Below are 56449 nucleotides of genomic sequence, written 5' to 3'. Positions count from 1 at the left end.
GGTGGGTACCGGCGCGCAGTTGGCCAACGCCTTGCGGTCGTGGTCGGTGCTGCGCTTCGAGGTGACCGAGGATCCCAGTGAGGGCGTGGACGGACACCGCTGGTGCCACACCCCGCAACTCGGTCTGTGGAGCGGCGCGATGAGCGCCAACGGGGACGTGATGGTCGGCGAGCAGCGGCTCCGTTCCCTGATGGCCTCCGGCGCCGACGCGCTGGCCGCCGATCTGGACTCGGTGCTCGGCACGGCCTGGGACGAATCGCTGGAGCCCTACCGCGGCGGTGGCGACACCGGCGAGGTCACCTGGCTGAACAGGGGCGTCGGCTAACCCCCGACGCTCAGCCGCACCCGCACGGTGTCGCCGTCGTCGATACCTTCGGGCCGGCGCAGCGCCACCTTCAGCGGCACCAGGTACACATCGTCTTTCGGGATCAGCGATGTCGTCACCTCGGTGGCACCGATGCCCACCCGGGCCGGGATGACGCCCCACCCGTAAGTCAGCTCACCGAGGTGCGCGCGCAGGAAATCGTCGACCTCGGGCGGCGTCTCGACGAAGAAATAGGGTGCCGGGCCACGCCACTGGAACACCGCACCGTCGAACTCCCAGTCCACGGCTCGATGCTAGGGCGTGAGGATCTTCAGCGCGCCCGGTACCGCGGTCACGGTGACGGGCAGCGGGCACACGTACTCGCCGTCGGCATAGGCGTTGATGCCCGGGCAGTCGACGGTGATCGTCGTCGCCCGCGCCGTGCGCACCTCGTCGAGATCGACATGGGTGCCCTTGAACACGGTGGGGAACAGCCGGATCAGCCTGGTCCGTGACGCCGAGGCCACCATCGTCGCGTCGAGCAGGCCGTCCCGCGGGTCCGCGCCCGGACAGATCTTCATGCCCCCGCCGTAGCTCCTGGTGTTGCCGAATGCGGCCAGGGTGAGCTCGGTGACGAGTTCCTCACCACCGTCGAACGACAGCCGGAACGGCAGCAGCCGCAGCTTCGAGATCTCGGCCACCATGGCCAGGTTGTAGCGCATCCGGCCGTGCGGCCAGGTCATCCGGTTGGTGCGGTCGGTGACCAGCGAATCGAACCCGGCGGCCATCACGGTGCCGAACCAGCGGTCGGTGCCGTCGGCACCGGAGATCCGGCCCAGGTCGATCTCGCTGATGTTGCCGTCGGCGATCACGTCGGCGGCGGCCGCGGGATCCTTTGCCGGGATACCGAACTCGCGGGCGTGGTCGTTGCCGGTACCCGCCGGGACGATGCCCAACGGGATGTCGGTCTGGGCGAGCACCTGCAACGCCAGCGAGATGATCCCGTCACCGCCGACGACGACGAGCGCGTCCATGCCGCGTTCCAGCGCACCCTCGACGAGCTGGCGCGCATGTGCGGAGTCACGGCCCGCGATGGCCACCACATCGACGCCGCGCCGGTGCAGCTGGGTGATGGCCCGCTCCGCGGCGTGCGGTGCGCTGCCGTGCCCCGACGCCGGGTTGGTCAGGACGGTGACCCGGTTGATCACGGAATCAGCTTGCCGGGGTTGAGGATCCCGGCCGGATCCAGGGTCGACTTGACCGATCGCAGGATCTCCACGCCGAGATCGCCGATCTCGGCCGGCATCCACGGCCGGTGATCGGCGCCGACGGCGTGGTGGTGGGTGATGGTGGCCCCGGTGCGCACCATGGCGTCCGAGGCGGCGGCCTTGGCGCGGCGCCACTGCTCGATCGGGTCACCCTGCTGGGCGGCGACGACGGTGAAGTACAGCGACGCTCCGGTGGGGTACACATGCGAAATATGGCACATCACCAGTGCCTGCCCGAGTGACTCGGACAACGCCGCGGTGACGGCGGCCTTGAGCGCGGGKATGTTGGACCAGTTGGTCGCGGTTTCCAGGGTTTCGCACAGTGCGCCGGCCGCCAGCAGCGAATCCCGCAGGTACGGAGCCCCGAAGCGGCCGTGTTCCCACCCCTTGGCCGGTGCTTCACCCAGGGAGGTGGCGCCGTTGGCCCGCAGCAGCGCGGCGGTCTCGGCGTGGCGGCTCTCGGTGTGGGCCGCGGTCCCCTCGAACACGGTGATAGCCAGGCAGCCGCCGGTGATGGTCTGCTCGCCGATGCTCTCGGTGGTCGCCAGGTTGACGCCGGTTTCGGCCTCGTCGGAGAGCCGGAGCACCGTCGGTCCGGTGCCGGTCTGGATGACGGCACGCAAAGCGGCTGCGCCGGTGGCGAAATCGGGGAACGACCAGGCCTCGTAGCGGGTGGACTCGGACACCGGATGCACCCGGACCCGCACACTGGTGATGATGCCGAACACGCCCTCGGAGCCGACGATGAGCTGGCGCAGATCGGGGCCGGCTGCCGAGGCCGGCGCGCGGCCCAGGTCGAGCACGCCGGCCGGTGTCACCACGCGCAGCCCGCGGACCATGTCGTCAAATCTGCCGTAACCGGCGGAATCCTGTCCCGAGGACCGGGTGGCGGCGAACCCGCCGATCGTGGCGAACTGGAAACTCTGCGGGAAGTGCCCGAGTGAGAAGCCTTGTGCGCCGAGCAATTCCTCGGCGCGGGGGCCGGTGACACCGGCACCGAGTTCGGCCTCGCCGGATTCCGTGTCGAGGCTGTGCAGCGCGTCCAGGCGTCGCAGGTCCAGCGAGATGACCGAGGCGAATCCGCCACGTTCGGGGTCGACGCCGCCGACCACGGTGGTGCCGCCGCCGAACGGGACGACGGCGATCCGGCGCTCGGAACAGACGCGCAGCAGTTCGACGATGTCATCCTCCCCGCCGGGAAGCAGCACCGCATCCGGAGCATCCTGCACACCGGTATCCTTGCGGCGCAACAGGTCCGGGGTGGACTTGCCACCGGCCCGCAGCAGCCTGCTGGTGTCGTCGGTGCGGCAGAACTGGGCTCCGACAACGGCTTCCAGCGCTGCGCGGTCCGCGTCGGTCAGTGCCGAGGGGCGCACCCGGACCTCGGTGATCGCCAGTTCGGGGGTGGCCGGGCCGTCGATACCCAGCGCCTGCTGCAGGAGCGCCTTGATGCCGTCGGAGAGTGGCTTGGCGGCCCGCGGGTCTCCCCAGGCATTCCACTTCATCGGGGGTTGCAGGGCGGCATCAACGGGCGTCATGCGTTACAGTATTACATATCATGTCAATCRGTAACGATGAGTCGCTCGGCGATCGGATCCTCGATGCCGCCGCTGCCTGCGTGCTCGCCTACGGCATCGACCGGGTCACTCTGGCCGAGATCGCCCGTCGCGCCGGCGTCAGCCGCCCGACGGTCTACCGGCGCTGGCCGGACACGCCATCGATCCTGGCCGCCCTGCTCACCTCCCGGGTGACCCGCGTACTCGACGACGCCGGTGACCGCGAGGTCGGCCGGGAGGCGCTGGTCGCCCGCATCGTCGCGGTCGCCGAACGCCTGCAGCACGACGAGATCGTGATGTCGGTGCTGCACAGCGCCCCCGAACTGGCGATGGTCTACATCGCCGAACGGCTGGGCACCAGCCAACAGATCCTCATCGATGCCACCGCCGGTCAGATCGAACTGGCCCAGGAGCACGGCAGCGTGCGTGCCGGCGATCCACGCCGGCTGGCCGCGATGTGCCTGCTCATCACCCAGTCGACCGTGCAGTCCGCGCAGATGGTCGAGCCCATCCTGGGCGCCGCCGATCTGGCCGCCGAACTCGCCCACGCCCTGAACGGATACCTGCAGCCATGAACCCTGCACCCATCGAGGACAGCGCCCTCAACCGCGAGCGCCGCAGCGCCGAACTCACTGCCCTCGCAGACGGCGGGCCCGTCGATGTCCTGGTCATCGGCGGCGGGATCACCGGCACCGGCATCGCCCTGGACGCAGCGACCCGCGGGCTGCGGGTAGTCCTGGTGGAGAAACACGATCTGGCGTTCGGCACCAGCCGCTGGAGTTCCAAACTCGTGCACGGCGGGCTGCGCTACCTGGCCACCGGCAATGTCGGCATCGCCCGCCGCAGCGCCATCGAACGCGGAATCCTGATGACCCGCAACGCACCTCACCTGGTATCCGCCATGCCGCAGCTGGTTCCGTTGCTACCCGGTATGAACCGGGCCTCCCGCGCTCTGGTCCGGGTCGGGTTCGTGGCCGGCGACGGGCTACGCCGATTGGCGGGGACCTCGGTCAAGACGCTCCCGCGGTCACGCCGGGTCGATGCCGCCCGCGCGGTGGAGCTGGCGCCGACGGTGCGCCGTGACGGACTCGACGGCGCCTTCCTGGCCTACGACGGTCAGCTGATCGATGACGCCCGGTTGGTCACCGCGGTGGCCCGCACCGCCGCCCAAAACGGAGCCACGGTGTTGACCCGGGTTTCCGCCCATGGCGCCCAGGGTGATTCGGTTCGCCTGGTCGACGAGCTCACCGGTGAATCGGTGGACGTGCGCGCCCGCGCGGTGATCAACGCCTCCGGTGTGTGGGCGGGGGAGGTGGACCCGTCGATCCGGCTGCGGCCCAGCCGCGGCACCCACCTGGTCTTCGACGCGGCCACCTTCGGCAATCCCACTGCGGCACTGACCATCCCGATACCGGGGGAGCTCAACCGGTTCGTCTTCGCGATGCCCGAGCAGTTGGGCCGGGTGTACCTGGGCGTGACCGACGAGGACGCACCCGGGCCGATTCCCGATGTGCCGCAACCGACGCAGGCCGAGGTGTCCTTCCTGCTCGACACCGTGAACACCGCACTGGACACCGCGCTGACGCAGGCCGATGTCCGTGGGTCCTACGCCGGGCTGCGGCCGCTCATCGAATCCGGCGGGCACACCGCCGACGTGTCCCGTGAGCACGCGGTGACCGAATCACCCCACGGCGTGATCAGCGTGATCGGCGGCAAGCTCACCGAATACCGCTACATGGCCGAGGACGTGGTGGACCGCGCGGTGGCGCTGCGCGGGCTGGCCGCCACCGAATGCCGCACCCGCAACCTGCCGTTGGTGGGTGCGCCCGCCAATCCGGTCGCCACCCCCCGGGCGCCGTCGGACATGCCGTCCTCACTGGTGGCGCGCTACGGCGCCGAGGCCCCCAACGTCATCGCCCGGGCCACCTGCGACCGGCCCACCGAGCCGGTCGCCGAGGGAATCGATGTCATCCGCGCCGAATTCGAGTACGCGGTGACCCATGAAGGCGCGTTGAGCGCCGAGGACATCCTGGACCGCCGCACCCGGATCGGCCTGGTGGCCGACGACCGCGGGCGTGCCGAAGCCGCGGCCGCGGAATTCGTCTGAGCGCTACTTGGTCGTATAGCCGCCATTGGCCAGAATGGTCTGGCCGGTGATCCACCAGCCCTCGCCGACCAGGAAGCGTACTAGCGGAACGATATCGGCCGGATCGGTCAGACCCGTCGAGGTGAACTTCGACAGGTCGGCAGCATTCTGGTTGTACTCGGCCGACTCTGTGCTTTCCTGACCGTAGAAGAACGGTGTCTCCATCGGACCCGGCGCAATGGCTGTCACTGAGATACCGCGTGGGCCGAATTCCTTGGACGCTGCCCGTGTGAAGTGCTCCACGGGGGCCTTTGATCCGGCGTAGATGGAGTACAGGCCGGTGAAGGCGCCGAGCAGGGATGTAACAACGGTCGTGAGCTTCCCGCCGTCCGCCAGGTGTTTGCCAGCCTCCTGCATGAAGAAGAACGCCGTCTTGGCGTTGATGGCGAAGATCTTGTCGAAATCGTCCTCGGCGATATCCCCGAACGGCTTCTTGATCACCATGCCGGTGGTGTTGATGGCGATATCAACGCTGCCCATCGCGCCTTTGGCATCGGTCCACAACTGGGTGACCGCTGCCGCGGTGGTCAGGTCGCCCTGGAGCAGAAACGCCTCCGCGCCAAAGGCCCGCACAGCAGCGGCGGTCTCGTGGGCGGCTGCTCTGCTGCCCTCGCTGTTGTAATGCACGGCAACCGCCGTGGCGCCCTGCTCGGCCAGGTCACGGGAGATCAGGCCCCCCAGATTCTTCGCACCGCCGGCGATCAGCACATTCTTACCCGCGATGGTGCGGCCCGGACTTGTCATCGACCCTCCTGAATTGTTTGCCCGAGGCTAAGGCCGTGGAGGTGCCGGACGCCTTCGAAAAAACTATGGTGGTTGCGGAAAACATCCACCGGGGGAGAGTTCATGCGGGTTTGGCAGGGGGAACGACCCAGGACGCCGCGAACGGTGCTCGCCCGCCGTGGTCTCGCGGCCCAGGGCATGAACTTTTCCTTTGTATCCGAACGCATAGCGACGCCCACCGACTGGTGCTTTTCCGAGGGACACCATGTGCTGGTCGTGCATCGTGACGGCCGGCTGAAATCGATGGAGAGTGAGTTCACCTCCGGCCCGACCGGGCGGATTCTGCCGCGCGTCGGCGACGTATGGGTGATACCGGCTGACCACCGATACGCGGCACTGGCCACTGGCGATACCGTGGGATTTTGCGAAATTGCTTTTCCCGCAACAGCTTTGCCGAGCAGGCAGTTGACGCCTCGAATAGGGCAGCTCGACCCGTTCCTGCACCGATTGACCGACAGGCTCGCCGGGTTGGCCGATCGTCACGATGCGATGTCGCGCCTGATGCGGGACAGCATCGCCGAGACTGTCCGGCTGCACATCGTCGACAGCTACACCGCAGAAGGCGCCTGCGCCCGATCGCCGCGAGATCTGGATGCCTCGACAAAAAATGCGTTGGTCGAGCATCTGGAGACAAGTCTTGACGCCGACATCACCCTGGCGTCGATGGCCGACTTCGCGGAAATGGCTCCCGCCGACTTCATCCGCGCATTCGCGGCTGCCTTCGGCACCACACCGCACCAGTACCTGATCGAACGCCGCATCAACCGGGCCAAGACGCTGCTTTCGGCCAGCGTCGCGTCGATCACCGAGATCAGCATGAGCGTCGGCTTCTCAACGCCGAGCCATTTCGCGACGACGTTCAAACAGCGGGTCGGTGTGACACCGTCGGCCTACCGGGCCGCCGCGCGCTAGGCACGTCTGAAACGCCGAAACTGTATTCCAGAAGGCGAATGACGAGTGAGGGCCTTCTGGAATACAGTTTCGCGGGAAATACGGGTTACAGCGGGATGTTCTTGTGGCGGCCGCGTCGTGCGGGCGCCTCGGCCAGCGCCTGGGTGATCACGCTGCGGGTGTGGGCGGGATCGATCTTCGCGTCCACCACGCCGATCTCGATGGCGCTGTCCACGCCACCGGCGATCCGCTCGTGCTCGGCGGCCAGCTCCTCGTGCAGGGCCTCGCGCTCGTCGTCGGCGGCGGCGGCCAACTTGCGCTTGTGCAGGATGCCGACCGCGGCCTTGGCGCCCATGACGGCGACCTCGGCGTCCGGCCAGGCGAAGACCTTGGTGGCACCGAGTGACCGCGAGTTCATCGCGATGTAGGCACCGCCGTAGATCTTGCGGGTGACCAGCGTGACGCGCGGAACGGTGGCCTCACCGAACGCGTGCAGCAGCTTCGCGCCGCGGCGCACCACGCCGCCCCACTCCTGGTCGACACCGGGCAGGTAGCCCGGGACGTCGACGACGACGACCAGCGGGATGCCGAACGCGTCGCACAGGCGCACGAAGCGCGCCGACTTCTCGGCGCTCTCGGAGTTCAGGCAGCCRCCGAGGCGCAGCGGGTTGTTGGCGATGACGCCGACGGTGCGACCGGCCAGTCGGCCCAGGCCGACCACGATGGACGGCGCCCAGCGGGACTGGAACTCCTCGAAGTGGGTGTCCTTGTCCAGCAGTGCCTCGACGATCGGGTGCACGTCGTAGGCGCGGCGCGCGGACTCGGGCATCAGGGCTTTGAGGTCGGTGTCGCCGGCCTCGGCCTTGCTGCGGTCGAAGTGACCCTGCTGGCAGAACAGCCCGACGAGGCGGCGGCCGCGCTCGTAGGCGTCGAGCTCGCCATCGGCGACGATATGGCAGACACCGGACTTCTTGTGGTGGGCTTCCGGGCCGCCGAGGGACACCATGTCGACGTCCTCGCCGGTCACGCTGCGCACCACATCGGGCCCGGTGACGAAGACCTTGCTGTCCGGCGCCATCACGATGACATCGGTCAGCGCGGGGCCGTAGGCGGCGCCACCGGCGGCGAAGCCGACGACGATCGAGATCTGCGGGACATACCCGGAGGCACGGATCATGGCCTCGAAGACCAGTCCGACCGCGTGCAGGGCCTTGACGCCTTCGGCCAGGCGCGCGCCACCCGAGTGCCAGATGCCGACGATCGGGCTCTGCTCCTCGATGGCGACGTCATAGGCGTTGACGATGTGCGCGCAACCCTCGACGCCCATCGCGCCACCCATGACGGTGCCGTCGGTGCAGAACGCGACGGTCTTCACGCCGTTGACGGTGCCGGAGGCGGCCAGCACACCGGACTTGTCACGCTCGTGCAGCACGGACACGCTGCCGTCGTCGAAGAACATCTTCAACCGGAGCAGTGGGTCGCGCGGGTCGAGCGACTCAGCTGCTGCCTCGGGAGCCATAGTGGTCATCCAGTCCTCCTCATTACGCGTCGGAATGGTGACCGGCGCCTTCGGTACTTCTGTCAGTACTTTCCGAAGGTGAGCGCCACATTGTGCCCACCGAATCCGAACGAGTTGTTGATCGCGTACTTGTAGTCACCGGTACGGGGCTCGCCAGCCACCACGTCCAGGTCGATCTCGGGATCCAGATTCTTAAGGTTAAGCGTCGGGGGGATGATCCCGTCGCGCAAGGCGAACACTGTGAGAATGGACTCCACCGCGCCGACAGCGCCCACGGAGTGACCCAGCGCCGACTTCGGCGCGTACACCGCGGGCTTGTGGCCCTTCATCGCATTGTTGATCGCCACGCCCTCGGCGACGTCACCGACACTGGTGCCGGTCGCGTGGGCGTTGATGTGGTCGATATCGCTGGGCTGCAGGCCGGCGAGCTGGAGGGACCGCGACATCGCGTACCCGGCCTGCTCACCGTTGGGGTCCGGCGCCACGATGTGGAACCCGTCGGAGGTGACGCTGGCACCCATGATGCGGGCCAGGATGTTGGCACCGCGCGCCTTGGCGTGCTCTTCGGTCTCGATGACCATCATCGCGCCGCCCTCGCCGAACACGAAACCGTTGCGGTCCCGGTCGAACGGCCGGCAGGCGCCGGCCGGGTCATCGTTGGTGTTGGAGAGCACGATGCGCATCTGGGCGAAGCCTGCGATCGGCACCGCTTCGATCTTCGTCTCGACACCACCGCAGATGGCGATGTCGGCCTCGCCGAGCACGATGTTGCGCCAGGCGTTGGCGATGCCCTCCGAACCCGATGCGCAGGCCGAGATGACGGTGCTGACACCGGCTTTGGCCTTGCGTTCGAGTCCGACGGCAGCGGCCGCGCCGTTGGGCATGTACATCTGCACCACCAACGGTGAGACCGCCCGCAGGCCCTTGGCCCGCATGCCGTCGTAGGCGAAGACGAGTTCCTCGGCCGATCCCAGACCGGTGCCGATGGAGACCATCAGACGCTTGGGGTCGACTTCGGGGGAGCCTGCGTTCTCCCATACCCGACGGCCGATGACCGTCGACATCTTCTGCAGATAGGACAGGCGACGCAGTTCGACCCGGTTCAGCTCGCTGTCGAAGTCCTCGAGCAGATGGCCGCCGATGCGTACCGGCAGGTCGTACATCTCGATGAAATCGTCTTCGAGTGTCCGGATGCCGCTTTCACCCGCCAGCAGCTTTTTCCACGTCGTATCTGCGTCGGTCGCCAACGCGGTCGTCATGGCTACGCCAGTGACGACCACGTTGGGAAGACCGTTCCCCGTTGAGAGCCCAGTCACGCTGTTCCCCACCTCTTACTGCCACATCCACATTCCTGCCGAGGACTCTCCTCTGAATCCCCGGTAACGATCCTCAGTAACGTCCGAACGCCAATGCCACATTGTGGCCACCGAAACCGAACGAGTTGTTGATGGCGTACTGGTAGTCGCCATAACGAGGCTCGCCCGCAACAACATCGAGATCGATCTCAGGATCGGGGGTCTCGTAGTTGAGGGTCGGCGGGATGACACCGTCACGGAGCGCCAGCACCGTCAGGATCGACTCCAGGGCGCCGACGGCACCGATCGAGTGACCCAGTGCCGACTTCGGCGCGTACACCGCGGCGTGGTCCACTCCGGCGACGCGCAGTGCATTTGCCTCTGCGGTGTCACCGATCGGGGTTGCCGTGGCGTGTGCGTTGACGTGGCTGATGTCCTTGGGGGACAGCCCCGCGGTTTCCATCGCGCGCTTCATCGCCTGGCCGGCCCGAAGACCGTCCGGTGACGGAGCGACCATGTGGAACGCATCGGAGGTGATACCGGCACCCATGATGCGGGCCAGCGGCTTGGCGCCACGGGCCAGGGCGTGCTCCTCGGTCTCGATGACCATGAGCGCACCGGCTTCGCCGAACACGAAACCGTCCCGGTCCTTGTCGAACGGCCGCGAGGCCGCCGTCGGATCACCGTTGCGGGTCGACATCGCACGCATCATCGAGAACGCGGCGATGGGCAGCGCCTCGATGGCGCCTTCGACGCCACCGCAGACCGCGATATCGGCGTCACCCATGACGATCTGTCGCCATGCGTGGGCGATGCCCTCGGAGCCCGACGAACACGCCGACACCGGTGTGATGACACCGGCGCGGGCCCCGAGTTCGAGGCCGACCACGGCGGCTGCACCGTTCGGCATGACCATCTGAACGGCGAGCGGGGACACCTTGCGGGGCCCGCCCTCGTTCATCGCGTCATACATCTCGACGATCTTCTCGCCGCCACCGAGACCGGTGCCGATCACGACCGCAAAGCGGTCGGGATCGACCTCCGGACGTCCGATGCTGTCCCACAGCTGATTGCCGAGGTACTTCGACATGCGCTGCACGTAGGACATGCGGCGGTGTTCCAGCCGCGACATCAGTGGATCGAGGGGTTCCGCGAGGTGGCCACCGATCTTGACGGCCAGGTCCCACTTCTCGACGAAATCGTCCTCGAGAATGCGGATGCCACTTTCGCCTGCCAACAAGCCCTTCCACGTGCTCTCGATGTCCGGCGCGAGCGCAGTGGTCGCCGTGACGGCGGTCACGACGACGTTAGGGAAACCGCCATTAGCAGTGGAAGGACGTGTCACTGTGCGAACTTCTCGCGCAGTGCGGCGGCAGCCTCGGGGTTCTCTTCTTCCAGCTTCTGGATGTAGGAGACGACGTCACCGACGGTGCGCAGGCCGGCCAGATCCTCATCGGGGATCTTCACGCCGTACTTGTCCTCGGTCTGCACGGCGATCTCCACCATCGACAGCGAGTCGATGTCCAGGTCGTCGACGAAGGACTTCTCCATCGTGACCTCGGAGGGCTCGATGCCGGTGACCTCTTCGATGATCTCGGCGAGGCCGGCGATGATTTCTTCTTGGTTGGCCACAATGGCTCCTTCTTGTTACGGCACTCCGGCTGTCGGAGTGAGGTTGAACGTCTTGGTGTTCGGGCAGTGCTACCCGGACTCAGAGCTCGGCGAGTCCGTCCAGGTCTGACGGGGCCTTCACCGCATGTGTCGGTGTGCCCTTCAGTTCTCGTTTGGCGATACCGACCAGGGTTCCCGCGGGCGGGAATTCCACGATGGCCGACACCTCCAGGCCGCGCAGCGTCTCGTTGCACAGGTCCCAGCGCACCGGCCGGGTCATCTGCGCGACGAGCTTGGCCATCGCGTCGGCTGCCGAAGCGACCGGCTTGCCGTCGGCGTTGGACAGCAGCGTCGCGGTGGGCTCGTTGGTGGCCACCGTGGCGGCTGCCGCGGCGTAACCCTCGGCCGCGGGAGCCATGTAGCGGGTGTGGAACGCCCCGGCGGTGGCCAGCACCCGGACCCGGGCCTTGGCCGGCGGATCCTCGGCGAGCTTCTCCAGTGCCGCGACCGCTCCGGCGGCGACGATCTGGCCGGCGGCGTTGCGGTTGGCGGGGATGAGGTCCAGGGACTCCAGGCGGGCCAGCACCTCGGCCTCTTCACCACCGAGCACCGCGGCCATGCCGGTCGGCTCCAGTGCGCAGGCCTTGGCCATTTCCGCACCGCGGGTGGCGGCCAGCTTCACCGCGTCATCGGCGGAGATGACGCCGGCGATGGCATAGGCCGCGATCTCGCCGACCGAATGCCCGGCGACGGCGGCATCCTTATCGGCGATGAGGCCACGCGTGGTCAGTTCTTCGTGTGCCAGCAGAGTGGCGGCCACCACCAGTGGCTGGGTCACCGCGGTATCGGTGATCTCCTCGGCGGTGGCGGTGGTGCCCAGGCGCGCCAGGTCCAGTCCGGCGATCTCCGACCACGCGCTCAGTCGTTCCGCCGCACCGGGCAGCTCCAACCACGCGGTGAGCATGCCGGGGGTCTGAGAGCCCTGTCCGGGAGCAAGCAGAGCAAGCACAGTCTTTTGGGGCACGGATTAAGAGAACACTGTGAGAGCCCCTCAGCGCGGTGTAAGAGATTATGAACCTTGTCTTATTCTTTTGTGGAGTTTCCACAAAAGCGCACGTGAAGCGACCGTGCCGAGACCTGACCGCGATCTGGACTCATGGGGTGTATCCGCCCCAGCGGGTGATCTGTTGTCCGTTTGACGCCGCGGAATAGCCGTTTGGCGAGCTGAAGTGGCTTGCGTCACCTTTGAGCCGTCCCACCGTCGCGGCGACCCGCAGGACGTACGCATCGCGGGGGACGGTCGGATCCCGTCCGGTGAAATCGGTGATTCGCTTGAGGCGATAGCGCACGGTGTTTGGATGAACCGTCAATTTGCGGGCACACGCCTCGATGGCCCCACCGGAATCGAGGTAGGCGTCCAGCGTCTTGGTGAGCGCGGGGTCGGCGTCGGCCAGGGGGCGCATCACCTCGGTGGCCAGCACGGCGATCGCGTGCGGGTCGCCGAGCAGCGCCCGCTCGGGTAACAGTTCGCGGGACGAGACCGGACGCGGCGCCCCGCTCCAGCCTGCGACGGCGTTCATCCCGGCGATGGCTTCGGCGGCGCTGCGGTGGGCCGCGCCCAAGGTCGGCACCGTGGGTCCGATGACGACCGGGCCGTCGCCGAAGACGTTCATCAGCTCGGCAAGGAACCGTTCGGTCGGTGACAGCCCACCGGTGACGATGGTGACCAGCCAGGTGCCGTGCACATCCGACAGGGCGGCGCGACCGCACTTCCTGGCCGCGGCGTGCACGTCGTCACCGGCCTGCTCGATCCGATCGGGGCGTGGCAGCCCGACGATGACGGTGGCCGGTGCGGTCGCGTCCCAGTTCAGTGCCGCCGCCTGGGACTGCAGCGCGGGTCCCATGTCCCCGCGGACCACGGCGTCGACCAGGTTGGCCTCCATCCGGGTGTCCCAGGCGCCGCGTGCCTCGGCCTGGTCGGCGTAGGCGGTGGCGGCGGCGAACGCCAGGTCGCGGCTGTAGCGCAGGATGCCCGCGGTCAGCGCCGTCAACTGCTCCTCGTTGCGGGCCAGCAGCGGCACGACTTCCTCGAAGTACTCCATGGTGACGCGCACCATCTCCACCGACTGACGCAGTGCGACACGACGGCGCAGATCCTGAGGCACCACTTCGAAGGCCTGGGCGGTGTAGCCGACGTCGCTGTTGGGATCGCGCATCCATTCGACGAAGTTGATCACCGCGGTCTGCACGACCAGCTGCACGCTGGCGCGCTGGGAGGCCTCCAGGTCGGCGAAGAACGGCAGCCGGGTCTCCAGGGCGTGGACCGCCTCGGTCGCCAACCGGCCGGAGTACTGCTTGAGGCGGCGCAGCGCCGACTCGGGGACGCTCTGCAGCACTTCCAGCGTCGACGCCGGAGGTGGGGCGAACCGATTGTCGGGCATCCCCAAAAGATACGCCTGTTTTTTGTATGGATCCGTTTGTCAGGAGTTGTGGGAGCGTCAGCCGGGATGAGTCCGACTGACGCTCCCACCACCCACTAGGCGCTTCCGGTGTCGGCGTAGGAGACGCCGGCCGCCTTGACGTCGTCGATCTGGTACTCCTTGGCGGCCGCGATCGCCACCGACGGATCGATCTCCCCGTCGCGGGCGAGTGCTTCCAGGACGGCCACCACGACCGACTCCGCGTCGGTGTTGAAGTAGCGGCGCGCCGCCGGACGGGTGTCGGAGAAGCCGAACCCGTCGGTGCCCAGGGTGAGGTAGGTGCCGGGCACCCAGGGCCGGATCTGCTCGGGAACCGCACGCATCCAGTCCGAGAACGCCACCACGGGTCCGGTGGCATCGGCGAGCACCTGGGTGACATAGGCCGTGGGTGCCGGCTGATCGGGGTGGCGCAGCCGTTGCTTCTCGACCGCGACACCGTCACGGTTGAGCTCGCCCCAACTGGTCACCGACCACACATCGGCGGCCACGTCCCACTTCTCGGCGAGCATGTCGGCGGCCTTGATCGCCTCGGGCATCGACACCCCCGAGGCCAGGATCTGCGCGGTGCTGCTGCGCTTCTCCGGAGCGGCCCGGAACCGGTACATCCCGCGCAGCACGCCCTCGGGATCGAAGTTCTCCGGCTCGGCGGGCTGCACGTAGGGCTCGTTGTAGATGGTGATGTAGAAGAACACGTTGTCCGGGTTCTCCCCGTACATCCGCTGCAGGCCGTTCTCCACGATGTGGGCGATCTCGTAGGCGAACGCCGGGTCGTAGGTGACCGCGGCCGGGTTGGTCGAGGCGAGCAACAGCGAATGCCCATCGGCGTGCTGCAGTCCCTCACCGGTCAGCGTGGTGCGACCGGCGGTCGCACCCAGGACGAACCCGCGGGCCATCTGATCGGCGGCCGCCCAGAACCCGTCGCCGGTGCGCTGGAACCCGAACATCGAATAGAAGATGTAAATCGGGATCATCGGCTCGTTGTGCGTGGCGTAGGAGGTGGCCACCGCGGTGAACGACGCCGTCGAGCCGGCCTCGTTGATGCCCTCGTGCAGGATCTGGCCGATCTCGGATTCCTTGTAGGCCAGCATCAGCTCGGAGTCCACCGCGGTGTAGAGCTGGCCGTTGCGGTTGTAGATCTTGAGGCTCGGGAACCACGAGTCCATACCGAACGTGCGTGCCTCGTCCGGGATGATCGGCACGATGCGCGGCCCGATGTTCTTGTCGCGCAACAGTTCCTTGAAGGTCCGCACGGTCGCCATGGTGGTGGCCACCGGTTGCTTGCCCGACCCCTTCTTCAGCGCCTTGTAGGTGTCGGTGGGTGGCAGCTTGAGCGCCTTGGACTTGGTGCGGCGCTCGGGCAGGAACCCGCCCAGGGTGCGCCGGCGGTCCAGCAGGTACCGGATCTCGGGGGCATTGGGCCCGGGGTGGTAGTACGGCGGCAGGTACGGGTCCTTCTCCAACTCGGCATCGGAAACCGGTACCCGGGTGACGTCGCGGAACGCCTTGAGGTCTTCCAGGGCAAGCTTTTTCATCTGGTGCGTGGCGTTGCGGCCCTCGAAGTGCTGGCCCAGCGTGTAGCCCTTGATGGTCTTGGCCAGGATGATCGTCGGCTGACCCTTGTGCTCCATCGCCGCCCGGTAGGCCGCGTACACCTTGCGGTAGTCGTGCCCGCCGCGCTTGAGGTTCCAGATCTCCTTGTCGGTCATCGGATCGACGAGGGCCTTGGTGCGCGGGTCGCGACCGAAGAAGTGGTCGCGGACGTAGGCGCCGTCATTGGCCTTGTAGGTCTGGTAGTCACCGTCGGGGGTGGTGTTCATCAGGTTGACCAGCGCGCCGTCGCGGTCGGCATGCAGCAGCGCATCCCACTCGCGGCCCCACACCACCTTGATGACGTTCCAGCCCGCACCCCGGAAGAACGACTCCAGTTCCTGGATGATCTTGCCGTTACCGCGGACCGGGCCGTCCAGGCGCTGCAGGTTGCAGTTGACCACGAAGGTCAGGTTGTCCAGCGCCTCGTTGGCCGCCACCTGGATCAGGCCGCGGCTCTCGGGCTCGTCCATCTCACCGTCGCCGAGGAACGCCCACACATGTTGATCGGAGGTGTCCTTGATGCCGCGGTCGTTCAGGTAGTGGTTGTAGCGCGCCTGATAGATCGCGTTCATCGGGCCAAGGCCYATCGACACCGTGGGGAATTCCCAGAAGTCGGGCATCAGCCGCGGATGCGGGTAGGACGGCAGTCCGCCACCGGAATGCGAGTGCTCCTGGCGGAAACCATCCAGTTGGTCGGTGGACAGCCGGCCCTCCAGGAAGGCGCGGGCGTAGACACCGGGGGAGGCGTGGCCCTGGATGAAGATCTGGTCCCCACCACCGGGGTGGGACTTGCCGCGGAAGAAGTGGTTGAACCCCACCTCGTACAGCGACGCCGACGATGCATACGTCGAAATATGGCCGCCCACACCGACTCCCGGGCGCTGGGCGCGGTGCACCATGATGGCGGCGTTCCAGCGGATCCAGGCTCGATAGCGTCGTTCGACGTCCTCGTCACCGGGGAACCAGGGCTCCAGTTCGGTGGGGATGCTGTTGACGTAATCGGTGGAGGTCAAGGCGGGAATGGCAACACGCTGCTCGCCGGCGCGTTCCAGCAGACGCAACATCAGGTAGCGCGCCCGGGCGGGACCGGAGCGTTCAACCAACTGGTCGAACGACTCCATCCACTCGGCTGTCTCCTCGGAATCGATATCGGGCAGATAGGAGGCAACGCCCTCCCTGATCACACGAACCCGGTCGGGTTCGCCTGTGGTGCCAGAGTTTTGGGCCAGGTCTTGGCGCGCGAACTCGGTGGTCAACTACGGCTCCTCGGTTGAAAGGTGCTTGGTGTCGGATACTTGATGCTTGTGGCACCCTCTATCGTCCCCCTATCCTGCCGCAGATCACCGGGCGGGGTTGCCTACCGCAATGATCTGCCCATCCGGCGGGTGAACCGGTAAGTTTGGCCACGATGCTGAACAGTTGGCGGGGGTCCGCAGCACCGACGCGGATGCGCATCGCTGCGCTGGCACTGGGAGCGCCCGCGGGCCTGGCCCTGGTCGTGGTGGGGTGCACGAGTGTCACCAGCGGTACCGCCACGGTGGACAAGGCCGACGCGCCGATCTACCAGGCCTCGGTGTCCGCGTCGATCGCCGAGTCGGTGGCGAGTTCCAGCGCCAAGGAGTCCGAGCGTCAGGTGTCCATCACCAACCGCGCCGTGCACACCTCGTGCGAGGCGATCAGCAACAGCAGCGCGGACGCCATCAGTTCGGTCAACGGTTATGTCGACGCGTACAACCAGAACGCCGACGTGGTGGCCACGGCCGGCCCGGCGATCGCCGCGCTGAACGGCAGCGCCGACCTGGTCTCGGGCAGCCTGTCCGATCCGCTGGGGCCGGAGTTGAGCGGCGCGCTGACCCGCTGGGTCGACGCGGCGCGGGCGGTGGCGTCGGCGATCGAGACAGATATCGGCCCGAGTCCGTTCAACGACGCCATCAACGAATTGAACGATTCCCGGACCGTGGCGCTGGACCTGTGCGACGCCGCATATTGACGAACTCGATCAAACTTGCTGCCAGTGGGCAGCTACCACAACACGACGTGCGACGATAGGGCTCCAGAAGTTCGGAGGCACATACGAAGCAGGATGAGGGAGGACAGAAGGTGGTCGCGGCGGGGAAGGATTCCGACCCGAATTACGCCCAGAAATTGGGCATCGAGAAGGGTCAGGTCGTCCAGGAGTTGGGCTGGGACGAGGACACCGACGACGATATCCGGGCCGATGTCGAGGATGTCAGCGGCGGCGAGATGCTCGACGAGGACTCCGACGAGGTGGTCGACGTCGTCCTGCTGTGGTGGCGCGATGACGACGGTGACCTGGTCGACCGGCTGATGGACGCCATCACCCCGCTCGCCGATGACGGCGTGATCTGGGTGGTGACACCGAAGACCGGCAAGCCCGGCCATGTGCAGCCTGCCGAGATCGCCGAGTCCGCGCCCACCGCGGGGCTCATGCAGACCTCATCGGCGAATCTGGGGGACTGGATCGCCAGCCGGTTGGTACAGCCGAAGTCCAAGGCCGTCGCGAAGAGCCGGTAGGCATGCTCGCTGTCGGCGACAGCGCGCCGGACTTCACGCTCAAGGACCAGCACGGCCGCGCCGTCACGCTATCCGGGTTGCGCGACAAGAATGTGCTGCTGGTGTTCTTCCCGCTGGCGTTCACCGGCGTGTGCCAGGGCGAACTCGGGGAGATCCGCGACCGGCTGTCCGAGTACCAGAACGATGATTCCGCGGTGCTCACCGTGTCGGTCGGACCGCCGCCCATCCACAAAGTCTGGGCCACCGAGAACGGGTTCGGATTCCCGGTGTTGTCGGATTTCTGGCCGCACGGGGCCGTGACGCAGGCCTATGGCGTGTTCAACGCCGACGCCGGCTACCCGAACCGGGGCACGTTCGCCGTCGATCGCGGCGGGGTGATCCGGTTCGCGGAGATGATGCAGCCCGGCGAGCTGCGTGACCAGTCGGTCTGGCAGCAGGCCCTAGGGGCGTTGCGGGACGGCTGAGGATTTCACCGCACGCGGGCGCGACGTGTAAGTTGCCTGCGACGGGGCGCGTAGCTCAGTGGTAGAGCTCTGGTTTTACACACCAGCGGTCGGCGGTTCGATACCGTCCGCGCCCACCATCAAAATCGCAGTTCAGAGGGTTTTGCGTGCCGAACATCTGGTCCGTCGGCGGCGACCGTCTTACTCGGAATCGTGCGTCGGAGTCCGTAAGCAGCAGAGCGCCGATCCGAACGGCCGTCAGTCCTCAATTCCGTGCAGCACGACACTTTCGCTCAGAGGCAGGCGATGCATATGAACGTCGTTCACCGGAGCCGCCGGATCAGCTGTGCCGAAGGAAATTCCGAACAGCAATTTGAGCTCGTCAGACAGGCCGAGTGCTTCGCGCACGACGTCGGCATACATACCCAGAATGGTCTGCGGAATGCTGTGGAAACCCCGAGCGGCCAACGACAGCAGGAATGTCTGCGCATACATGCCGATATCGCCGGCAGTGCGTACCCCGTCACCCAGCTTGGGCATGAACAGGAACGCGACATGGGGGGCGCCGTAGAAGCGCAGATTGTCGCGCACGACCTCGTGTCTGCCCGCTACGTCCGAGCGGCCGATACCCCACGCCTCGTACAGCGTTGCACCGTGGGCGCGTGACCGTTCCCGGTAGGTGCCGTCGCCATAGTCGAAGGTGAAATCGGCGGACTCGCGCCCGTCGTCGTAGGCCCGCAGGAGTTCGTCGCTGATGGCATCCCGCAGTGCGCCTGAGACGACATGCACCTGCCACGGTTGGGTGTTGCTGTTCGAGGGCGCGGTCTGTGCATCTTCGAGTACGGCGCGGATGTCAGACGCCGGCAGGGGAGTCGGCAGGAACTTCCGAGCCGACCGCCGGGACCGGATCACATTCACGAACGGCGTTGTGGTGCTGGTCATTTGTGGTCTCTTTCGGGTTCCGTCGTTTCCAGGAGATCGCATCACATGCCCAATGCCGCTGCGAGTGCCCGCAGATTGGGCAGCGGGTCGTCGGTCGGGTCGTCGACGGCGACCTGTACGACGACGTGGTCGGCGCCGGCGTCGAGATGTGCGGTGACCGAGGCGGCCGCCTCCTCGGCTGTTCCCATTCCGACCAGCGCACGTGCCAGCCGTTCGGAACCGCCGATCACCAGGTCGGTCTCGTCAAAACCCTGCCGCAGCCAGGAATTCCGGTAATTGTCCAGCCGCGAGTAGAGATCCAAGTGGCTGTGCGCGCGACGCAGTTGATCATCGACACTGCCGCCGATGGCGATGGCCTGCTCGGTGACGATCCACGGGTCTTCACCCAGGATCGCACGGGTGTTCCGCGTCTGGTCGGGCAGCACCAGATACGGATGCGCGCCGTCGGCACCCTCACCGGAAAGTTCGATCATCTTGGGACCCAACGCAGCCAGCAGACGCGTTGGCCGCGAGCCGGATTCGAGCTCGGCCGGTACCGCGTTCATGCCGTCCAGATACGCCCGCATCATCGCCAGCGGCTTCCGATAGGCGCCGCCGAGGGAACCTTCGACGAAGGGGGCGTGGCTGACGCCCAGCCCGAGGACGAACCGTCCCGGGTACAGGGCGGTGAGCATCCGGGCGCCACTTTCCGCCGCGGTGGGCAACCGGACGTGGATGTTGGCGATGCCGGTGCCGACCACCAGGCGTTCGGTGGCACCGAGGAGGGCGGCGGATTCGACGAGCACGTCCTTGCCGTTGCCCTCGGGCATGAACAGCGACCCGTACCCGAGCTCCTCGATCTCGCGGGCCATGTTCTGCGCATCGCGGATCGGCCAGGGCTCGCTATTCCAGAACACTCCGATCTTCGACGGAAAATCAACAGTGCCAGGCTTGTTCGTCATCGTCAGTACCTTCGTTCGTGGAGTGGATGCACGGTCACATGAAGATCGCGCGCGTCAGTCGGACGGCGTAGTCCACATCAGGATTCGTGGTTCCGTCGCCTACGCGTTCGGCGATGGCGGCAATGGAGATGTCGCGGCGCTTGGGCAACCGATCCTTCTCGGCAGCGGCGAGGGCATCGCCCATTTCCTCGCTGGTGAGATTCGTGCAATAGCACGGGGCGCCCGGCTGCTGACGCCACGACTCCGACAGCAAGCCGGCATCGAAGCCGTCGAATCCCGTCTGATCGACCAGCATCATTGCGAGCGTGCGGTCGTCGGCGTCGTCGGCGGCGACCGGAATGGCGATGCGGCCGGGGGTTCCTGCGGGCGCGCCCTTGCCGGCGAATGATGCCGACCCGATAGCGTTCCAGGCCTTGACAATTGGCCGTCCGATCTGCTGGGACAGCCATACGCTCTCGACCTCGCCGGCGTCGATGGGCTGAATCCGCTCATCGCGGTGCGGGTAGTAGTTCGAGGTGTCGATGACGACGGCGTCGGCCGGAGCCGCGGACAACGTCGATGCGAAGGCGGGCATGCGACTCAGCGGCATCGACAAGATGACCACCTCGACGTCGCGCACCGCATCGGCCGCGTCGACCGCGCGGGCGCCGACGGACAGCGCCTCAGGGTCGATGGTCTCCGGGCCGCGGGAGTTGGCGATCTTGACGTCATGTCCCGCCGCACTCAATTTTCGACTCAACGTCTTGCCGATGTTGCCGGCGCCGACGATGCCGATTCTCATTCTCGCTCCTTCGTTGTGTTGTGTGTCAGTCGACGGCGGGGTGGGCGAGGCCCTCGAGCGTGCGTCGAAGGTCCTGGAGGCCGGGCTCGTCGAGCTGGCAGGCTGTTTTGATCTTGTCGGTGACGCCGCGGACCTCCGACTCGAGCCCGCGACCTGTGGCGGTCAGGTCGACCAGCACCCGGCGCTCATCGGTGCGATCTCGCACCCGCGACACCAACCCGGCAGCTTCCAGGCGCTTGACCAGGGGCGTGATCGTGCCGGTGTCCATGTCCAAGCAGGCACCAAGTGCGCCGACGGTCTGGGGGGCGCCGTCGAGCAGCGCCAAGATGACCAGGTACTGGGGGAAGGTCAGTCCCAACGGCTCGAGGAACGGCTTGTGCAGGCGAACCATCCGGTTCGCTGCACCGTAGAGCGCGAACGACAATTGCTCGCCCAGGCGGCCGTCRGTGCCCGGCGGAGTGGGTGAATGCAGATCTCCAGTGCGCGATTCCATAGTGCGCTAGATAATAGCAGCACGGATTGGTGGGCGAGCCATGACGGCGACCAAGCGTTGAGTTTGATTGTCAAACTCACTTCTGGCACGCTGACACCATGGCGACCACACCGCTTGCCGATCTGGCGGGCCGTCCTTGCCCCATCGCGGCGGCCATGGAGGTCGTCGGCGAGAAGTGGTCCCTGCTCATCATTCGCGAAATCGCCCTGGGCTCAGTTCGTTTCGGCGCCATCGTGGCGGGCACCGGCGCACCGAGGGACCGCATCGCAGCTCGCCTGAAGACGCTGGAGGCCGCGGGGGTCATCGCCCGAACGGCCTATCAGGATCATCCTCCGCGTGACGAATACCGTTTGACCGCCTCCGGCCGGGACCTTCTTCCCGTGCTGGACGCCCTGCTGGCCTGGGGTGCCGATCACGCGGTGGCCGTCGACGATCCTCTCCGCCCACCCCGCTACCGATCCTTCGTCCGAACCGAGGAGACACCGTGACCACGCAAACCACTGAGACCACCGACAAGCGGGACGGCTGGGGCGAGGAACGCTCAAAGGTCGTCAACTGGCACGATCCGGCGCCGACCGCCGCGGCCGGCCTGGCGATGTCGGGCATCGACTATCTCCGTGCCATGACCGAAGGCACGTTGCCGCCGCCCCCGATCTCGGGCCTGATGGACTTCACGATGGTGGAGGCGGAGCCGGGTCGCGTGGTCTTCACGTGCCGGCCCGACGAGTCGGCGTACAACCCGATCGGCGCCATCCACGGCGGATTGGTCTGCACGCTGCTGGACTCGGTGCTGGGCTGCGCCCTGCACAGCACACTGCCCCAGGGTAAGGGCTACACGTCGATCGAGATCAAGGTGAACTACCTCAAAGCGGTCCGGCTCTCCAGCGGCCCACTCACCGCGACGGGCACCGTGGTCAAAGCGGGATCGCGCGTCGGTTTCACCGAGGGCGTCGTCACCGACGCGGCGGGCGCCGTCGTCGCGACCGCGTCAAGCACGCTGCTGGTGTTCGACCTGTAAGCGTCACCGGACCACGCCGGTCTCGAGAAAGTGCGTTTGTCACAGCTCTACCTCTGCCGCATCGATGGTGGACACGACGTGTTCGGCGATGGCGAGCGCCGAAGTGGCCGCGGGGGAGGGCGCATTGCGCAGGATGACGATGCGGTCGCGGAAGCTGATCCGGAAGTCGTCGACCAGACCGCCGTCGGCATCGAGAGCCTGGGCCCTGATACCCGACGGCCCAGGCACCACATCGTCGTCCGCCAAATCGGGCACATACACGCGTGCGGCCTCGACGAATCGATGCTTGCTCAGCGACCCGCGCATTTCGCGGATCCCGGTCCGCCAATGCTGGCCTGCAAACCGCCAGAATGCCGGCGTCCGCGCCACCCCCACCAGATCGGGCACCGACACCTTGCGCCAGGTGTAGCCCTCACGAGCAAGCGCCAGAACGGCATTGGGGCCGATCAACACTTCGCCGTCGACGCGTGGGGTGACGTGGACGCCGAGGAACGGATAACGCGGATCCGGCACCGGATAGACCAGACCGTTGACCAGGTCGCGGCGTTCGGGCTTGATCGTCCAATACTCACCACGGAACGGCATGATCACCGGATCCGGTCCGTCGCCCGCCATCTCGGCCAGCCGGTCGCTCTGCAGCCCTCCACAGGCGACCACCCGATCGAACGTGGTCGCCGCCGTGCCCCCGGCGGTACGCGAGGTCACTACCACCTCCGCGCCCATGGTGCGCAGGCCGGTGACCTCGTGGCCCAGTAGCACCGTGGCGCCTGCCGCGGTCGCATCGACCGCCAGCGCCTCAGTGACCTGGCCGTAATCGACGATCGAGGTCGATGGGGAGTGCAGGGCGGCGATGCCGCGCACATGCGGTTCGAGTTCGCGTAGTTCGTCGGGTCCGACGATGCGGATCCCAGGGACACCGTTCGCGAGTGCGCGTTCCTCGATATCGAGCAGCCGGCCCCGCTCCTCCTCGTCGAGTGCGACCAGCACCTTGCCGCAGGCGATGCGGGGGATCGAGTGCTCGGCGCAGAACTCCTCGAGCAGCCCGACGCCGCGGCGGCACAACCGTGCCTTGACCGACCCTGGCTGGTAATACAGACCGGCATGGACGACACCGCTGTTGCGTCCGGTCTGATGCGCGGCGAGTCGGTTCTCCTTCTCGAAGACCGTCACCTCCGCGTCGGGATGGCGCGTGATGATCTCGCGGGCGATGGCGATCCCGACGATTCCGCCGCCGATTACTGCAATCCGTATGTGTGTCACTGGGCCCCCTCGGCCCGAGCGTAATGGCCGGTGAACACCTCGTCCTGGTGGGCGGCGAGGGTGGGATGCGGCAACGTCAGCACCACGATGTCGCGGACGTGACTCGGTCGGCCGGAGCTCGGCCGTCGTGTAGGCCCTGGGGAGTGGCGCGCCGAACCGTGAATTCAGTACGCCGACACCGACGAATTCCGAGCGTCTTCGAAAAACTCGTCAAACAAGTAAGGGCGGGTCCGAATATTTCGGACACGCCCTTACTTCCATGAATTAGATCAGTCGTTCGGACCCTCAACGGTCTGCTGCGGGGCCGTCACCGGAGGTGTGAATACACCGCCACCGGGGTTCAGCGACTTCTCTGTCGGGGTCAGCGAGACCTCCGTGGTGGTCGTGGTCGTGGTGGGCGACTCTTCGGGCTTGTCGCTGTCACTGCTGCACGCCGCGGTGAAGCCGATCATCGCGATGATGGCGSCACCGCCAACCGCTGCCGAAATCCGACGACGAGCCAGACGATTTRATGCCATCTTCCGTCCTTCTCCTGGTGTCAATGTGGTGAAACTCCGGCAGCCGCGATGTCCGCGAAAACCGGGTGCAACAATCCCATTTTACGCTGGGATCTGGCGTCAGAAACTGTAACGCAGTGCCTGTATCAGTGCATTCCCTCACTCCTGCTATGTAGGGGTTGTTTTGACGGGTTGTGTGTTCGTTCTGGGGCCCACGGAGTTCGGGCATGGCCGCGGGTGTACCGTAATAAGATACGGGCCGTATCTTGATCGGTCGAGGCTTCACGAGGAACCGGGGGTGCGCGATGAGCACCGAACATCAGATGATCTTCACGCCATCGCAACCGCTGCCCGCGGCGCGCACCGGCGTGTTGACGGGATTCGATCCGGGCACGCGCACGTTGGAGGCCGGCTATCGGGTGGCACCGCAGTTCCAGCCGATACCGGTCGACATTGTTTTCGAGAAGGACGTTGCGGTCCGGCTGCGCGATGGTGTCACGATCCACGTGGATGTGTTCCGCCCCGCGGGTGCCGGACAGGTGCCCGTCGTGGTGGCATGGAGTCCGTACGGCAAGGGGCAGGGGTCCTCGGCCAGTGTCATGGGGGTGTTCGCCATGGTTGGACTGGACAACGGGATCGTCTCGGGACTAGAGAAGTTCGAGGGGCCCGACCCGGCGTACTGGTGTGCCCATGGCTATGCGATCTGCAACCCCGACATTCGCGGTGTGGTCGACTCCGACGGCAACAGTGTGTTGTGGGACCGCCAGGAGGGCCGTGATTGCCATGACCTGATCGAGTGGCTGGCCGAACAGCCCTGGTGCAGTGGCAAAGTCGGGATGAGCGGAACCTCCTACCTGGCCGTGTCGCAGTGGTTGACGGCAGCCGAGCAGCCCCCGCACCTGGCGGCGATCAACCCATGGGAGGGCGTCAGTGACGTCTACCGCGATCTGGTGATGCGCGGAGGCATGCCGGACACCGGGTTCGCCCGGCAGTTGCAGGAAGGAAGCTTCTTCGGCACCAACATGAAGGAAGATGTACTCGCCGAGGCGGAGCGTTACCCACTGATGAACACTCTGTGGGAGAACAAGATCCCGGATTTCGAGAAGATCACCGTGCCGGCCTACGTGGTGGCCAGCTACACGAACACCCTGCATACTGCGGGAACGTTCCGTGCCTGGCGGCGGATGGCGTCGCAGGACAAGTGGCTGCGCATCCACAACGGTCAGGAGTGGCCCGATTACTACGACGAGACGAACCGCGAAGATCTGCGCCGCTTCTTCGACCGGTATCTCAGGGACATCGACAACGGGTGGGAATCCACACCCCGCGTTCGGTACTCGATTCTCGACCTTCGCGGTGGCGATCAGGTCGGAGTCGCCGCGGACCGGTTCCCGCCCACCGGGTTCGTCTCGACCAAGTTCTACCTCGACGGTGCCGCGCGGGTATTGAGCACCCAGCCGCCATCGGCGGACGTGGAGGTCGGCTACGCCGTCGACGCCAATCCGAATGCGGTGTCGTTCATCGCTCGCTTCGACGAGGAGACCGTCATGGTCGGCTATCCGAAGGCGCACCTCTGGGTCGAAGCGCGCGGCGCCGACGACATGGATCTTTTCGTGCTCGTGCAGAAGCTCGACGCGTACGGCACCCCACTGCAGCAGTTCACCGTGCCCAACCAGAATGCCCGAATCCACGACCTGACCGACCACGGAGCAACCGTGCTGCGGTACAAAGGATCCGACGGACGGCTGCGCGTCTCTGCCCGACACCTCGACGGCGAGTTGTCGACCCGGGATGTCCCGGCGCACACCTTCGACCGGGTCGAAAAGCTCGTCGAAGGCGAGCCCGTCGAGATCGAAATCGACCTGTTGCCGATCGGTCTCGCCTTTCATCCCGGCGAACAACTGCGCTTCGTCATCAGCTCGGCCACCCTGCTGGGCCCGTTGATGCCCGCAATCCGTGAATGCACCGGCGCCAACAGCGGGCAGCACGTCATTCACACCGGTGGCTCGCACCCGTCGTATCTGCAGCTACCCGTTCGGAAGCCTTGAGGACTGTCATGGACGGGGAACCGAAGACGCGACGCCGTAACGACGAGCTGATGACGGCTATCCGGGATGCGGTCAGGGCCGAGCTCACCGAACACGGCTATGCGGACCTGACTTTCGAAGGAGTGGCCCGGCGGGCGAAGACCAGCAAGCCGGTTCTCTACCGTCGTTACCGGACCCGGGCCCACATGGTCGTGGACGCGTTGCCCAATCTCCGATGGGAACCCGACGATCTCGTGTTCGACGCGACGGAATCGTTGCGGGAAAACCTGCTGACCCTGTTCGCCGCGATCGTGGACAACTTCGTGGCCATCGGCGTGGACAACTATCGGCGGCTGGTCGCAGACGCTGACGACGACCTGCTGGACCTTCTGCATGCGCAGATCATCGGCTTGGCCGAACGCACCGTCTATCCGGCCCTGGCCCGTGCACGCGAACGGGACGAGATCGGACCCAAGGAGATCTCGCGCCTGCCCGCGATGTCCATCGGGTACCTGCTGCGAGACCGACTGCTGTTCACCCGCGCCGAGGTGGGCCGCGACGCGATCGCCGAGATCCTCGACACTGTGTACCTGCCGCTGATCAGCACCGTATCCAGGCTGTAGAGCCTTCGGTCCCTGGGGATAACCCCCGGACGACTCTCGGGATTCCTACCTGGACAACCACCTTCAGAAAATTCGACCATATATGTGGAATGTCCACCGGTCGGGAAGTGTTGGTGATTCATATGAGTGTCGTGACAGTGATGACTCGCGCTCATACGTTGAGAGACATGAACACGTCTGGTTCAGCGGAAGGCGGGTCACGTGCCTGAAACCTACTGATATGCAAGTAAATAACACCTAGAAGACACAAGCCACAACTTCACAAACTCACAGAGTTCTGCCCCCGGGTGCCCACGACGCACCGCCGGGTGGCTCAGCTCTGCTCGAAAGGAACACGAAAATGCAGAAAATCATCCTCACCTCGGCAGCCTTCATGGCTTTGGCCGGCGGTTCATTCGGGATGGCGGCCACCGCGTCGGCGGCGCCGGCCGGCGCGTCGTCGGTCGAGGAAACCATCTATGACCTGCGCACTCAGGGCTATAACGTGCAGCTGAACGGCACCCGCAACGGGCCGCTGTCCAACTGTTCGGTCGACTCGGTGCGCGGCGCGTCCGACGCGGCGGTCCCGGGTGCGACGGTCTACGTCGACCTGTCCTGCCCGGCCGAGTACCAGTACTGATTCGCGCCGGGGGCGCGGTGCTGCTCACCCCGTGAGCGGCACCGCGACCTCGTTGCGTCGGCGGAACGGCAGGGTCCACGGCGGGTCGTAGAACCATGCCACCGGCTCTCCGTCGGTGTGGAATTCGGTGCCGTGCAGTGCGGTCAGCAGTTCGGCTGACTTGGCGGTGACGGATGTCGGACTGCGGTCACCGCTGAACCGCAGCACGGCGAAGCGCTCGGCAGGCACCTCCACCACGGTCACCGAGCTGTCATCGGGTTCGGGCAGGGTGTCCAGCGACCACTTCGACGGCATGTAGAACCGGATGATCGAGTCGCCGCTGTCGTCGGCGCGGGCCTGCGATACCGGGGCTGTCATGGCGATCTTCTCGCGGTGTTGTGCCACCGGGGCCGTCATCGCGATCTTCGCCTTGCGATGGTTGCCGCCGAAGATGTAGCCCGCCAGACGACGGAAGCCCGCGCTGCGGGCCTCCTGACCGTTGCCCTTCACGCTGGTCTGCGCGGCGACGCGCGGCCCATACCGACGGATCTCGATCTCACCGACCCGGCCTTCGAGCACGAAGAGCGGTTCCTCGGTGCCGACACGGATACCGAAGACACCCCCGACGCCCTCGACGAACTGGGTGGCGGCACCTGCGATCTTGGTCAGCATGCCTAGGAAGTACCCAACTCGGCGGGGATTACTCCGGCGGGGCGAAGAACTCCAGCGCGACACCGTCGGGATCGCGGAAGCTCAGACCGGATCCGTAGTGCGCGTCGACCACACCGCCGTGCGCGATACCGAGATCGTCGAGGCGGCCGGCCCACTGCTGTAGCTCGGCACGGGTCTCGCAGCCGAACCCGACGTGATCGAGGCCCGCCCGGAACTCGGTGAACTCACCGGGGGAGATGGACCGGTCGTGCTGATGGATCCCGAACAGCGTGCCGTTCCCGAACGACCACACCAGATGGCGGAATCCGCCGTCGGTGTGCTCGTCGAGAACGGGGTCGGCTCCGATCAGCGCGCGGTACCAGGGCCCGCTCACCTCGATGTCGCTGACCGTGACGGCCACATGGTTGAGCGCTGCAATTGCCATGGAAGTCTCCTGCCTGATAGTTCGGTTCACACCACCCGTTTGCCACGTCGCGCACGGGACCGCATATCCCAGAGGTAGAGCTGATAGCCGAACAACCACAGATCGCGCGGGACGACGCGGTCGGCGATCCGTAGCGCGCCGATCAACGCGTCGAACGCCCGCTGTTGGCGGCTGGTCCAGCGCAACCGCATCAGGGTGCGGAACTCGGCGGGCAGGAATCCGGTGGTCGCGAACAGGTTCAGCGGACCGGCCACCTGGCGCAAGGGGGTCGGCAGGAAGACCAGCGCCGCGACCCCGTGCAGATGCCTGCGCACGGGCTCGTCGATCCGCAGCTCGTCCAGCGACCGTTTCCAGTATTCCTCGAATGCGACCCGGTCCGCAGGCCACATGTCCTGGCGTACCTGCAGTGTGGTGCCGAGCCGGGCGGCGTCCCGGTACACCGCGTCGGCCGACTCGTCATCGAGTGGGCCGTAGAGGAATTCGTGCTGATCGACGTAGTAGCGGTACAGGCAGGCCGCCACCCACAGTTGCAGCGTGGGATCGAATGCGTTGTAGCGCACCGGGCTGTCCGGGCCGGACCTGACCTGGCGGTGCGCGGTGTCGACCGCCCCGCGGATCAGGGCGCGGTCGTGGTCGGTGCCCACGGTGGCCGCGGCCAGATAGGTGCCGGTGGTGCGGGCCCGCTTGAACGGATGCTTGTAGACGTTGCCGCGGTCCACCGGGCTTTCCAGGACGCCGTACCCGACACCCGGGGAGGCCAGTTGCATGATGACGTTCGCGGCAGGTGCCAGCGCCGCGGCCGGATTGATCAGATCGGCGACGCGCCTCGGATTCCGCGGGGGACCGAGCCTCATGGAATTGAGTACACCACCTTGTGAGACGCTGCCGACGTGTTTGTGCCCAATAGCTCTGCCCGTGCGATCGGCTTGGCGGCCGGCTATCTGGCCGACGTGTGCCTGGCCGACCCCCAGCGCGGTCACCCCGTCGCCGCGTTCGGGTCTGCCGCGGCCGCACTGGAGCGCCGCACCTACGCCGACAGCCGGGCCGCCGGCGCCGCTCACACCGCCGCGCTGCTCGGGGCTCTGGGTGTGCTCGGACTGGCCGTCGAGCGTGCCGCGCGCCGGCGCGGCCCGGCGTGGACGGCCGCGGCCACCGCGGTGACCACCTACGTGGTGCTCGGCGGAACATCGTTGGCGCGCACGGGTGCCCGCCTGGCGGACACCCTGGAACGTGACGATATCGACGGTGCCCGCGCGCTGTTGCCGTCGCTGTGTGGTCGTGACCCGGCCGCGCTGGACGCCGACGGCCTGGCCCGTGCCGCATTGGAATCGGTCGCCGAGAACACCTCCGACGCGCAGGTCGCCCCGATCCTGTGGGGCGCGGTCGTGGGCGTGCCCGGCCTGCTGGTCTACCGCGGTGCCAACACCCTGGATGCGATGATCGGGCACAAGTCGCCCAGGTACCTGCAGTTCGGCTGGGCGGCAGCACGATTCGACGATGTCGCGAACTACGTGGGGGCCCGCGCGACCGGGCTGGTGGTGTTGGCGGTCGGCGGCGCGCCGAGCGCCACCTGGCGGGCCTGGCGACGCGACGCGGACAAGCATCCCAGCCCCAACGCCGGCGTCGCCGAGGCGTCCTTCGCCGGAGCGCTCGGGGTGCAGCTCGGTGGTCCCACCCAATATGCGCACCGCCTGGAGATGCGTCCGACCCTGGGCGACGGGCCTGCTCCCACCGCCGCCGACCTGCGTCGCGGCGTGCGATTGTCGCGGGCGGTTCAGGCCGGCGCGACGGTGCTGGCGGTGGCCGTCAGTGCCGTTTGCCGTACCGGTCGGCGAGCTTCTGCTCGGTGCTGACCGGCTTCGGCGCCGCGTCGCCGGGCTCGGGTTCGCCCTGCGGGTTGGCCAGTGCCTTCTCCCGGCGCCGAACCTTGACCTCGGCGAGGATGAAATACCCGACGCCGATCGGGGCGATGATGCCGAACGCGATCCACTGGATCCCGTAGGACAGGAACGGGCCGGCGTCCAGGACGGGCAGCGGGATCACGCCGAGTCCGCCGGGCTGGTCCTCGACCAGTTGCAGATAGGACCCCGTCAGCGGGACCCCGGTCACCTGGGAGACCTGCCCGGGATTGATCGAGTAGACCTGCATGGCGCCCTCGGCACGGAACGGATCCCTGCCGACGGCGAGCATCTCCGAATCACGCAGCCGCGCGGTGATGGTCACCGGCTCGGCCGGGGCGGCCGCAATGGGCGGCACCGCGGTGCCCTGGTCGGGTTTGACGTAGCCGCGGTTGACCAGCACGGTCGGTCCGCCGTCGACGACGAACGGGACCAGCACCTCGTAGGCGGGCGCACCGTCCACCGACCGCAACCGGGCCAGCACCTGCGCCTCGGGCAGGTAGCGGCCCGAGGCCGTCACCCGCTGCCACTGATGGTCGTGCGCCGACGAATCCTGCTGCGGCAGATAGTCGGTCAGTGGCACCGGGTCGGTGTTCAGCGAGTTGGCGATCTGAGTGTTCTCGCGTGAGGTCGTGGTGTTCTTGCCGAGCTGCCAGGGCGCCAGCACCGTGAAACACAGCCAGGCGAAGGCCGCCACCACGACGTACAGCGCCAGCCACTGCGGCCGGAAGAGGAATCCGAAGCGCTTCATGGCTGTTTCCTCTTCGCGAAAGCGCTCATCGGTGCCGCCCCAGTTGGTGGTCGATCCAGTCGTGCAGGCCAGGCAGCGAGGCCTCGATGACGGCGAAGACCGCCTCGAAATCGTCCGGCCCGCCGTAATAGGGGTCCTCGACATCCAGGGTGAAGGCGGCCGAGCGCGGGTCGAACGAACGCATCATCCGTAGCCGCTCCGGCGGCACACCCATGTCGGTGAGCATCCGGGCGTGGTTGCGTCCCATCGCGACGACCATGTCGGCGGCCAGGTGGTCCTCGTCGAGCTGGGCGGCGCGGTGGGTGGTCGGATACCCGTGTGCCAGCAGGACGGCATTGGTCCGGTGATCGGCGCCGTCGCCGGCATGCCAGCCGCCGGTCCCGGCGCTGGTCACCCGGACCCGCTCGGCCAGACCGCGTCCCTCGATCTGGTGGGCCAGCATCTTCTCGGCCATCGGGGAACGGCAGATGTTGCCGGAGCAGACGAACGTCACATGCAGTGCCTGATCCCCCGGTCGCTGCGCGCCAGCCCGCCGGCTAGACACCGAGCACCCTTCGCAGGTCCGCCATCGTCGCCACCCGGTGCAGCGGCGCGGGGGCGTCGGGCCCGTCGAAATCGGCGCCGCCGTATCCCCAGTCGACGACCACGGTGTCGATGCCGTGGAAAGAGGCGCCTTCGACGTCATGGCTGCGGTCACCGACCATCAGCACCCGCTCCGGCAGCGGACCCAGCTGCGCCAGCGCGTAGGCGATCACCTCGGCCTTGGCGGCTCGGGTGCCGTCCGGGCTGGCGCCCGCGATGACCTCGAAATAGCCGTCCACCCCGAAGTGGGTGAGGATGCGCTGCGCGGTCGGTTGCGCCTTCGAGGTCGCCACGGCAAGACGCACCCCGGCGCGCTTCAGGTCCTCCAACAGGTCGGGGATCCCGTCGAACAGGCGGTTCATCGACCAGCCGCGGGTCGTGTAGTCGGCTCGGTAGGCGGTCATGGCCTCGTCGGCGCGGTCACCCAGGCCCATCGAGGTCAGCGTGTGATGCATCGGCGGGCCGACGATCCGGCCGGCGAGGTCGCCCTCGGGAATGGTGGCGCCGATACTCGCCAGCGCGTGCCGGAAGCTGGCGACGATGCCGTCCGCCGAGTCCGTCAGGGTGCCGTCGAGGTCGAACAGCACCAACTGCGGAGCTCGGGTCACGGTCTCAGTCACCCCACCATTGTCGCCGATGTTCCGGTGCTGCTGGTCGGCGCACTACTGTCGTGCTGTGGTTCACGAGGTTCGGCAGGCGGCGCGCTATCACGGAGACCAGGCCGTCACGTCCGGGATGCTGGACTTCGCCGTCAACGTCCGGGCCGCCGGGCCACAGTCGTGGCTGGTCGAACGCCTCGGTGTGCGGCTCACCGATCTGGGGCACTACCCGAGCGCAGCCGATGTCGCCCGGGCCACCGAGGCGGTGGCCGCGCGGCACGGACGCGACGCCGAGGAGGTCGTGCTGCTGGCCGGCGGCGCCGAGGGCTTCGCGCTGCTACCGAACCTGGATCCGACGCTGGCCGCGCTGATCGCGCCGTCGTTCACCGAACCGGAGGCCGTGCTGAGCGCCGCGGGGGTGCCGATCCGTCACGTGGTCCTCGACCCGCCGTTCGGGCTGGCCGGTGCCGCGGTGCCCGCTGGGGCGGACCTGGTCGTGGTCGGCAACCCCACCAATCCGACGTCGGTGCTGCATCCGGTGCGCGACATCCTCGCGCTGCGCGCACCCGGCAGGATCGTCGTGGTCGACGAGGCCTTCGCCGACGCGGTGCCCGGCGAGCCGGAATCGCTGGCCGGCATGTCGTTGCCCGATGTGGTGGTGCTGCGCAGCCTCACCAAGACCTGGTCGCTGGCCGGGCTGCGGGTCGGCTACGCACTCGGCGCACCGCAGGTGCTGGCCCGGCTGACGGCCCGCCGAGCGCACTGGCCGTTGGGCACCCTGCAACTCGAAGCCGTCGCGGCCTGCTGCACTCCGGAGGCGGTGGCCGAGGCGGACGCCGACGGGCGCAGGCTCGCCGCCCTGCGTGCGGAGATGGTGACCGGGTTGCGCGCCGCCGGAGTGGACGTGGTCGACGGTTGCGCACCGTTTGTGCTGCTCCGCGTCGACGATGCCGAACTGACCCGAAAGCAACTGGATAGCAGGGGGATTGCGGTGCGCCGGTGCGACACCTTCGTCGGTCTGGACGGCGAGTATCTGCGTGCGGCGGTTCGCCCCGAATGGCCGCTGCTGGTGGAGGCCCTGACATGAGCGTGTCACTCGCCGAGGTGATGGACGTCCTGGACGCGGCGTATCCGCCTGCGCTGGCCCATGACTGGGACTCGGTCGGCCTGGTGGCCGGTGACCCGGCAGAGCCGGTCACCTCGGTGACGGTGGCGGTGGACGCCACCGATGCCGTGGTCGCCGAGGTGCCCGAGGGCGGGCTGTTGCTGGCGCACCATCCGCTGTTGTTGCGGGGTGTGGACACGGTGGCCGCCTCGACCGCCAAGGGTGCACTGATCCACCGGATGATCCGGTCCGGGCAGGCGCTGTTCACCGCACACACCAACGCCGACTCGGCCTCCCCGGGCGTCTCCGATGCTCTCGCCGAGACGCTGGGACTGGTGGTCGAGGACATCTTGTCCCGCGGGCCGTCGGGGCCCGATCTCGACAAGTGGGTGGTGTTCGTTCCTGTCGAACATGCTGCGCAGGTACGGGATTCGTTATTCGCCGCGGGCGCCGGGCAGATCGGCGACTACTCCTGCTGCAGCTGGAGCGCCACCGGCACCGGCCAGTTCCTGCCGCACTCGGGTGCGACGCCGGCCATCGGCGAGGTGGGCACCGTCGAGCAGGTCACCGAGGACCGCATCGAGGTGATCGCCCCGGCGCGTCTGCGTGGGCGGGTGCTCACCGCGCTGCGCGCCGCGCATCCCTACGAGGAACCCGCCTTCGACGTCTTCGCGCTGGCCCCACTGCCTGCCGATGTCGGGATCGGCCGGATCTGCACACTGCCGGAGCCGGAACCGTTGTCTGCGTTCGTGTCCCGGGTGCGGGGCGCGTTGCCCGCAACCACATGGGGCGTGCGGGCCGCCGGAGTCGCGGACGCGGTGGTGTCCCGGGTCGCCGTCTGCGGCGGCGCGGGGGATTCACTGCTCGGCGCCGTCACCGGCGCCGGGGTACAGGCTTATGTGACCGCAGATTTGCGGCACCACCCGGCCGACGAGCATGGCCGGGTCTCTGATGTGGCACTGGTCGACGTCGCGCATTGGGCAAGTGAGTTCCCCTGGTGTCACCAGGCGGCATCGCTGCTGCGCGGCAGTTTCGGCGAGGCATTACCGGTGCGTGTGAGTACCGTGCGCACCGATCCGTGGAATATCGATGGAGGTTCCCAATCATGAAAGCCGAAGTGAGTCAGCAACGTTCACTGCTGGACCTGGCCGAAGTCGATGCCGAATTGCGTCGCGTCGACCACCGCGCCGCCAATCTGGCCGAACAGCAGGAATTCGAACGCGTGCAGGCGCTGTACCAGGAGGCCAGCGACCAGGTGGCGGTGGTCGGCATCGCCCTGGAAGACGTCGACGGTGAGATCGCCAAGTTGGAGAGCGAGATCGATTCGGTGCGCCAGCGCGAGGACCGTGACCGGACGCTGCTGCAGGGCGGGATGGTCAACGCCAAGCAGCTCAGCGAGCTCCAGCACGAGCTGGAGACGTTGGAGCGCCGGCAGTCGTCCCTGGAGGATTCGCTGCTGGAGGTGATGGAACGCCGCGAGGAGTTGCAGCGCCAGCAGTCCGAGCACCTGGCCCGTATCGACGCTCTGCAGAACGAATTGTCGGCGGCGCAGCTGGCTCGCGACGCGGCACTGGTGGATATCGACAACGTCCGTCAGGTGTCGGCGGGCCGGCGTGCGGAGCTGGCGTCGCTGCTGAACGCAGACCTGGTCACCCTCTACGAGAAGCAGCGCACCGGTGGTGGACCCGGTGCCGGACTGTTGCAGGGAAAGCGGTGCGGGGCATGCCGTATCGAGATCGATCGCGGTGAAATGGCAAGGATCCAGGCCGCCGAGGACGACGAGGTGCTGCGGTGCCCGGAATGTGGARCGATCCTGTTGCGGATCAAGCAGTGAAGGTCATCATCGAGGCCGATGGCGGATCGCGCGGGAACCCGGGCCCGGCTGGCTATGGCGCGGTGGTGTTCAGCGGGGACCGCTCAGCGGTGCTCGCCGAACGCAAGGAGTCGATCGGCCGGGCGACCAACAATGTCGCCGAATATCGGGGATTGATCGCCGGTCTGACCGCGGCGGCCGAACTGGGTGCCACCGAAGTGGTGGCGTTCATGGACTCGAAGCTGGTGGTGGAGCAGATGTCCGGGCGCTGGCGCGTCAAGCATCCCGATCTACTTGAGCTCAATCGTGAAGCCGCGCAACTGGCTCGGCAGTTCGGCCAGATCGAGTACGGCTGGATCCCGCGGGCCCAGAACTCACATGCCGACCGACTGGCCAACGAGGCGATGGACGCTGCGGCGGCCCCCGCATCGGCGCCCGCCTCGCCGGGCTGGAGCGGCGCCCGTGGGGAACCGACCCGGCTGATGTTGTTGCGCCACGGTCAGACCGAGCTCTCGGTGGACCGCCGGTACTCCGGACGGGGCAACCCGTCGCTCACCGAACTCGGACGCAGCCAAGCTGAGGCAGCGGCCCGCTACCTGGGGGAGAAGGGCGGCATCGACGCGGTCGTGTGCTCGCCCCTGGGGCGCGCCCACGAGACGGCCAGCGCCGCCGCGAAGGAACTCGGGCTCGACGTCGTCATCGACGAGGATCTCATCGAGACCGACTTCGGCAAGTGGGAGGGCTTGACGTTCTCCGAGGCGGCGCAACAGGATCCGGAGCTGCACGGCAAATGGCTGCGCGATACCAGCGTGACGCCGCCCGGCGGCGAGAGCTTCGATGCGGTGGCGGAGCGGGTGCGCCGGGCCCGCAACCGGATCGTCGAGGAGTATGCCGGGTCGACGGTGCTGGTGGTCTCCCATGTCACACCGATCAAGACCATGCTGCGGCTGGCACTGGACGGCAACGCCGGGATTCTCTACCGGCTGCACCTCGATCTCGCGTCGTTGAGCATCGCGGAGTTCTATCCCGACGGGCTCGCGTCGGTGCGGCTGGTCAACCAGACCTCGTATCTGTGATCAGCTGGAGTGCAGGTGTAGCCGTTCCCCGTGGACGTCGAAGATCATGATGGCCTCGACCGGTCCGTCGACGGTGCCGAACCAATGTGGCGTCCAGGTGGAAAACTCCACGGCTTCACCGGGTTTGATGATGAAATCGCGTTCGCCCAGCACCAGACGCAATTGCCCGGAGAGCACGTACATCCATTCCTGACCCTCATGGACGGGAAGCTCGGCCGGTGGCGTGTTGCGCTTGGTGCTCACCCGCACCTTGAACGTGTGCCGGCCGCCAGTCGGGCCCTGACGGGTCAACGGCCAGTAGGTGACCCCGTGGCGCGTGTGGGAGCTGCCCCGGACCCGCGGGTCTTCGGACTCCGGTTCGCGCAGAAGCTCGTCGGTGCTGACCGACAGCGCCAGGGCCAGCCGGGGCAGGTGATCCAGGGCCAGCCGCCGTTTCCCGGATTCCAGTCGGCTCAGTGTGGACACGTCGATGCTGGCGCGGGCGGCCACATCCTGCAGTGTCAGGCCTTGCTGGGTGCGCAGATCCCGTAACCGCTTGCGGACGGTGTCGTCGACGCTCTTTGCCTCCATGGCAAACGAGCTTGGCATTTTGTCCGCTGATCGGCAAGCTCGATGACATGAACAACGAATGGGACTGCATCATCGTCGGTGGCGGCGCGGCCGGCCTGAGCGCGGCACTGGTACTCGGCCGCGCCCGGCGTCGCACCCTGGTCCTCGATGACGGTGACCAGAGCAACCTGGCTGCCCACGGCATCGGCGGACTGCTGGGTCACGACGGCCGCCCGCCCGCTGAACTCTACGAGGCGGGCCGTGTGGAACTCGCGGAATACCCGAACGTCACCTTCCGGCCGGTGCGGGTGACCGCCGCCAAAGCGGACGGGCCGGGCTTCGTCGTCGAACTTGCCGATGGCGGCCACGAACATGCGCGCCGCCTGCTGCTGGCGACCGGTATGCAGTACCAGCCGCCGCAGATCGCGGGCCTTGAGGCGCTGTGGGGCGGCTCGGCTTTCCACTGTCCGTTCTGCCACGGGTGGGAGGTTCGTGATCAGCCGCTGGCCGTGCTCGCCGATRGGGACCGCGCTGTGCACATGGCGCTGATGCTCAAGGGCTGGACCGACGACATCGTCGTGCTCAGCAATGGCGCGGGCCTGCAGAATGACCTGCTGACCGCCGCGGACATCGCCGTGGACGACCGGCAGGTCAGCGAATTCCATTCCGAGGGTGGCGTATTGACCGAGGTGCGGTTCGCCGAGGGCCCACCGCTGCCGCGACGGGGTGTGCTGGTAGCCGCTGTCCTGCACCAGCGTTCCCACCTGGCAGCCCACCTCGGGGTGGACTTCGCGCCGGCGAGTCCTGTTGCCGCCGATGCCATCGTCGTCGACCAGTTCCAGCGCACCACGGTGCCCGGGGTGTTCGCCGCCGGCGATGTCAGCGTGCAGATGCCTCAGGTGGCGGCCGCGGTGGCCGGCGGATCGCTGGCCGCGGCTGCCGTGGTGCAGAGTCTGCTGGCCGATGACGTCGGGCTGCCCGTTCCGCCGTGGCCGGCGCCCGATGTCCAACAGCACTGGAACGAGCACTACGGCCAGCGCGATCGCGTCTGGAGTGGCCGGGTGAACCTCCGGCTCTCCGAGGTGGCGGAGTCGCTGGCACCCGGGCGCGCCCTGGACCTGGGATGCGGTGAGGGTGGCGACGCCATCTGGCTGGCGTCGCGGGGGTGGTCGGTGGTTGCGACCGACGTCTCGCACGTGGCCCTGGAACGGGCCGCCGCTGACGCGGGGGAGTTGTTGAGCCAGATCGAGTTTCAGCACCACGATCTGGAGGTGAGTTTCCCGGACGGCGAGTTCGATCTGGTGTCCGCACAGTTCCTGCATTCGAAGATTCCGCTGGACCGGGCGCGCGTGTTGAAGCGGGCGGCGGCTGCGGTCGCGCCCGGGGGTCTGCTGGTGATCGTCGACCATGGCGAGGCGCCGCCCTGGTCGAACCACCGGCACGTCGAGTTCCCCGGTGCCGAGGAAGTGGTGGGATCGCTCGACCTCGACGACGGCTGGGAACGTGTTCAGGTCGGCCCGGTCGAGCGCGAGGCGACCGGACCCGACGGGCAGCCGGGACATCTGATCGACAATGTGATGGTGCTGCGGCGGAGTCACTGAAAGTTATCCACAGCGGCGAAAGTTCTGCTTTCTGACGTCGGTGGACGCTAGTAATATAGAACACATGTTCGAAGTTCTGGGACGCGCCGCACTGGCCGAGTTGAGCGATGAGGCGCTCATCTCGGCGGTGACGGCTGCGACCCAGAACGAGGCGGTGGCTGCCGCGGCGCGGTTGGCTTTCATCGGTGAGGTGGTGGCCCGCCAGTGTGATGACGAGGATGACGTGATCGCTCATCAGGTCATTGATGGTTGGGCGTGGGCGCAGACCGCGGTGGCCGCGGCCTGCAACCTGAACCCGCACTCGGCGTCCAAGCAGATGCGCATCGCTCAGGCCCTGCGTGACCGGCTGCCCCGCACCGCCGCACTGTTCGCCAAGGGTGCGCTCTCGATGGCGGTGATCGATGCGATCACCTGGCGCACCCACCTGGTCGACGATGATGACGCGCTCGTGTTGATCGATACCGCCATCGCCGGGGAAGCGGGCGAGTACGGGGCGCATTCGGAGAAACAGTTGATCGGCGCCATCGATCTGTGGGTGGAGAAGTTCGACCCCGACGCCGTCGTGCGCTCCAAGCGCAACGCCAAAGACCTCTACGTCGAGTTCGACGACAAGGACGACCCCAACGGGGTGTCCTCGTTCTGGGGCAGGCTGCGCGTCACCGACAAAAAGATCCTCGAACAACGCCTCAACGACCTGGCCGACACCGTGTGCGCCAATGATCCCCGCGCGCGGGGCGAGCTGCGTGCCGCGGCCTTGGCAGCGTTGGGTGCGGTGGGCCCGCAACTGGAGCGCCTCGCGTGCGCGTGTGGGGGTGCTGGTTGTGAGGGCAGCGGGAAAGATCCGCGCGCAGGCGCAGTGACCATYTATGTGCTGACCGAYCAGGTGCCCGCCGCCGGYGAAGAGTCCCCGCGTCACACCACCCCAGGCAGTGCGGGCACCCCGGAAGCTGAGCCRGCCGCACCGGAGAGTGAGCCGCAGACTCCGGCGGCCGAATCCGAACCCGCTGAGCCCGCCGTACCTGCGGCCCGCGCCGAGCCCGCCGCGCCCGCGGCGTGCAACCCCAGCCCCGGGGTGACGCTCGACGGCGCCATCATCCCCGCCAACATGCTGGCGGACCTCGTCGCGACCGGCGCCAAGGTAAAGCCGCTCTCGGAGATCGCTGACCTGCCGGCCGAACGCCAATACCGGCCGTCCGCCGCGTTGACCGCGTTCGTGCGCATGCGCGCCATGACGTGCAGCTTCCCGGGCTGCAACCGGCCCGCGCACCGCTGTGACCTCGACCATCTGACTCCGTGGCCCGCCGGAGCCACCCATCCCGGCAACCTGGCACCACTGTGCCGTCTGCACCACTTGATCAAGACGTTCTGTGGTTGGGAACCGGCAGCGAAACCCGATGGCCGCATCCAATGGTCAGCACCGACCGGGCACACCTACACCAAGGCGCCCGGGGCAGCAATCATGTTCCCGCACTGGAACATCGAGATCCCCATCCCGCGGAAGCGCGCCATCAGCCTGATCGACGACACCGACCGCGACGCCAAGATGCCGGTCCGAAAACGCACCCGCGCCCAAGACCGCGCCCAACGCATCAAAGCCGAGCGCGCCCGCAACGCAGCCACACTCGCCGAGAACAACAGCGACCCGCCGTTCTGACGTCAGTTGAGCGCGCTCACGTCCGCCAGCTGGGTGAGCCGGACGCTGTTGCCCGACGGGTCGCGGAACCCGCAATCGATGCCATACGGCATGTGATGCGGCTTCTCGGTGAATTCCACTCCGCGGGAACGCAGTTCCTCGAATGAACCCTGGCAGTCCTCGGTGGTGAGAAATATCGTGCCGGCAAAGCCCTTCGCCGTGAGGTTGCGGACCTCCTGCTGGGTGGCCGCGTCCATGACCGGCGGACCGGGCACCGCCATCAGCACGACCGACACGTCGTCCTGGCCCCGCGGACCAACGGTCAACCAGCGGAAGGTGTTGTCGAGATCGGGTAGTGAAACATCCTGGCGGACTTCGAAACCGACCTTCTCGGTCCAGTACTGAAGAGCGACGTCCTGATCGTGCACCCACAGGTGCGCGCTTGCGATTTTGATCATGCCGACAACGCTACGACCGATCGCCGGGTGCCGTCTTCTCCCCGTGTGCTGTCTTGGACCGGCCGGCCGGGGCGCGCCGGGTATCGCGCTTGACGATGCAGCTGGGCACCCGGGCGTACACGCTCGCGGGCGGCAGGCTGGCCCGATAGGCCGCGGGCGGCCTTCCGTACACCCTGGCGAAGGTGGTGGTGAACGAACCCACACTCGTCAAGCCGACCATCGCGCAGATGTCTGCCACCGATCTGTCGGTGTGGCGCAGTAACGCGGCGGCGCGCTCCAACCTTCGGCTCTGCAGATACGCTCGCGGCGACTCCCCGAACGTCCTGGAGAACATCCGGCTGAAATGCGCCCGGGACAGTCCGGCGGCCGCGGCGAGGTCGTCCACCGTGATCGGCTCCGCATACCGGGCGTCTGCCAGATCCTTCGCATGCAGCAAATATCGGGCTGGAGGCACCTGTGCCATGGCCTTAAGGGTACGGTGATCGGCGCGGACGAGTTGGCCGGGCGACCGCGGAGCTCAGGTTTCGACCTGGGCGTCGAGGAAAGTCCGGACTTCACAGAGCAGGGTGATTGTTAACGGCAATCCGGGGAAACTCGCGGGAAAGTGCCACAGAAAGTAGACCGCCAGAAATGGTAAGGGTGAAACGGTGCGGTAAGAGCGCACCAGCATCCYGGGTGACCGGGATGGCTAGGTAAACCCCACCCGAAGCAAGGCCAAGAAGGCCGCAACCTGGTTGTGGCTGCGCAAGCGTCCGAGGGCTGCTCGCCCGAGCTTGCGGGTAGGCCGCTTGAGGCACCCGGCAACGGTGTGTCCAGATGGATGGTCGCCGCCTCACCGGAAACTCCGGAGAGGAACAGAATCCGGCTTACAGGCCAGCTCGTCCGCCCCCTACTTCTTGACGGCCTTCTTCAGGGCCTTCAAGGCGTCGCCGATCCCGTCCTCGGCCTGCAGCGCCACCTCGGCCTCCTTCTCGTACAGCACACCGTAGGTGAAGGTGTCCTCGCCGGCGGCGTGCGCGGCGTCGGCCTCCTCCAGCAGATGCGTGCGGCTGACCACGCTGTCCTGGTGATCGCCGAGCAGGCTCTGGATGGTCTTGGCCTTGGCTTCCACCGCCGAATCCCCGGTCGCCGACGCCGTGTAGCGAAGCCGCTTGGCGCGCTTGCGAATCCGGTGCAGCGACTCGTCGGTGCCGTCATCTTCGGCCTTCTTCGCGGCCTTGTGGACCTTCTTGTACGCGGCCGCCACACTGGCCGCCGCGGATTCGTCGCCGGACTTGTCCCCGGTCGCCGACGGCGCGGCCACCAGCTCATCCAGCGCATCGAGTAGCCGGAAGTAGCGCTCGGAGCGCATCGCGAGCAGCGACCGCCGCCACCCGTTGGTGTAGCGCTGCTTGTTGCCCTCCACCAGCCGCTCGCGCACCCTGCCGCGCACCAACTCCGGCGCCAACCCGTCGAGCGCTTCCTCGTACTTCTCGGCCAGCACCTCGGCATCGCGCGCGACCCCGAGAATGCCGGCCAGCACCTTCAACTCGTCCAGCACCCAGGCGTCATCGGCAAGGCCGAACGACTCGTCGGCGAGCAGGCTGCGGATCTTGCGGGTGGCGACCCGCATCTGGTGCACCGAATCCCAGACATCGGCGCGCACCGCCCGATCCCACGAGATCAGTTCCTCGACGTTCTCGGCGACGGCCCGGCGCACCGGGTCGGAGGCCTCCACCGACGCTGCCTCCGGTTCGGCGGTGGCCAGCACCCTGGCCAGCTTGGAGCCGTGCCCGGCCGGTACCGCGCCCGCGTCGAACAACCGGTTCGACAACCGGTCCAGGACGTCGGTGGAGCCGACGCCCTCGGCCAGTTCCAGCTCCCATTCCCGCCAGGTCTGCGGTTCGCTGTCCGGGCGCAGCGCGGCGGCGGTCACCTGGTCATCGCAGAACTCGGCGATCGGGGAGTCGTCGGCGCCGAACAGCAACGACACGGTGCGCTGCGTGGTGATGCGCGCGACCGCGCCCAGCGGACGGTCCCGGACGATCGCGGCGACCACATCGCGGATGTCCTCGGGTACGGAGTCGGCCAGCGGCGCGCGCACCTCGGTGCGGGCATCCGGGCCGGCCGGCAGCTTCACGTGCCAGCCGGCGTCGCCCCCGCCGGTGCGCCGGCGCAGCGTGATGCGCTTTGCGGCCAGGTCGTAGTTGGGAGTGTCGTAGTACACCGCTTCCAGCGTCAGGGTGGGCGCGTGTTGCACCCTCGACACCGCGGCGAGGCCTTCGAAGGACGGTGAGACGGTGGTCTCGACCACGTCGAATTTCCGTTCAACCTCGGTGTGGCGCGACGCTTTTGGCTTATCAGCAGGCATGTTCACCCTTGTTCGGTACCGCGTGTGTCAGGAGTTGTGAACAGCGTGCCACATCGAGGTGAACAACCCCGGGGCGTGCGACGCCCTCGATTCTGGGGGCGCGTGTTACACATCACCACCCCGCCGTAATACGGTGAGCGCCATGACCGCTTTCGAGACGCTGAAGTTCACCCGGGCCGGATCCGTCGTCAACATCGTCCTGGACCGGCCCGATGCCGCCAACGGGATGAACGCGGCGATGACGCGCGACCTCGCCGATGCGGCGTCGCTGTGCGACACCGCAGAGACGAAGGTGGTCACCCTGACCGGCGCGGGCCGGTTCTTCTGCGCCGGCGGTGACCTCAAGGCGATGGCCGCGGCCGACGACCCGGGCGTCTTCGTCAAGGGCATCGCCAACGATCTGCACCGCGCCATGTCGACCTTCGCCCGGATGGACGCCGTGCTGATCACCGCGGTCAACGGGGTGGCCGCCGGCGCGGGATTCTCCCTGGGCGTCTCCGGTGACCTGGTGCTGGCCGCGGAGTCGGCGTCGTTCACGATGGCCTACACGAAGGCGGGCCTGAGCCCAGACGGCGGCGCTTCCTACGTGCTGCCGCGACTAGTGGGCCTGCGGCGCACCCAGGAACTGATGATCACCAACCGGGTGCTCAAGGCCCCGCAGGCGCTGGAATGGGGCCTGGTGACCACCGTCGTTCCCGACGCCGACCTGCGCGCGAAGTTGGCGGAACTGGCGACCGAGGTCGCTTCTGGTGCAAAGGGTTCCAACTCGGCGGTCAAGCAGCTGCTGTTGACCAGTTACTCCGCGGGCTACGAGGCCCAGTTGGAGCATGAGGGACGCCATATTGCAGGCAATGCCTCCTCTCCCGACGGGAAAGAAGGCATCGCTGCGTTCCTGGGCAAACGCGCCCCGGAATTCGGCTGACTAGTAGGAGTGCTCCTCGGCGGGGAACACCCCGCTGGCGACCTCATCGGCGTACTGCGTTGCGGCACGGCGCAACTCGTTGCCGACCTCGGCAAACCGCTTGACGAACTTGGCGGTCTTTCCTGAGGTCAGTCCGGCCATGTCCTGCCACACCAGCACCTGGGCGTCGCAGTTCGGGCCCGCACCGATACCGACGGTCGGGATGGTCAGCTTGCCGGTGATCTGGGTGGCCAGCTCGGCGGGCACCATCTCCAGCACGACGGCGACGGCACCGGCCTCGGCCACCGCGATCGCGTCGTGGATGGTCTGATCGCCGGAGTCTCCGCGACCCTGCACCCGGAATCCGCCGAGGCCGTTCACGCTCTGCGGGGTGAAGCCGATGTGCGCGATCACCGGGATGCCGGCCTGGGTGAGTGCGGCGATCTGGGCGGCCACCCGCTCGCCGCCCTCCAGCTTGACCGCGTGCGCGCCGGTCTCCTTCATGAATCGCGTGGCGGTCTCCAGCGCCTGATCGGCACTGCGCTCGTAGCTGCCGAACGGCAGATCGGCCACCACCAGGGCGTGCTCGGCGCCGCGGACGACGGCCCGGACCAGCGGGATGAGTTCGTCGACGGTGACCTGCACGGTGGTGTCATAGCCGTACACGACGTTGGCGGCGGAATCGCCGACCAACAGCACCGGGATACCGGCGTCATCGAAGATGCGGGCGGTGGAGAAGTCGTATGCGGTGAGCATCGACCACTTGTGGCCTTCGGACTTCCACTTCTGCAGGTGGTGGGTGCGTACCTTCACGGGCGCTTTGGTGGCACCATAAACGGACTGCTCAGACATCATTGTCCCTCGATGTGTGGTTGTCGGGTTGATCCTCGTGGCCCATCCGGGTCCCCGGGTCATCTGACGGTTACAAGTGTGCCACCCGGGCACGTGAAGGTGAACGCCGGAGTTGAGTGGATTTCCTCACATCGGCACCTCACGGTCCTAGCATCGGCAGCATGCAACGGCTCAGTGGTCTCGACGCCAGCTTCCTCTACCTCGAAACCGCAGCCCAGCCCCTGCATGTCTGCTCGATCCTGGAATTGGACACCTCCACGATGCCCGGCGGCTACACCTTCGACCGGTTCCGCGACGAACTGACCTTGCGGATCAAGGCGATGCCCGAATTCCGGGAGAAGCTCGCCGACAGCCGGCTGAACCTGGACCACCCGGTCTGGGTGGATGACACCGACTTCGACGTGCAGCGCCATCTGCACCGCATCGGGCTGCCGTCGCCCGGCGGGCGCGCCGAACTGTCCGAGATCTGCGGACACATCGCGTCGCTGCCGCTGGACCGCAGCCGCCCGCTGTGGGAGATGTGGGTCATCGAGAACGTCGCGGGCACCGACGCGCACTCCGGTGGACGACTGGCATTGCTGACGAAGGTGCACCACGCCGCCGTCGACGGTGTCACCGGTGCCAATCTGATGTCCACGCTGTGCACCACCGAACCCGACGCGCCGCCACCGGACGCCGTCGAGGGCGTCGGGGGAGCCTCCGAACTGGAGATCGCGATCAACGGTGCGGTCAAGTTCGTCACCCGGCCGCTGAAGCTCGTCAACATGCTGCCCGCGACGGTGTCCACGGTCGTCGACACCGCACGCCGGGCCACCAAGGGCCTGACGATGGCGGCGCCGTTCGCCGCGCCCAAGACCGCCTTCAATGCCAATGTGACCGGGCACCGCAACATCTCGTTCGCCGAACTCGACCTGGCCGATATCAAGACGGTGAAGGACCATTTCGGGGTCAAGGTCAACGATGTCGTCCTGGCCCTGGTGTCCGGGGTGCTGCGGCGCTTCCTGCTCGACCGCGACGAGCTGCCGGAATCGTCTCTGGTGGCGATGATCCCGGTCTCGGTGCACGACAAGTCCGATCGGCCCGGACGCAACCAGGTGTCGGGCATGTTCTCCTCGCTGCACACCAACATCGGAGATCCCGCCGAACGGCTGATGGCCATCGCGTCGGCCAATTCGGTGGCAAAACAACACAGTTCGGCGATCGGCGCGACCCTGCTGCAGGACTGGACCCAGTTCGCCGCGCCGGCGGTGTTCGGGGTCGCGATGCGGGTCTATGCCCGCAGCAAGCTCTCGGCGGCCGCGCCGGTGCACAACCTGGTGGTCTCCAATGTGCCGGGCCCGCAGGTGCCGCTGTACCTGCTCGGGTGTGAGGTCAAGGCGATGTACCCGCTGGGCCCGATCTTCCACGGCTCCGGGCTCAACATCACCGTCATGTCGCTGACGGGCAAGCTCGACATCGGCCTCATCTCCTGCCCCRAACTGCTGCCTGACCTGTGGGAGATGGCCGATGACTTCGCCGTCGAACTGGCCGAGCTGGTGGCCATCAGCGGATAGCCTCACCTGCTCCGATGTCGGCGCATGGCAGCATGGTCAGCCATGAACCTCACGCGCGGGGTCCCCGCGGCCGCCATGGTGCTGCTTCTGGTCGCCGGCTGTAGCAACGCGGTCGACGGCCGGGCCGTGATTTCTGCGCCCCGCCCCGGCACCCCGGTGCAGTGGGCGCCGTGCGAGGCCGCGTCGGGGGAGTCGCGAATCCCCTCGGGCGCGGAATGCGGGCTGCTCTCGGTGCCGGTCAATTACGACAACCCCGACGGCGACGTCGCGCAGATCGCGATGATCCGGATCAAGGCCACCGGCGAGAAGATCGGCTCGCTGTTCGTCAACCCCGGCGGCCCCGGCGAATCCGGTGTAGAGGCCGCGGTCAACCTCGTGGGCACCATGCCGCAGTCGGTGCGTGCGCGGTTCGACCTGGTCGGCTTCGACCCGCGCGGAGTGGGCCTGTCCAAGCCCGCGCTGTGGTGCAACTCCGATGAGGACAACGACAAGCTGCGTGCCGACCCGACGGTGGAATACACCGACGAGGGCGTGAAGCACATCGAGGCCCAGACCAAGGAGTTCATCGACCGCTGCGTGGACAAGATGGGCGAGGAATTCCTGGCCAATGTCGGAACCCAAAGCGTGGCAAAGGATCTCGATGCCATGCGGGAGGCCGTCGGCGATGAGAAGCTGACCTACCTCGGCTACTCCTACGGCACCCGCATCGGGGCGACCTACGCCGAACTGTTCGGTGACAAGGTGCGCGCGATGATCCTCGACGGTGCGGTCGATCCCAATGCCGACCCGGTCGAGGCCGATCTCCGGCAGGCCGCCGCCTTCCAGACCGCATTCAACGACTACGCCGCGGACTGTGCGCAGGACCCGAACTGCCCGCTGGGCACCGACCCGGCGAAGGCCACCGAGGTGTATCAGGACCTGGTCTTCCCGCTGGTCGACAACCCGGCTCCGACGAATGATCCGCGTGGCCTCGGCTACAGCGACGCGATCGTGGGCACCATCCTGCCGCTGTACTCGCCCAACCTGTGGCGCCACCTCACCGACGGCCTGAGCGAATTGCGCGACGGCCGGGGCGACACGATGCTGGCCCTGGCCGACCTGTACATGGGCCGGGATGCCAACGGCCACTACAACAATTCGACCGATGTGCGGGTCGCCGTGAACTGCGTCGACGAACCGCCCATCACCGACCGAGAGACCGTCATCGAACAGGACCGGCGCTCCCGCGAGGTCGCCCCGTTCCTGAGCTACGGCGAGTTCACCGGGAATGCTCCGATGGGCACCTGCTCGTTCTGGCCGGTACCGCCGACGTCCACACCGCACGAACTGAACGTGCCCGGCCTGCCGCCGACCCTGGTGGTGTCCACCACCAACGACCCGGCCACGCCGTATCAAGCGGGCGTCGACCTGGCCAAGCAACTCGGTGGCACGCTGCTCACCTTCGAGGGCACCCAGCACACCGTGGTGTTCCAGGGCAACGCCTGCGTGGATGACATCTCGGCCAAGTACGTGATCGACGGTGTCGTCCCGCCCGAGGGCACCCGCTGCAGATAACGGCGCCGTCACCGTCTGGTTCCCGGGTGGTCTCCTCCCCGATCCGCCGGTGAACCCGGCACGGTACCCGTGCGACCATGTTCGCCATGTGGCTGGCGGGCAGGATTTTCGCAGTGCTGCTGGCCCTGCTCACCACGGCCGGCATGCTGTGCGCACCGGTGCATGCGGCGCCGCCGTCCTGGGGTGGCTGCGCGCAGTTCCTCGGTGACGCCCCGGTGATCACCACGGCGCAGTGCACCACCATCGAGGTTCCGATCGACCGTGCCAATCCTGAAGGCGCACAAGCGCAACTGGCCGTCATCCGGATCCCCGCCGCGGGCGACCGGATCGGGACGCTGATGGTCAATCCCGGCGGTCCCGGCGCCTCCGCGGTCGACACCGTCGCGCAGATGGGCACCGCGCTCGCCGCATCCCCGATCGGGCAACAGTTCGATCTGGTGGGCTTCGACCCGCGCGGCGTCGGCTACTCGACCCCGCAGCTGCGGTGCCGCACCGACGCCGGGTTCGACGCCTACCGCAGCGAACCGATGGCCGACTACAGCCCGGCCGGTGTCGCCCACATCGAAGAGGTCTACCGGTCGTTCGCACAGTCCTGCCTGGACAACATGGGCCCGGAATTCTTGGCCAACATCGGCACCGCCTCGGCCGCGCAGGACATGGACGCGGTACGTGCCGCTCTCGGTGAGGAACAACTGAGCTATCTCGGCTTCTCCTACGGCACCGAACTCGGCACGGCCTACGCGCAGCGCTACCCGGAGCGGGTCCGGGCGATGGTGCTCGACGKTGCCCTGGACCCCGGTTCGGATCCGATCAGCGAAAGCGTGTGGCAGCTGACCGGATTCCAGCGGGCGTTCGACGACTACGCGGCCGACTGTGCGCAGTCGGCGGACTGCCCGCTGGGTACCGACCCTGCCCAGTCCGTCGCGCGCTACCACCAACTCATCGACCCGCTGGTGCAGCAGCCCGCGGCCACCCCGGATCCGCGCGGACTCGGATACGCCGACGCCATCACCGGAACCGCTAATGCCCTCTACAGCAAGCGCTATTGGCCGTACCTGACCAGCGGGCTGCTCGGCCTGCAGCGCGGTACCGATCCCAGTGACCTGCTGCAGCTGGCCGACGACTACTGGCGTCGCGATGCCACCGGTCACTACCGCACGCAGCAGGACGCGTTCACCGCGATCCGCTGCGTCGACGCGCCGTTCCCGACGGACCCGGCGGCCTGGGTGGACGCCGACCAACGCACCCGGGCGGCCGCGCCGTTCATGGAGTACGGCGCCTTCACCGGCTATGCGCCGCGCGATACCTGCGCGATGTGGCCGGTGCCGTCGACGTCGTCCCCGGCGGCCGCGACCTCGCCCGGCCCGGGGAAGGTGATCGTGGTGTCGACCACCCGCGATCCCGCCACCCCGTACGAGGCCGGGGTCGAACTGGCCCGTCAGCTCGACGCGCCGCTGGTGACCTTCGAGGGCACCCAGCACACCGTGGTGTTCAACGGTGACGAATGCGTGGACACCACCGTGCTGGCGTTCCTGCAGGACCTGGTTCAGCCGCCGCCCGGTTTGCGCTGCTAGTCATCCCTTGCGAAAAGGGATCATCTCGCGGGACAACAACGCCCGCACCCGGGGATCACGGCTGCACGCCACCGCGAAGACCGTCAGCAACACCCAGCTGCTCAGCGCGCTGGCCAGTACTAGCCCGAACGCGGCCCAATCCCCGCCGGCCAGTTCGCGGGCCGCGTACTGCCGTGACCAGAGCCGCCAGTAGATCATCAGGTTGACGGTCAGCCCGACACCGTAGGACAGCGCGAACGAGAACAGGAACGGTTTCCAGGTGCCGTCGTGCAGCCGGGCCGAAACCGGTTCGTGCCGAAGCGGGTACAGCACCGAGAGCACGTTCGCCACGCCCAGCCAGATGAACACCATCGTCACGAGCTGGTCGATCATGGCGATCGGATTGCCGTCCCCGATGGCGGTGAGGGCGCCGATCACCGGCAGGCCCGCGCCGATCACCAGCACCGCGATGGTGATGTTCTTGACGACCAGGATGCGCCAGATGCGCTCACCGGCCGCCAGCGCGTGACGCACCCGCTCGGCCTCGAAGCACAGCGCGTTGGTGCAGACCACGCTGCCGACGATGGCCGCGAACAKGTAGAGCGTCAGCCGGCCGGCGTCATAGCGGACCAGGCCGGAGAAGTGATAGAAGCCGACCAGGGACAGCGCGATACCCAGGGTGATGGCGGTGCGGACCAGGATCGCGCGCGGCTTGTCGAGCACGACGTGACGCAGTTCGGCAACGACTCGGCGGCCCAGATCGGGCAGCAGCGGCCGGACACCGCGCACCACCGCGGTCCGGGTCGGCTCGGGTGCCACCTGGCGGGCCAGGGCCACCTGTGTCACCGCCTCGGCGACCGCCGCCCGCGCCAGCCCCACCGCCACCACGACGTTCGCCGCGGCCTGCTGCGGGGTCTGCGGCAGACCCCAGGTCGTCGCCACGGCGCTGGTGTGGCTTGCGGCGCGGGCCAGCCACTGTTCGGAGGCACCGGCCGCGCCGACATCCCGGCCGACGACACGCCCGAGTTCGATCCGGGCCCGCCGGGCCTCCTCGGCGAGGGCCGCGTCATCACCCCATTCGGCGGCCGCGGCCGCCGCCTCGGCGGCCCGCAACGCCCCGGTCAGGGCACGTAGTTCCTGGATCGCCGCGAGTGACGGGGACTCGCGGCCGGGGTCTGCGGTCACCGCATCACTGAATCACGTCCTGGTCGGCGGAACCGCGACGCGTGTGTAACACAGATTTAACAGCCGGTACCTAGGCTTCCAGCATGGACCGCCAGAAGGAATTTGTGCTGCGCACGCTGGAGGAACGCGATATCCGCTTCGTCCGGTTGTGGTTCACCGACGTACTCGGATACCTGAAGTCGGTGGCTATCGCGCCCGCAGAACTCGAAGGCGCCTTCGAGGAGGGCATCGGCTTCGATGGTTCCTCCATCGAGGGCTTCGCCCGGGTCTCCGAGGCAGACATGGTCGCCCGGCCCGATCCGTCCACCTTCCAGGTACTGCCGTGGTCGGACAGCGCAGGCAGGCATCATTCGGCGCGGATGTTCTGCGACATCACCATGCCTGATGGCTCCCCGTCCTGGGCGGACTCCCGGCATGTGTTGCGCCGCCAGCTCGCCAAGGCCAGCGACCTCGGCTTCTCCTGCTACGTGCACCCGGAGATCGAGTTCTTCCTGCTCAAGCCAGGCGACGACGACTCGCTGCCCGTGCCCGCGGACAACGGCGGTTACTTCGACCAGGCCGTCCACGATTCGGCGCCCAACTTCCGCCGCCACGCCATCGACGCGCTGGAGCAGATGGGCATCTCGGTCGAGTTCAGCCACCACGAGGGCGCGCCCGGCCAGCAGGAGATCGACCTGCGCTACGCCGATGCGCTGTCCATGGCCGACAACGTGATGACCTTCCGCTACCTCGTCAAGGAGGTCGCGCTGGCCGACGGCGTGCGGGCATCGTTCATGCCCAAGCCCTTCGGCGAATACCCGGGTTCGGCCATGCACACCCACATGAGCCTGTTCGAGGGTGACACCAATGCCTTCCACAGCCCCGACGATCCGCTGCAGCTCTCCGATGTCGCCAAGTCGTTCATCGCGGGCATCCTCGAGCACGCCAGCGAGATCAGCGCCGTCACCAACCAGTGGGTCAACTCCTACAAACGTCTGGTGCACGGCGGCGAAGCGCCGACCGCGGCCTCCTGGGGTGCGGCCAACCGCTCCGCCCTGGTCCGGGTGCCGATGTACACCCCGCGCAAGGCCTCGTCGCGCCGTATCGAGGTGCGCAGCCCCGACTCGGCCTGCAACCCGTACCTGACCTACGCGGTGCTGCTCGCCGCCGGTCTGCGCGGTGTCGAGAAGAACTACGTGCTGGGCCCGCAGGCCGAGGACAACGTGTGGAGCCTGACGCCCGAAGAGCGTCGCGCGATGGGCTACAAGGAGCTGCCGGGCAGCCTCGGGGTGGCGCTGACCGAGATGGAGACCTCCGAACTGGTCGCGGAAGCGTTGGGGGAGCACGTCTTCGACTACTTCCTGCGCAACAAGCGTTCGGAGTGGGAGAGCTACCGCAGCACGGTCACCCCGTTCGAATTGAAGAACTACCTGTCGCTGTAGTTTGGGTGGGTGGCCAAACCCGCGACGCAGCGACCCAAACTGCCCGGCGTGGGCAGGCTCGGACTTGTTGAGCTCACCGCGCGGGAGGACCTGAACCGGCTCGGCTGGACCACCGACGACCACGTGGAACTGCTGTGGTCACTGTCGCGGGCCCCCGACGCCGACGTGGCGTTGCGCGCCATGGTGCGCCTCGCCGATGCGCTGGACTCCGACTGGGCCGAACTCAACCGGGCGCTGCTGAAGGACAAGGCGCTGCGCGGACGGCTGTTCTCGGTGCTGGGCGGATCACTGGCCCTCGGTGATCACCTGATAGCGCGGCCGCAGTCCTGGCACCTGCTGGCGGGTGCGGTCACGCTGCCACCCGTCGAGGAACTGCGCCGGACCTTCATCGCCGAGGCCGACAGCATCGCCGATCCGCGCACCGCGAGCCTGCCGCTGCAGACCCTCTACCGGGACCGGCTGCTGGTGCTCGCCGCGCTCGATATGGCGCCGACCGTCGAGAACGAACCGGTGCTGCAGTTCAGCACCGTCGGCGAACACCTCTCGGACCTGGCCGACGCCGCACTGGCCGCGGCGCTGACCATCGCCGTCAAGACCGTGTGCGGGGACGACACCCCCGCACCGGTGATCTCGGTGATCGCGATGGGCAAATGCGGTGCCCGCGAACTGAACTACGTCAGCGACGTCGACATCATCTTCGTGGTGGAGAAGGCGGATGCGATCACCACCCGCGTCGCGGGCGAGATGATGCGCTTCGCCGGCGACACCTTCTTCGAGGTGGACGCCGCTCTGCGGCCCGAGGGCAAGCAGGGCCAGTTGGTGCGCACCCTGGAATCGCATGTCGCCTACTACGAGCGGTGGGCCAAGACCTGGGAGTTCCAGGCGCTGTTGAAGGCGCGGCCGGCTGCCGGCGATCCCGAGCTCGGTGCCCGCTATATCGAGGCGCTGATGCCGATGGTGTGGACCGCCTGCGAGCGTGAGGATTTCGTCGTCGAGGTGCAGGCGATGCGCCGGCGCGTCGAGCAACTGGTACCGGCCGGGGTGCGGGCCCGCGAACTGAAGCTGGGCACCGGTGGCCTGCGCGATGTCGAATTCGCGGTCCAGCTCCTGCAATTGGTGCACGGCCGCAACGACGACTCGCTGCACGTGGCCTCCACGGTCGACGCGCTGGCCGCGCTGAGCGCCGGCGGGTACGTCGGCCGTGACGATGCCGCCAACCTCACCGCTTCCTATGAGTTCCTGCGTCTGCTCGAACACCGGCTGCAGCTGCAGCGCCTCAAGCGGACCCACATGCTGCCCGAGGCCGATGACGAAGAGGCGATGCGCTGGCTGGCACGCGCCGCGCACATGCGCCCCGACGGTCAGCATGACGCCCTCGGGGTGCTGCGCCAGGAACTCAAACGGCAGAGCATGCGGGTATCGCGCCTGCACGCCAAGCTCTTCTACCAACCACTGCTGGAATCGGTTGGCAAACAAGGTTTCTCGGGTGGACTGTCGACCGAGGCCGCCGAACGCCAGCTCGCCGCACTCGGTTACGAAGGTCCGCAGAGCGCGCTGACCCACCTCGCGGCGCTGGCCAGCGAGGGCGGCAGGCGTGGCCGGGTGCAGCAGGTGCTGCTGCCCACGCTGCTGGACTGGCTCTCCGACACCCCCGATCCCGATGCCGGGCTGCTGTCCTACCGGCGGATCAGCGAGGAACTGGGCGACCTGCGCTGGTACCTGGCCACGCTGCGCGACGAGGGCGCGGTGGCCAAACGACTGATGCGGGTGCTCGGCATCTCGGCCTATGTGCCCGATCTGCTGATGAAGGCCCCCGAGGTCATCCAGCTCTACGCCGACGGCCCGCAGGGACCGAAACTTCTCGACGTCGACCCCGACACGGTCGGCCGCGCACTCGTGGCATCGGCGGGGCGGCACGAGAATCCGGCGCGGGCGATCGCGGCGGCACGCACCCTGCGCCGCCAGGAACTGGCCCGTGTCGCCTCGGCGGATCTGCTCGGCATGCTCGAGGTGGCCGATGTGTGCCGCGCCCTGACGTCGATCTGGGTGGCGGTGCTGCAGGCAGCGCTGGAGGTGGTGATCCGGGACCGCTCACCGCAGGGCGGAGCGCCGGCCCGCATCGCGGTGATCGGGATGGGCAGGCTCGGCGGTCGCGAACTGGGATACGGGTCCGACGCTGATGTGATGTTCGTCTGCGAACCGGCCGACGGCGTCGAGGAATCCGTCGCGGTGAAATGGTCGGTGACCGTCGCCGAACAGGTGCGGGCACTGCTCGGAACCCCCAGCGCCGACCCGCCTTTGGAGGTCGACATCGGCCTGCGCCCGGAGGGACGCAACGGGCCGCTGGTGCGGACCCTGTCCTCCTATGAGGCCTACTACGCCCAGTGGGCGCAACCCTGGGAGATCCAGGCCCTGCTGCGGGCGCACCGGGTGGCCGGCGATGTCGAACTGGGGGAGCGGTTCCTGCTGATGATCGACAAGACCCGCTATCCCGAGGGTGGGGTGTCGGCCGAAACCGTGCAGGAGATCCGGCGCGTCAAGGCCCGGGTGGACGCCGAACGGCTGCCCCGCGGTGCGGATCCGAACACCCACACCAAGCTGGGTCGCGGCGGCCTCGCCGATATCGAGTGGACGGTGCAGCTGCTGCAGCTGCGCTACGGGCACAAGATTCCGTCGCTGCACAACACCTCGACCCTGGAGACGCTGGACGCCATCGGCGCCGCCGAACTGGTCGCCGAGGGCGATGTCGCGTTGCTGCGCGAGGCCTGGCTCACCGCGACCAGGGCCCGTAACGCGCTGGTGCTGGTGCGCGGTAAGCCCACCGACCAGCTGCCGGGCCCGGGACGGCAGCTCAATGCCGTTGCCGCAGCTGCCGGCTGGCCCGACGGCGACGGCGGAGAGTTCCTGGACAACTACCTGCGGGTGACCCGACGGGCGAAGGCCGTGGTGCTCAACGTCTTCGGGGGCTGACCCTCAGCTCAGCTCGTCGGCCACGATCCCGACGGAGTCGAAAGCCGTCTTGATCACCTCGATCTGGGCGGCGCTGAACCCTTCGGCCCGCGCCGAGGCGATGATCGCGTACCGGGCGTCGACGAACTTCGCCGTCGAGGGCAGCCGGTACAGCGAGTCGTAGAACACCCGCGCCCACTGCTCGCCGGACACCTGATTCTTGGTGGCGTCCATCATCTTGTAGGCGGCGAAGTTCATGACGCCGCTGTTGCTGTGCACATAGTCGAAGTCGTCATCGGCATTGCAGCCGCACGGGTCGACGTAGCGGCCGCCGTAGTGCTCGGGCTGCCGGTAATCCGACGGGTCCTCCATGTTGCGGTACGGGTTGCCCGCGGCGTCCTCGGCGAAAAGCCAGCGGGCGGCCCCGGTCTTGTTTTCGATGATGGCGCCCATGATGTCGGCGTAGGACTCGTTCATGGCGCCGGATTCGCCGAGATAGGCCAGGCCGTTGATGTACTGGATGACGGCGTGGGTGTATTCGTGGGCGACCAGGTCCAGGGCGGCCTGGGTGTTGCCGGCGTCCCCGAACACCATCACCGAACCGGTCCAGGCGGCGTTGCGCCAGCCGCTCGCCGACGCCCCGCTGGGGTTGTAGTTGATGCTCATCACGAGCGCGGCGCCGTTGTCGTCGAACGAGTTCCGGCCCAGCACAGTTGTGTAGTAGTCGAAGACCCGGGCCATGTTGGACTGCGCCGACACCGCCGACCGCAGCCAACTCGTGGTGTAGCCCACCACGTCACCGGGGATGCTGGGCAGCCCGGACCACGTGCTCTGATACCTGGTCGCGTAGGTGGTGATGTTGCGTCCGACGTCGGTCAGCACGATCGCCGATCCGGTGTTGGCGGCGGTCACGGTGCGCACCTTGCCCAGCTGGTCTGTGCCAGAGGACCGTATCGGGGCCAAAGCATGCTGGGCGGTGGAGAATTCGTTGATGATGGTGCCGGGCTTGGCGCCGTTCGCGGCGATGATGTACCGGGTGCCGATCGACGGGTAGCGGCTGTCGGCCGCCGAGGTGACGTTCACCCGCCAGGCCAGCTGGGGCGCGTTGTTCAGATCCTCGTGGTAGATCACCAATTCGGTGTCGAAGTGCAGTGTCGCGAAGAAGGCGTCCTTGGTCGCCTGGCTGGGGTTGCCGCCGAGGTCGGACACGAGGTCGGCCTTGATCAGGTCGATGACCTTGGAAGCCCGGTCCACCGATCCGATCGGGACGGTGTTGACGGTCGTGATGGCCGGATCGTAGTTGCTGATCAGGCTGGTGACCGTGCCGGTGCTGTCGGTGGTGAGCACCAGCTCGCTGCCCAGCACCCGT

General features: G+C 67.4%; 54 protein-coding genes, 1 tRNA gene, 1 other RNA gene and 1 pseudogene (1 of these 57 cut by a window edge). 27 read left to right on the top strand and 30 right to left on the bottom strand.

What is annotated here, in order from left to right; translation table 11 throughout:
* The coding region (locus AC1DTF_RS05010; protein WP_477473267.1) for a DUF3145 family protein at window positions 1-325 on the top strand (325 nt) is incomplete at its 5' end.
* On the opposite strand, the gene AC1DTF_RS05005 is transcribed toward AC1DTF_RS05010, so the two are convergent.
* From AC1DTF_RS05005 to AC1DTF_RS04995, 3 genes are read right to left on the bottom strand one after another with little or no spacing between them, the layout of a single operon-like run.
* The gene (locus tag AC1DTF_RS05005; RefSeq protein ID WP_477473266.1) at window positions 322-609 is read right to left on the bottom strand and encodes a DUF1905 domain-containing protein; all 288 of its coding nucleotides are present in this window, start codon (window positions 607-609) and stop codon (window positions 322-324) included. The genes AC1DTF_RS05010 and AC1DTF_RS05005 overlap by 4 nt on opposite strands.
* 9 nt (window positions 610-618) lie before the next feature.
* Window positions 619-1509, bottom strand: coding sequence for a diacylglycerol kinase (locus tag AC1DTF_RS05000; RefSeq protein WP_477473274.1), 891 nt, complete (start codon window positions 1507-1509; stop codon window positions 619-621).
* Window positions 1509-3077 (bottom strand): FAD-binding oxidoreductase, encoded by a 1569-nt coding sequence (locus tag AC1DTF_RS04995; RefSeq protein WP_477473273.1) that lies wholly within the window; start codon window positions 3075-3077, stop codon window positions 1509-1511. The genes AC1DTF_RS05000 and AC1DTF_RS04995 overlap by 1 nt, the downstream gene beginning before the upstream one ends.
* A 50-nt stretch (window positions 3078-3127) precedes the next feature.
* On the opposite strand from AC1DTF_RS04995, the gene AC1DTF_RS04990 reads away from it, so the two are divergent.
* Window positions 3128-3703 (top strand): TetR/AcrR family transcriptional regulator, encoded by a 576-nt coding sequence (locus AC1DTF_RS04990; RefSeq protein WP_477473272.1) that lies wholly within the window; start codon window positions 3128-3130, stop codon window positions 3701-3703.
* Complete coding sequence (locus tag AC1DTF_RS04985) at window positions 3700-5235, top strand: glycerol-3-phosphate dehydrogenase/oxidase (protein WP_477473265.1); 1536 nt, start codon at window positions 3700-3702, stop codon at window positions 5233-5235. Before AC1DTF_RS04990 ends, AC1DTF_RS04985 begins: the two co-directional genes overlap by 4 nt.
* A gap of 3 nt (window positions 5236-5238) precedes the next feature.
* Here AC1DTF_RS04985 and AC1DTF_RS04980 read toward each other — a convergent pair whose 3' ends face one another.
* Window positions 5239-6018, bottom strand: a complete 780-nt coding sequence (locus tag AC1DTF_RS04980; protein WP_477473264.1) for an SDR family oxidoreductase — start codon at window positions 6016-6018, stop codon at window positions 5239-5241.
* A gap of 102 nt (window positions 6019-6120) precedes the next feature.
* Here AC1DTF_RS04980 and AC1DTF_RS04975 point away from each other — a divergent pair, with 102 nt between their 5' ends.
* Window positions 6121-6969, top strand: a complete 849-nt coding sequence (locus AC1DTF_RS04975) for a helix-turn-helix transcriptional regulator (protein ID WP_477473263.1) — start codon at window positions 6121-6123, stop codon at window positions 6967-6969.
* Window positions 6970-7054: 85 nt separating this feature from the next.
* Here AC1DTF_RS04975 and AC1DTF_RS04970 read toward each other — a convergent pair whose 3' ends face one another.
* From AC1DTF_RS04970 to aceE, 7 genes are all read right to left on the bottom strand, one after another.
* Window positions 7055-8476 (bottom strand): acyl-CoA carboxylase subunit beta, encoded by a 1422-nt coding sequence (locus AC1DTF_RS04970; RefSeq protein WP_057169780.1) that lies wholly within the window; start codon window positions 8474-8476, stop codon window positions 7055-7057.
* 53 nt (window positions 8477-8529) lie between these two features.
* Window positions 8530-9783: a 3-oxoacyl-ACP synthase KasB gene (gene kasB / locus AC1DTF_RS04965; RefSeq protein ID WP_477473262.1), complete on the bottom strand. Its 1254-nt coding sequence runs from the start codon at window positions 9781-9783 to the stop codon at window positions 8530-8532.
* A gap of 73 nt (window positions 9784-9856) precedes the next feature.
* Window positions 9857-11107 carry a 3-oxoacyl-ACP synthase KasA gene (kasA, locus tag AC1DTF_RS04960; RefSeq protein ID WP_057169782.1) on the bottom strand — a complete coding sequence of 417 codons (1251 nt, stop codon included), beginning with the start codon at window positions 11105-11107 and terminating at the stop codon, window positions 9857-9859.
* Window positions 11104-11397: a meromycolate extension acyl carrier protein AcpM gene (acpM, locus tag AC1DTF_RS04955; RefSeq protein WP_057169783.1), complete on the bottom strand. Its 294-nt coding sequence runs from the start codon at window positions 11395-11397 to the stop codon at window positions 11104-11106. Before acpM ends, kasA begins: the two co-directional genes overlap by 4 nt.
* 76 nt (window positions 11398-11473) lie before the next feature.
* The gene (locus AC1DTF_RS04950) at window positions 11474-12382 is read right to left on the bottom strand and encodes an ACP S-malonyltransferase (RefSeq protein ID WP_477473271.1); all 909 of its coding nucleotides are present in this window, start codon (window positions 12380-12382) and stop codon (window positions 11474-11476) included.
* A gap of 145 nt (window positions 12383-12527) precedes the next feature.
* The gene (locus tag AC1DTF_RS04945) at window positions 12528-13814 is read right to left on the bottom strand and encodes a PucR family transcriptional regulator (protein ID WP_477473261.1); all 1287 of its coding nucleotides are present in this window, start codon (window positions 13812-13814) and stop codon (window positions 12528-12530) included.
* 95 nt (window positions 13815-13909) lie between these two features.
* The gene (aceE, locus tag AC1DTF_RS04940; RefSeq protein WP_477473260.1) at window positions 13910-16699 is read right to left on the bottom strand and encodes a pyruvate dehydrogenase (acetyl-transferring), homodimeric type; all 2790 of its coding nucleotides are present in this window, start codon (window positions 16697-16699) and stop codon (window positions 13910-13912) included.
* Between the two features lie 152 nt (window positions 16700-16851).
* Here aceE and AC1DTF_RS04935 point away from each other — a divergent pair, with 152 nt between their 5' ends.
* The 4 genes from AC1DTF_RS04935 (at window position 16852) to AC1DTF_RS04920 (ending at window position 18561) form a co-directional block, all read left to right on the top strand.
* Window positions 16852-17433 (top strand): hypothetical protein, encoded by a 582-nt coding sequence (locus AC1DTF_RS04935; RefSeq protein ID WP_477473259.1) that lies wholly within the window; start codon window positions 16852-16854, stop codon window positions 17431-17433.
* A gap of 110 nt (window positions 17434-17543) precedes the next feature.
* Entirely contained in the window at window positions 17544-17978 is a 435-nt protein-coding gene (locus AC1DTF_RS04930; RefSeq protein ID WP_057169788.1) for a DUF3052 domain-containing protein, read from the top strand.
* Between the two features lie 2 nt (window positions 17979-17980).
* The gene (locus tag AC1DTF_RS04925) at window positions 17981-18442 is read left to right on the top strand and encodes a peroxiredoxin (RefSeq protein WP_477473258.1); all 462 of its coding nucleotides are present in this window, start codon (window positions 17981-17983) and stop codon (window positions 18440-18442) included.
* A 44-nt stretch (window positions 18443-18486) separates the two neighbouring features.
* Window positions 18487-18561, top strand: a tRNA-Val gene (locus tag AC1DTF_RS04920).
* 118 nt (window positions 18562-18679) lie between these two features.
* Here the strand turns inward: AC1DTF_RS04920 and AC1DTF_RS04915 are convergent.
* The 4 genes and pseudogenes from AC1DTF_RS04915 to AC1DTF_RS04900 form a co-directional block, all read right to left on the bottom strand.
* Window positions 18680-19363 (bottom strand): nitroreductase, encoded by a 684-nt coding sequence (locus AC1DTF_RS04915; protein WP_477473257.1) that lies wholly within the window; start codon window positions 19361-19363, stop codon window positions 18680-18682.
* A 41-nt stretch (window positions 19364-19404) separates the two neighbouring features.
* Entirely contained in the window at window positions 19405-20304 is a 900-nt protein-coding gene (locus AC1DTF_RS04910; protein WP_477473256.1) for an LLM class F420-dependent oxidoreductase, read from the bottom strand.
* A gap of 34 nt (window positions 20305-20338) precedes the next feature.
* Window positions 20339-21088: pseudogene (locus tag AC1DTF_RS04905) on the bottom strand (NADPH-dependent F420 reductase); the annotation flags it as partial.
* 22 nt (window positions 21089-21110) lie between these two features.
* Window positions 21111-21578, bottom strand: coding sequence for a MarR family winged helix-turn-helix transcriptional regulator (locus AC1DTF_RS04900; protein ID WP_477473255.1), 468 nt, complete (start codon window positions 21576-21578; stop codon window positions 21111-21113).
* Window positions 21579-21676: 98 nt separating this feature from the next.
* Here AC1DTF_RS04900 and AC1DTF_RS04895 point away from each other — a divergent pair, with 98 nt between their 5' ends.
* Window positions 21677-22066, top strand: a complete 390-nt coding sequence (locus AC1DTF_RS04895; RefSeq protein ID WP_477473254.1) for a winged helix-turn-helix transcriptional regulator — start codon at window positions 21677-21679, stop codon at window positions 22064-22066.
* Window positions 22063-22596 (top strand): PaaI family thioesterase, encoded by a 534-nt coding sequence (locus tag AC1DTF_RS04890; RefSeq protein ID WP_477473253.1) that lies wholly within the window; start codon window positions 22063-22065, stop codon window positions 22594-22596. The genes AC1DTF_RS04895 and AC1DTF_RS04890 overlap by 4 nt, the downstream gene beginning before the upstream one ends.
* A gap of 39 nt (window positions 22597-22635) precedes the next feature.
* On the opposite strand, the gene lhgO is transcribed toward AC1DTF_RS04890, so the two are convergent.
* Window positions 22636-23856 carry an L-2-hydroxyglutarate oxidase gene (gene lhgO, locus AC1DTF_RS04885; RefSeq protein ID WP_477473252.1) on the bottom strand — a complete coding sequence of 407 codons (1221 nt, stop codon included), beginning with the start codon at window positions 23854-23856 and terminating at the stop codon, window positions 22636-22638.
* Window positions 23857-24125: 269 nt separating this feature from the next.
* Complete coding sequence (locus tag AC1DTF_RS04880; RefSeq protein WP_477473251.1) at window positions 24126-24374, bottom strand: hypothetical protein; 249 nt, start codon at window positions 24372-24374, stop codon at window positions 24126-24128.
* Window positions 24375-24658: 284 nt separating this feature from the next.
* On the opposite strand from AC1DTF_RS04880, the gene AC1DTF_RS04875 reads away from it, so the two are divergent.
* The 3 genes from AC1DTF_RS04875 (at window position 24659) to AC1DTF_RS04865 (ending at window position 27622) form a co-directional block, all read left to right on the top strand.
* Window positions 24659-26401, top strand: coding sequence for a CocE/NonD family hydrolase (locus AC1DTF_RS04875; RefSeq protein ID WP_477473250.1), 1743 nt, complete (start codon window positions 24659-24661; stop codon window positions 26399-26401).
* An 8-nt stretch (window positions 26402-26409) separates the two neighbouring features.
* Window positions 26410-27003 (top strand): TetR/AcrR family transcriptional regulator, encoded by a 594-nt coding sequence (locus AC1DTF_RS04870; RefSeq protein ID WP_477473249.1) that lies wholly within the window; start codon window positions 26410-26412, stop codon window positions 27001-27003.
* 340 nt (window positions 27004-27343) lie between these two features.
* Entirely contained in the window at window positions 27344-27622 is a 279-nt protein-coding gene (locus tag AC1DTF_RS04865; RefSeq protein ID WP_477473248.1) for a hypothetical protein, read from the top strand.
* Window positions 27623-27646: 24 nt separating this feature from the next.
* Here AC1DTF_RS04865 and AC1DTF_RS04860 read toward each other — a convergent pair whose 3' ends face one another.
* From AC1DTF_RS04860 to AC1DTF_RS04850, 3 genes are read right to left on the bottom strand one after another with little or no spacing between them, the layout of a single operon-like run.
* Window positions 27647-28273 carry an SOUL family heme-binding protein gene (locus AC1DTF_RS04860; RefSeq protein WP_477473247.1) on the bottom strand — a complete coding sequence of 209 codons (627 nt, stop codon included), beginning with the start codon at window positions 28271-28273 and terminating at the stop codon, window positions 27647-27649.
* 28 nt (window positions 28274-28301) lie between these two features.
* Complete coding sequence (locus AC1DTF_RS04855) at window positions 28302-28697, bottom strand: VOC family protein (protein ID WP_057169801.1); 396 nt, start codon at window positions 28695-28697, stop codon at window positions 28302-28304.
* 26 nt (window positions 28698-28723) lie between these two features.
* Window positions 28724-29551 (bottom strand): oxygenase MpaB family protein, encoded by an 828-nt coding sequence (locus tag AC1DTF_RS04850; RefSeq protein ID WP_477473246.1) that lies wholly within the window; start codon window positions 29549-29551, stop codon window positions 28724-28726.
* Window positions 29552-29587: 36 nt separating this feature from the next.
* On the opposite strand from AC1DTF_RS04850, the gene AC1DTF_RS04845 reads away from it, so the two are divergent.
* A complete protein-coding gene (locus AC1DTF_RS04845) occupies window positions 29588-30550 on the top strand; it encodes a cobalamin biosynthesis protein (RefSeq protein WP_477473245.1) in 963 nt (320 codons plus the stop codon).
* Here the strand turns inward: AC1DTF_RS04845 and AC1DTF_RS04840 are convergent.
* From AC1DTF_RS04840 to AC1DTF_RS04830, 3 genes are read right to left on the bottom strand one after another with little or no spacing between them, the layout of a single operon-like run.
* Window positions 30504-31346, bottom strand: coding sequence for an SURF1 family cytochrome oxidase biogenesis protein (locus tag AC1DTF_RS04840; RefSeq protein WP_477473244.1), 843 nt, complete (start codon window positions 31344-31346; stop codon window positions 30504-30506). The two genes, AC1DTF_RS04845 and AC1DTF_RS04840, sit on opposite strands and share 47 nt — an antisense overlap.
* A 25-nt stretch (window positions 31347-31371) precedes the next feature.
* A complete protein-coding gene (locus tag AC1DTF_RS04835; RefSeq protein WP_477473270.1) occupies window positions 31372-31845 on the bottom strand; it encodes a low molecular weight protein-tyrosine-phosphatase in 474 nt (157 codons plus the stop codon).
* Window positions 31846-31882: 37 nt separating this feature from the next.
* A complete protein-coding gene (locus AC1DTF_RS04830; protein ID WP_477473243.1) occupies window positions 31883-32548 on the bottom strand; it encodes an HAD-IA family hydrolase in 666 nt (221 codons plus the stop codon).
* Window positions 32549-32663: 115 nt separating this feature from the next.
* Between AC1DTF_RS04830 and cobC the strand changes: the two genes are divergently transcribed.
* The 4 genes from cobC to AC1DTF_RS04810 are packed head-to-tail and all read left to right on the top strand — an operon-like array spanning window position 32664 to window position 36521.
* Complete coding sequence (gene cobC / locus AC1DTF_RS04825) at window positions 32664-33614, top strand: Rv2231c family pyridoxal phosphate-dependent protein CobC (RefSeq protein ID WP_477473269.1); 951 nt, start codon at window positions 32664-32666, stop codon at window positions 33612-33614.
* Window positions 33611-34741, top strand: coding sequence for a Nif3-like dinuclear metal center hexameric protein (locus AC1DTF_RS04820; protein ID WP_477473242.1), 1131 nt, complete (start codon window positions 33611-33613; stop codon window positions 34739-34741). The genes cobC and AC1DTF_RS04820 overlap by 4 nt, the downstream gene beginning before the upstream one ends.
* Window positions 34738-35466 carry a zinc ribbon domain-containing protein gene (locus AC1DTF_RS04815; RefSeq protein ID WP_477473241.1) on the top strand — a complete coding sequence of 243 codons (729 nt, stop codon included), beginning with the start codon at window positions 34738-34740 and terminating at the stop codon, window positions 35464-35466. Before AC1DTF_RS04820 ends, AC1DTF_RS04815 begins: the two co-directional genes overlap by 4 nt.
* Entirely contained in the window at window positions 35463-36521 is a 1059-nt protein-coding gene (locus AC1DTF_RS04810; protein ID WP_057169810.1) for a bifunctional RNase H/acid phosphatase, read from the top strand. Before AC1DTF_RS04815 ends, AC1DTF_RS04810 begins: the two co-directional genes overlap by 4 nt.
* Here AC1DTF_RS04810 and AC1DTF_RS04805 read toward each other — a convergent pair whose 3' ends face one another.
* Window positions 36522-37091, bottom strand: coding sequence for a helix-turn-helix domain-containing protein (locus tag AC1DTF_RS04805; RefSeq protein WP_057169811.1), 570 nt, complete (start codon window positions 37089-37091; stop codon window positions 36522-36524).
* Between the two features lie 47 nt (window positions 37092-37138).
* On the opposite strand from AC1DTF_RS04805, the gene AC1DTF_RS04800 reads away from it, so the two are divergent.
* The gene (locus AC1DTF_RS04800; RefSeq protein ID WP_477473240.1) at window positions 37139-38671 is read left to right on the top strand and encodes an FAD-dependent oxidoreductase; all 1533 of its coding nucleotides are present in this window, start codon (window positions 37139-37141) and stop codon (window positions 38669-38671) included.
* 64 nt (window positions 38672-38735) lie between these two features.
* Entirely contained in the window at window positions 38736-40325 is a 1590-nt protein-coding gene (locus AC1DTF_RS04795) for an HNH endonuclease signature motif containing protein (protein WP_477473239.1), read from the top strand.
* Window positions 40326-40327: 2 nt separating this feature from the next.
* Here the strand turns inward: AC1DTF_RS04795 and AC1DTF_RS04790 are convergent, their stop codons facing one another.
* Window positions 40328-40762: a VOC family protein gene (locus tag AC1DTF_RS04790; RefSeq protein WP_477473238.1), complete on the bottom strand. Its 435-nt coding sequence runs from the start codon at window positions 40760-40762 to the stop codon at window positions 40328-40330.
* A gap of 10 nt (window positions 40763-40772) precedes the next feature.
* The gene (locus AC1DTF_RS04785; RefSeq protein ID WP_477473237.1) at window positions 40773-41225 is read right to left on the bottom strand and encodes a helix-turn-helix transcriptional regulator; all 453 of its coding nucleotides are present in this window, start codon (window positions 41223-41225) and stop codon (window positions 40773-40775) included.
* 29 nt (window positions 41226-41254) lie between these two features.
* Here AC1DTF_RS04785 and rnpB point away from each other — a divergent pair.
* An RNA gene (gene rnpB / locus AC1DTF_RS04780) (RNase P RNA component class A) lies at window positions 41255-41647 on the top strand.
* A gap of 4 nt (window positions 41648-41651) precedes the next feature.
* Here the strand turns inward: rnpB and AC1DTF_RS04775 are convergent.
* The gene (locus AC1DTF_RS04775; RefSeq protein ID WP_477473236.1) at window positions 41652-43112 is read right to left on the bottom strand and encodes a CYTH and CHAD domain-containing protein; all 1461 of its coding nucleotides are present in this window, start codon (window positions 43110-43112) and stop codon (window positions 41652-41654) included.
* A gap of 142 nt (window positions 43113-43254) precedes the next feature.
* On the opposite strand from AC1DTF_RS04775, the gene AC1DTF_RS04770 reads away from it, so the two are divergent.
* Entirely contained in the window at window positions 43255-44034 is a 780-nt protein-coding gene (locus AC1DTF_RS04770; RefSeq protein WP_477473235.1) for an enoyl-CoA hydratase/isomerase family protein, read from the top strand.
* On the opposite strand, the gene panB is transcribed toward AC1DTF_RS04770, so the two are convergent.
* Window positions 44035-44865: a 3-methyl-2-oxobutanoate hydroxymethyltransferase gene (gene panB / locus AC1DTF_RS04765; protein ID WP_057170022.1), complete on the bottom strand. Its 831-nt coding sequence runs from the start codon at window positions 44863-44865 to the stop codon at window positions 44035-44037.
* A 161-nt stretch (window positions 44866-45026) separates the two neighbouring features.
* On the opposite strand from panB, the gene AC1DTF_RS04760 reads away from it, so the two are divergent.
* The 3 genes from AC1DTF_RS04760 (at window position 45027) to AC1DTF_RS04750 (ending at window position 49546) form a co-directional block, all read left to right on the top strand.
* Window positions 45027-46418 (top strand): WS/DGAT/MGAT family O-acyltransferase, encoded by a 1392-nt coding sequence (locus AC1DTF_RS04760; RefSeq protein WP_477473234.1) that lies wholly within the window; start codon window positions 45027-45029, stop codon window positions 46416-46418.
* Window positions 46419-46460: 42 nt separating this feature from the next.
* Window positions 46461-47972, top strand: a complete 1512-nt coding sequence (locus AC1DTF_RS04755) for an alpha/beta hydrolase (protein ID WP_200962249.1) — start codon at window positions 46461-46463, stop codon at window positions 47970-47972.
* A gap of 77 nt (window positions 47973-48049) precedes the next feature.
* Window positions 48050-49546 (top strand): alpha/beta hydrolase, encoded by a 1497-nt coding sequence (locus AC1DTF_RS04750; protein WP_477473233.1) that lies wholly within the window; start codon window positions 48050-48052, stop codon window positions 49544-49546.
* Here the strand turns inward: AC1DTF_RS04750 and AC1DTF_RS04745 are convergent, their stop codons facing one another.
* Window positions 49547-50710 carry an ABC transporter permease gene (locus AC1DTF_RS04745; protein WP_477473232.1) on the bottom strand — a complete coding sequence of 388 codons (1164 nt, stop codon included), beginning with the start codon at window positions 50708-50710 and terminating at the stop codon, window positions 49547-49549. It abuts the gene before it with no gap.
* 83 nt (window positions 50711-50793) lie between these two features.
* Here AC1DTF_RS04745 and glnA point away from each other — a divergent pair, with 83 nt between their 5' ends.
* Together glnA and AC1DTF_RS04735 are read left to right on the top strand one after the other, a co-directional pair.
* A complete protein-coding gene (gene glnA / locus AC1DTF_RS04740) occupies window positions 50794-52131 on the top strand; it encodes a type I glutamate--ammonia ligase (RefSeq protein ID WP_057169821.1) in 1338 nt (445 codons plus the stop codon).
* 9 nt (window positions 52132-52140) lie between these two features.
* Window positions 52141-55101, top strand: a complete 2961-nt coding sequence (locus AC1DTF_RS04735) for a bifunctional [glutamine synthetase] adenylyltransferase/[glutamine synthetase]-adenylyl-L-tyrosine phosphorylase (protein ID WP_057169822.1) — start codon at window positions 52141-52143, stop codon at window positions 55099-55101.
* A gap of 3 nt (window positions 55102-55104) precedes the next feature.
* Here AC1DTF_RS04735 and AC1DTF_RS04730 read toward each other — a convergent pair whose 3' ends face one another.
* On the bottom strand, window positions 55105-56449 hold the 3' end of the coding sequence (locus tag AC1DTF_RS04730; protein ID WP_477473231.1) for an Ig-like domain-containing protein. It continues 2852 nt past the right edge of the window; only the last 1345 of its 4197 coding nucleotides appear in the window; its start codon lies off the right edge, out of view; it ends in the stop codon at window positions 55105-55107.

It is taken from the genome of Mycobacterium sp. P4_H6, assembly GCF_056400845.1.
The sequence above is the reverse complement of the archived record's forward strand: the minus strand, read 5'-3'. Positions and strand labels throughout refer to the sequence as shown.

What these genes read in the sequence shown, in the direction of transcription:
- AC1DTF_RS04985 (WP_477473265.1), top strand. Translation starts at nt 3,700, where the DNA reads ATGAACCCTGCACCCATCGAGGACAGCGCCCTCAACCGCGAGCGCCGC.
- AC1DTF_RS04980 (WP_477473264.1), bottom strand. Translation starts at nt 6,018, where the DNA reads ATGACAAGTCCGGGCCGCACCATCGCGGGTAAGAATGTGCTGATCGCC.
- AC1DTF_RS04975 (WP_477473263.1), top strand. Translation starts at nt 6,121, where the DNA reads ATGCGGGTTTGGCAGGGGGAACGACCCAGGACGCCGCGAACGGTGCTC.
- AC1DTF_RS04945 (WP_477473261.1), bottom strand. Translation starts at nt 13,814, where the DNA reads ATGCCCGACAATCGGTTCGCCCCACCTCCGGCGTCGACGCTGGAAGTG.
- AC1DTF_RS04935 (WP_477473259.1), top strand. Translation starts at nt 16,852, where the DNA reads ATGCTGAACAGTTGGCGGGGGTCCGCAGCACCGACGCGGATGCGCATC.
- AC1DTF_RS04925 (WP_477473258.1), top strand. Translation starts at nt 17,981, where the DNA reads ATGCTCGCTGTCGGCGACAGCGCGCCGGACTTCACGCTCAAGGACCAG.
- AC1DTF_RS04915 (WP_477473257.1), bottom strand. Translation starts at nt 19,363, where the DNA reads ATGACCAGCACCACAACGCCGTTCGTGAATGTGATCCGGTCCCGGCGG.
- AC1DTF_RS04910 (WP_477473256.1), bottom strand. Translation starts at nt 20,304, where the DNA reads ATGACGAACAAGCCTGGCACTGTTGATTTTCCGTCGAAGATCGGAGTG.
- AC1DTF_RS04895 (WP_477473254.1), top strand. Translation starts at nt 21,677, where the DNA reads ATGGCGACCACACCGCTTGCCGATCTGGCGGGCCGTCCTTGCCCCATC.
- AC1DTF_RS04875 (WP_477473250.1), top strand. Translation starts at nt 24,659, where the DNA reads ATGAGCACCGAACATCAGATGATCTTCACGCCATCGCAACCGCTGCCC.
- AC1DTF_RS04870 (WP_477473249.1), top strand. Translation starts at nt 26,410, where the DNA reads ATGGACGGGGAACCGAAGACGCGACGCCGTAACGACGAGCTGATGACG.
- AC1DTF_RS04865 (WP_477473248.1), top strand. Translation starts at nt 27,344, where the DNA reads ATGCAGAAAATCATCCTCACCTCGGCAGCCTTCATGGCTTTGGCCGGC.
- AC1DTF_RS04860 (WP_477473247.1), bottom strand. Translation starts at nt 28,273, where the DNA reads ATGCTGACCAAGATCGCAGGTGCCGCCACCCAGTTCGTCGAGGGCGTC.
- AC1DTF_RS04855 (WP_057169801.1), bottom strand. Translation starts at nt 28,697, where the DNA reads ATGGCAATTGCAGCGCTCAACCATGTGGCCGTCACGGTCAGCGACATC.
- AC1DTF_RS04850 (WP_477473246.1), bottom strand. Translation starts at nt 29,551, where the DNA reads ATGAGGCTCGGTCCCCCGCGGAATCCGAGGCGCGTCGCCGATCTGATC.
- AC1DTF_RS04840 (WP_477473244.1), bottom strand. Translation starts at nt 31,346, where the DNA reads ATGAAGCGCTTCGGATTCCTCTTCCGGCCGCAGTGGCTGGCGCTGTAC.
- cobC (WP_477473269.1), top strand. Translation starts at nt 32,664, where the DNA reads ATGCTGGACTTCGCCGTCAACGTCCGGGCCGCCGGGCCACAGTCGTGG.
- AC1DTF_RS04820 (WP_477473242.1), top strand. Translation starts at nt 33,611, where the DNA reads ATGAGCGTGTCACTCGCCGAGGTGATGGACGTCCTGGACGCGGCGTAT.
- AC1DTF_RS04805 (WP_057169811.1), bottom strand. Translation starts at nt 37,091, where the DNA reads ATGGAGGCAAAGAGCGTCGACGACACCGTCCGCAAGCGGTTACGGGAT.
- AC1DTF_RS04790 (WP_477473238.1), bottom strand. Translation starts at nt 40,762, where the DNA reads ATGATCAAAATCGCAAGCGCGCACCTGTGGGTGCACGATCAGGACGTC.
- AC1DTF_RS04785 (WP_477473237.1), bottom strand. Translation starts at nt 41,225, where the DNA reads ATGGCACAGGTGCCTCCAGCCCGATATTTGCTGCATGCGAAGGATCTG.
- AC1DTF_RS04775 (WP_477473236.1), bottom strand. Translation starts at nt 43,112, where the DNA reads ATGCCTGCTGATAAGCCAAAAGCGTCGCGCCACACCGAGGTTGAACGG.
- AC1DTF_RS04770 (WP_477473235.1), top strand. Translation starts at nt 43,255, where the DNA reads ATGACCGCTTTCGAGACGCTGAAGTTCACCCGGGCCGGATCCGTCGTC.
- panB (WP_057170022.1), bottom strand. Translation starts at nt 44,865, where the DNA reads ATGTCTGAGCAGTCCGTTTATGGTGCCACCAAAGCGCCCGTGAAGGTA.
- AC1DTF_RS04755 (WP_200962249.1), top strand. Translation starts at nt 46,461, where the DNA reads ATGAACCTCACGCGCGGGGTCCCCGCGGCCGCCATGGTGCTGCTTCTG.
- glnA (WP_057169821.1), top strand. Translation starts at nt 50,794, where the DNA reads ATGGACCGCCAGAAGGAATTTGTGCTGCGCACGCTGGAGGAACGCGAT.